Genomic DNA, 55,793 nt, shown 5'->3' with positions numbered 1-55,793 from the left:
TCATTGAGGGGTAGGCGAGCTCCCGAACCACATGACAAGCAGCTGAACGCAAGAGGGCGGCTCAAGAGCCGCCCTCAATATATGAACCGGGCGCCGCGCGCGTGGTGTTGTTATCTCCTCCGCAAGTTTGTTGCGGAAAGCGAGCAATATTGACCAGCGCACAGGGAACTCCAAAAGGTAGGTTGTTTGATCACCGCCCTACGATAGGCATCCATCGGTGACTGAGAGTGTCGCGCTCCCGCCTGGTTCTCAAGGGGAGTATCATGCCGTCTAGTCGATCCAATCCAAGGCTTAGTGCCGCAGACTTCAGAATTCATGGCTGCTCGAGATGCCGCACGCCGATGACGTTGGTCTGCATCGAACCGGACAAGCCCGGTTTTGATGTGCGCACCTTTAAATGCGCAAGGTGCGGACACGACGAAGTCGTCATCGTTGCAATTTAGGCTGGCTTCGTAATCCGCTACTTTGCCTGCCCGAAGAGCGGAGCAAGAACTTCACGCCTGTGCTCTTGCGAAGCCTGACGCCGAAAAGGGGGGCGATTGGCACCGAGGAGATGATCCGCTCATCTCCAGAGGGAAAACCATGGTTGCCGTCATACCGCCGTTGCATAGTCCTTCGGTCCCGCTTGATGTTGATCTGCCAGATCCACACGCTGCGGCAGTCGATGCTCGCAATGAGACGGAGATGCCGCTTCCGTCTGATCCGCGGACGTTTTTTCTCGGTGGCTTGTTCGGATTAGGTGTCCTGGCGGCGCTCTACGTCGCAAGCTCGATCATTCTTCCGGTCATGGTTGCCCTCGTGCTGAATCTCCTGCTTCAACCCGCTGTCCCCCTCTTGGGACGCTTGCATCTGCCGCGGGCTGTGGGAGCGCTCTTCACCGTTCTTCTGGTGATTGGAGCGCTTGTCGGTCTGGTGGCGGCGTTATCGGTGCCGGCCACGACCTGGGCAGAGCGGCTGCCCGAGGGCATTCCCCGCCTGGAGGCACACCTACGGCTTGTCAGCGGGCCGATTCAGGCGTTGCAAAAAGTCATTCAACAGGCCGAGCAGGCTGCAGATGCTCCGCCCGGCAAGGGATCAATTGTTTCGGTTCGCCGCGATCTGGGCATAACAGGCGTCCTTTTCGCCGGCACGCGCTCCGTACTCGATGGCCTGTTTACGACGGTCCTGGTGCTTTATTTTCTTCTAGTCGCGGGCAACATATTCCTCCGGCGGGTCGTTGAAATTCTGCCGACGTTCAGCAACAAGCGACAAGCCGTCGATATCTCTCAGCAGATCCAGGAGGACATATCGGGGTATCTGCTTACAATTACGGCCATGAATGCCGGGGTAGGCGTCACGACGGCGGCAGCGATGTATCTTTGCGGCCTGGGAGATCCGCTGTTGTGGGCTACCACGGCCTTCCTTCTGAACTACATTCCGATTCTGGGGCCGCTTTTCGGCGTCGGCATCTTTGTGCTGGTCGGAATGCTGAGCTTCGAGAGCTTGTGGTGGGCCTTGCTGCCGCCGGTGCTCTACTTTGGCATTCATCTCGTCGAGGGCGAAATCTTGACGCCCCTGCTGCTTGCGCGGCGCTTCACGCTAAACCCGGTGCTGATTATCCTGTCGCTGGTGTTCTGGTTCTGGATGTGGGGCGTGCTGGGTGCGATCTTGGCTGTGCCGATGCTGGCTATTCTGAAGATCGTTTGCGACAGGTTGCGCCCCCTTAAGGCGTTGGGACATTTCCTAGAAGGGGAATAGTGACGTCGGCCGGCATTTCACCTGCCTTTCGGTGTACCGAATCTCGACCTCGAATCCCTGCGGAACGAACGCCGGCGGCGCGACTTGGTGAGGGGCGACCGGATGCATATGCCCCCCAAAGCATCCGATGAAATGACGGCCTCAGCGCGCCCCCACGCCCTGGGGTCGTTTTTTTCCGACCGCCCTACTGATCTCGCTCTCTCAGCAGGGGCTTCTCATGCAAAACCGCGCTCAACAATGAATTGTGGACCTCGATGTGCCCATTATAGCTGATGAAGCCCAGCCTGCGAAACTTGTTCATGAAATAGCTGACGCGGGATCGCGTGGTCCCGATCATCTCAGCCAATGTCTCCTGACTAATGTTCGCGCTGATCGGCTGCGGGCTGCCTTCCTTGCCGAAATTGGCGAGCAGCAACAGCAGTCGAGCAAGCCGCCGCTCGCTCGAATTGAAGAGCTGGTCGATCAAGTCCTCCTCAATCCGACTGTTCCGGGTCAGGAGATACGACATGAAGAGCTGTGAAAATTTCGGCTCGTCACGAATAGCCTTCATCATCGCGTCTTTGCTGATCGACGTGATAACGCAATCTTCCATCGTCGTTGTCGTCGCGATGCGTAACTGATGACCGTTCATGCATCCCTCGCCGAAGAATTGGCCGGGCTCCAGAATTGCGACAACCGCCTCCTTACCCTGCTCGGATACGACCGTTAGCTTGACTTTACCTTTCTGAATGTAAAACACCGAGTCTGCGACATCGCCTTGCTGGAACACATGCCGGTTCTTGGGAAGCTCGAGAATCGTTTTCCCCGCACCCACTTTGGCGAGGAATTTCTTGGGGTCAAAGATGCCCTTGGTTGGCTTTGTCACGGAGCCTCCTTTGCCTCACAACCTGCCCGATCTCGGTTAACTGCCAAGCGCCCTGGCGTTTTTGAACGAGCGGCGAGAGCGTTTTTAGCCAGCTTACCTGCCGATTTTCACCAGTTCTACAAGAAAGCAGACTGTTGAGCGCGTCAGCTCGCTGCCCACCGAGGGCGACACCGCCTGCGCTTCCCCGAGCGCGTCGCGCATCGGCTACGGCTGCGGCTGTTAATCACCGGATTGCGATCGCTACGACGTGGGAATGAGCGCAGTTGACGTGTTCAAAATGCGGATGTCGACGCAGATGATCGGGCGGTGATGAGGCAGTATGCTGGCTCGGTACCCCAGCCCGCTGGTCAATATTGCTCACTCTTGTGCCATCTTATTTGTACGGCCGAGGCTCGTTATTCAAACCGTTGATCCCCATATCTTTCTAAGTCTCACCATCCAGGGTGGGGAGGTGGGCTGAGACTTCGAACAAAAGAGCCCAGCATGCTTAAATCTCAGCAATACCGCGCAGTGGCGGAACAGGGCCGATCGGACGGCGTAGCCCTTGCGGCTGAAGAAGAGCTTGTTCTGCGGTGTCTTGGCGCAGCCATCATCATGCAATGGAACGCTCTACCGACCACGCTGCAACGCGATATCTTCGACACTGCCGGGTCGATTGGCGAGTTGCTGGAGACGGCGGCGCTCCGCGGCCAGATCGCCCGATTTCTTCATAACCACAAGGATGACGCCGGTCACGGCAAATTGCCTCTAACAGAAGACATGCCTAGCGATGCGAGATCGTGCACTTTGGCTCTCTCACGGTGGGACAACGAGGGAGGCGCAGTGCGCGACGGGCTGTCGATCTAACCGGACGCCCATAACAGGAGGTTTCCATGTCACTTACACAGTTTCGGGTCGATGAGGGTCCACATACCATGGACGGGTTGCGGCTCCTTGCTCAGGATGGAAATAAACAGATCGAGGCGTTCATGGGCCGGAAGGTGATGGACGTTTGGGCGGAGTCTGTCGAGCATCATGGAGGACGACAAAGTCTATTTCGCGATCAATACAACGCCCTTGGCAGACTGAATCTTGCCGCACTTCAGCGGATCGTGAGCGCGAAATATCAGCGAGGCCCTGCATTCAACCGCCAGCATCCCTTTGTCGAGGTTCTATTCTCTGACATTACGGAAAGCGGCGAGGCTTTAGATCTAAGTCAACTCGTTCGGGAGGTGTTGCCGCCAGCGTTTCATAGACTGGCCTGAGACCTGGACCACGAGAAATCTCGCGACTGGAGTCATGTGCGCTCAGTATCACAATCGTAGTAGAATGACCCGCGCTTGGCGATAAGCAGAGCTGCGAAACCACAGCTCGGTCGTGGCGGCAAGATCCTGGAGGATCCAATACGGTTTCGACGCGCAGTACATTCAACAACAATTCGGAGAACAAGATCGATATCGACCGGACAAAAGTGCCCAATGTGATCCGGAATGCCTGCTCGGTGGCAGCTCTCTTGATCAGCAGGATGGCCATCGTCGCCGAGCCGAAGCTTCGGCCGCCGGCGGACACATGGCGCCCGAGAATGCGGATGGCGACGCCCGGCCTTTTGCTTCTTTGATATAGTTCGTTGCCCGTAGGCCTCTACCATCTTCACGAAAGAGCTGGTCCGTCATTCTCTGGGACCAGCGAGGACCAACCGCTGGCGAGTCCAGCTCAACCTGATTCGCGCTTGGCTCAATGCGCAAGAGCGACTCGGCCTGTTTAGAAGTTGGAGGAGCGAGCGTCGACCGATATGGGTAAGTTCTGCAAAGCGTAGAAAAGGAAGATTGCCGTTAAATTCTCTCTCTCGCGCGTCGTCGCCTCCTGCGCCTGCCCCGATAGGCGATCCTTCTGTGGGCCTCGTTGGTGCTCTCTCGCAAAGCGATCAAAGTGAGCAGCTGTGTATTGAGATCCTTTGAAATGGAGCGGAGGTAAAAAAGCTTATCGTCGAGTGACTGCATTGATCTGCCAACCCCCATTTTGGCGAAATATGACCTGAAACTCTGACAGCCGCTGGTCAATATTGACCACCCCCGGATCAATGGTTAGCCGCTCTGATCGAGGGAAGGTCAATTGGTTTCATCTTCCGCAACGAGGTGACCCAAGGGGGAGTTATTCATCAGGTGCAAAATCGGCGTAGTGCTTTGGCATGCTCGAGCGGATTGCTTGTCCTAGCGCTACCCCAAAACGGCGACTCATCGAAGTCATCGCTTCCATCAAATGGCAAGTCAGTGCCGCCGGTGAGCCCCCGGGGGAGGAGGGGCACGTCCTGAGTCTTTCGAATATTGCCCAAGTTAGGACGAGCAATATTCTCAAGCGGCTGGAACGATTGATCTTGGGAGTTCTTGGTCCTCAGCAATCGGAGATTTATCTCCGAGAGCCAAGCCCACTGACCGGTCGACATTTTGCCCCAATGCCCGGCGGAAGGCTTAGCGGCCTCAGATGCCCCCGCACTGAGGCCGTTGCCTTTGGTCGAGGTGAAGGTGTTCGGCGCCGCTGGGAGGCACTTGGGAATTACTCCCAGTTGCGGATCAGTCCCGGCGAAGGGCTCGCCGCCGGAAGCAAAAACGCCGCCCGCTTGAAATGAAGCGCAGACGGCGGTCGATCAGCCCCGGGAGGGTGAGAGTAAAATCCCGATACCAGTTGGTCTCTACGGAGCGGACGTAGGTTCAGCCTGTTGGAGATGAAGTCCTAAAGCGGCGCCAATAGTCCCGGCGAGGTCAACCACTTGTTGACCTCTCCGGCAACATCGATCTGCCGGGCTTTTCGCAAAAGCTCCGAGCGGCGGATACCAGCGGGCATCCCTTTGGCCTGCTGGCGAAGGTTGAGCGCTTCTTGCGTCAGGCGATATTCGAACGTCGATGATGGTTCTGGGATCGTCGAGCCAAGATTTTCATGTTCCGCTGCGGGGTAAGCGGGAGCGCAACTCGCGTTCACGCCACCGATAGCATTAGCTACTTCTGCGGAGCAGTTTCTTCTTGCTCTCCCGGAACCATTGTTTCGCGATTCTATTGGCTCACTGACACAAACTTCTTTTGGGAGATACTTCATGAGAATTCTCACAGTTTTAGCAGCCGCAGCCAGTACGCTTATCGTGACCGCGGCATCGGCAGCCCCGCTTTCCCTCAGCACATCGCCCACGCCGGAGAGCAGCCTTCAAAAGATTCGCATGGTCTGCAATGAAGACGGACGGTGCTGGCGCGAACGTAGCGAAAGGCGCGTCATCATCCGCGAAGGGCGCGATGCGTACGGATATGCACCACGTGAGCGCTACATCGAGCGACGTGGCTATGAAGACCGCGGCGGCGTTGGCTTCCGCGCTCCCGGCGTGAGCGTCGGGATCGGCACCTACTGAGAGACGAAGCAAGCCGATGCAAGAGGTCGCGGTGCAATCCGCGGCCTTTTTGTTGGATTCTCAGGCGATCGGCAAGCCAAACGGCGCCGGCCCAGCTGGGAAGCTAAGGTATCGGACCCTTTCGACAGAGCTCGCTCAGGGCTTGAACAAAAGCCAGATCACGCGACCACGGCGATCGAGCCGAGTGGCACGTCCAGCGTGTAGACTAATCCGCCCCGTTCATATGCGAGGCTCACCTGCCCGGTCAGTTGCTGGCCCAGAGACCCCATCATCCGGGTGCCGAAACTCCGGCGTGTGGGCGGCTCGACGGGGGGACCGCCCCTTTCAGTCCAGACTAGGCGAAGCCTCTGCTTCAACTCATCGATCGCCCACGAAATCTCGACGCGGCCCGTCGGGACGGACAGGGCGCCGAACTTGGTGGTGTTGGTGCACAGTTCGTTCAACGTCATCGCAAGCGCAATGACGGCGACCGACGTAATCCTGATATCCGGTCCATTGAAGTGGAAGCGTCTGTCGCCCTGACTGTCGTAGGGCTCCGTTGCGCTGCTCAGCGTGTGGGTCAGGCTCGCATCGGCCCAACTCACCTGCATCAGCAGATCATGGGCTCGCCCCAATGCGAGCAGCCTGCCCTCCATGGCCTTCTGTCCATGCTCGATACTCGGCGCTCCGCGGAAGCTCTGGGACGCGATTGCACTCACCATGGCAAGCGTATTCTTGACGCGATGATGAAGCTCACCGAGGATCAGCTTCTGCAATTTGTCGGCGGCACTTCGCTGCTCGGCATCGATGCCGGCCTGAATGATCAAAGCTTGCGCGTCGATCTTGGCCTGTTCGAGCAGCAAGCGAAGGCTGTCGTTCTCGGCGGACAGGGAAGCCTCCTGCTCCGACCGGGAGGGGGAGGCGCGCGCGGCGTCAAACGCGCCACCGAGCGTCCAGTCGCCTGCCGTCGGAACGATCTGCAAAGCACCTGCGCCCACCATCGCCTTAAGCTCGGTGATCATTTGCTCGACACCGAGCGGTTTACCGAAAAATCTGCTGTTCGCCGGCCGTTCCGCCTCGGACGGCTTTACCTGGCCGGACACCAGAATGATCTTGATCGAGGGCCAGCGCTCGTGCACCGCATGGGCGAGCTTGAGGCCATCGATAGTTCCCGGCATTTGAATATCGGTCAGCAGCAGCGAGATGTCCGATCGGGACTCCAGAACCGAGATTGCCTCGTCGGCATTAATCGCCTCGATGGGACAGAACCCGGCATCCTCCACGATGTCGACCGCACGCATCCGCAGGATCATCTCGTCCTCCACGATGAGAACTTTCGGCACCTGGATTGGCTCTATTGACATGGTGATCTCGCTCTCTCTCGGCGGGCCGAGGGAGTCTCGGCACCCGCGAATGCTCGTAAACCGATTGCCCTGGACCGACGCCGCGCCCATTGCTGCGCCTTTCGAGGGAAGAAGGCCAGCCAATTCGCCGCGTCCGCGGTGTCTCGTCTCGGCGTGACGGTCTGATGCTGCCAGGCTGGTTTGGACGGGAAGAACTGGGGGGCTGATCCCTGAGGCTAGCTGATTGAACGAGGACCGAACTATCGCCGGGCAGTCACGAGACGAGCTTCCTGGATCTTCGTTCCAGAGCCAGCGTGTCGCAAACAGGACGTGGGAAAGTCCGGCCAGACCTGTGCCGAGCAATCTAGGAAAGCGGCTCGGATTTTGAGCCGGTCGCCTTTGGCCAGCGCCACGAGCTCATCCGCCTGCACTTTTGGAGCAAAGGTCGGCAAAGCGATCACCGCCGCTCCGAGGAGCATGAAGATCGCGAGGGATGACAGAGATCTCACCATTTTGTTCTGCTGACTTTCGGTCTTCGATCCCGCCACGTTCGAGGATCCGCCAGGGCAACAACCATAACGAGATATCGTTCCTCCTGTTCAACTCGGCTGTTTGGCCTGGTTCGTTCCTATGCCTGGTGCGGCACTGTTGCAATCGAGCGGAGCGCCGCGCGCCGGCACAATAGATTTGAACCATTGGCCCTGCCAATCGTCTTCCTCCCTGGAGGAAAGCAAATGATGGAAGACCAACTCGCCCGCCAAGAGCAGGTTGCTTTTCGTTTAGAACAATCCAAGCGCCTGCTGCGTGGAGCGAAAGATCCCACGACCGCGCAGCGCATTGGCAAGCTGATCGGCGACCTGGAGCGAGAGCAAACGGAAGAAAACGAAAAGTAAGCCGCCGCTGGCGCGAACGCGCCCCCGATCGCGCTTGCGCTTCTTATGAGCCTCGCAACCGCATCGAGTGCGACGGTCTATGATGAAGACCGTCGCACTCGAGCAGCGTGGCTCGTGCGCTCAATACGGGGTGTAGTATTGGCGGCGATAGGGATACGGGCCGCCGTAGTAGCCTGGCGCGTAGTAGCTCTGCGGATAGCCCGGCCCGTAATAGCCGCCACCGTAGGCTCCATAGGCGGCGGCTCCAGCCGCAGCACCAAGGATGCCAAGACCAATCGCGGCCCCCGGAGCGCGGTAGTAGCGGCCACGATAGTGGCGTCGGTAGTAGACCTCGGTCACTCCGGATGAAGAAGCCGCTTGTGTCAGAAGAGTCGTACTCGCCGAGATCGGGGCTGCCGCCGAAGGGAGCACCGAGCCAAGCATCGCCGCACCGAAGAGCGCGACGGCGACCGTGCCTTTTATTGTCTGGTGGTTCATAGTCGTATCCTCTCGAATTGGAGTACGCCGCTCCTTGATGCGGTTCAGCGCGGCAAGAGAACGCCTCTTTTCGGCTGAGGCTCTCTCGCCTCCTCCTCCGCCAGCAACTTCAAGAGCACTTCCCGCTCCGCTTCACTGTGCGGCTATGCAAGATGTTCCTTGGATAGGATGAGGTCCTGCAGGTGAATGTACTTCTCCATGGCTGACCTCGCTGATTGGATCGAAAGACGACGTTCTTGCGCGGGACGCACGTTCGAGCCATCCGCGCAACGCCTCGAGAATGTCGGGCATGATGCTCCTTCTAAGATCAGACGGGAGCAACACGCTCCCACTCACCGATGGATGCCGAGAATGGACCGGTGATGAAGGATATCGTGCCGCAGTGCAGCTCGAGCTGATGGTCAAATTTGCTCGTTCACGACAATTTAATGGGCGAGATTTTGCCATCCTGAAGCTCCATTGCGTCGCACTAGGATGTGACGAGAACTTGTACGGACATCCCGGCGAAGGCACCGGTGCTGCCGACGAAACTGCCGGACACCGGGATCGTCTGCCGGATGTCGCGCGCGACCGCGACCGGGATCAGATTGAAGCCCCCGAGGCTGCGATTGGTCGGGTCGAAAGTGATCCAGCCGGCTCCCGGTACGAAGACCTCCGCCCACGCATGGGTTGATCCCGCGCAGGTCGATCCGACGCTGCCTTGTTCCGGATTGTAAAGGTAGCCGGAGACGATCCTGGCTCCGAAGCCGAGCATGCGTGCTGCTTCGGCGAACAGCACCGCGAAGTCCCGGCATGACCCCCAGCCGCGATCTAGTGTTTCCAGTGGCGTTTGGGTCCCCTCATCCTCACGGCTCTGGTACCGAGCGGCTTCAGAAACACCGACGCTCAGGTCCTTTAGCAGCGACAGCGTATCAGTCCGACTTCCTCGAACGAACCTTTGTGCCCAATTTCTCAGGAGTCCTGCCGCATCCGAGAACTGGGGGGAGGCCAGGGCGCCGAGATCGATCCAATCGTCGTCAGAATAGCGGAATGGGTAAGACATGGCCGAAACAGCGATATCGAATACCGGCCATGCAACCGCGTCGAGCTGGAGCTCCGCGACGCCGACGATCACCAGGTTCGAGGCCGCCATCTGAAACGTGGCCGTCGCGATCGTATTGCCGAACACATCGTGCGCCCAGGTCAGGTCCGCGTCCGGCGTCACCTTGATGTTGCTCGAAATCAAACGAAGCTCGCGGCTTTCGCGCGGACGAAGCATCAAGCGATGCGGCAACAGGCGCACATGTTCGTTGAATCGATAGGTCGTCGTGTGAAGAACCTTCAGCGTCGTCAACGAATGCTCCCATCGCTGCAGCCTCCGGCCAGGCCCCTTATCCGGTGGTCCCCTTCGGGAAGTGTGGCCGAGTTGACGAGGCTATGCAAATGTCGCTCCAGATGACCGAAGCCTGAGGCGAGGCCGGATCCGGCGGTCGTTCTTCCTTACGATGAAGCCTGTTATGAGCTGGCTTGATCGATGCGTAGATGGAGTCCCGTGATGCTCCAGTTCACATCACTCTTGGGACATAAGCCGTCTCCGACGACTGCCGGACGCCTTCACCAATTCTCTGAAACGACGTGCCGTTGAGCTGGGGCGGACGCCAGCACTGCGAAGATCGGCCAAGTGCCTCATGGGCACGCCACATTTGTCGCAGGGCCGCGACGGTATCTCCGATCGCTCCAACAGGAGAGTGGGCGGCATCTCCGTCACTTCTCAATGCCTGAGATTCCGTTGATCCGGCCTAGCCAGATGACTGACCGGATTGGGTCTTCCAGAGCACCAGCTTGGTCGATTTCCAACTTTGGACCTTCAGAGGAAGGGAACTCAAAGCCCTCCAAAAAAAGTCGTCGCGAACAAGTCCTTGGCTATTGGGGATGGTTGGGAAGCGACTCGTTGAGAGTGGGGAGATCTGGGATATCCTCAACAATGGACTGACCAGGGTTCCGCCGCTGTACCGTTATGCTCATTCGCCAAGAAGTCCGAAGCCAAATCTGAAATGGTGGAGAATCCTCCAAGGTGGCCGTGTCATGCATGCCGCAGTCGGTGCTCCGCACAGATCGCCCGTTGTCAGTGCCGGAACCCAGGGGGCGCCGGCGTATACGTCGTTGGGCCAGTCATTCGGCTTCGTATGCTCGGCTTCTTATTCGGCTAGAAGATCTCGATGCGGGTCACCTTCGCTGATGGCGATGAGCTTCTTGTAGCGCCGGGTATTTTCGTGATTGACATAATCATTCATTGCGCCCTCCCAACGGACTTAGCAGCGTGGTGCGAGATTCACTATTGGCCGCCTCTTGCGCAGGAAACGCAAAGCCTCATTGTAGGATATGAGAACAGCGATGTAGGCGTCGCCATTCAGATTCGACGAGATGCCTTAAGCGAAGGATAGGATGAGATGATCGCAGGTTCGGTTGGCGTGGGGAAAGGCGGTAGCCCTCCACTGACTCGAACCCGCGACGTCTTGCTCAGCCGCCGGCACGCTCTTTTGCGGTTGGATGTTTCGCTACAAGCTATGATCTGCAGTGATCGGATTTTGACTTGGTTGGAAAAATTCCCTTGTGAAACCAATGGTAGCAGCGTGTCTCTTAATCAGCTGCTCGATCAGCACGCAAAGTCCTATCACGCGTTGGTCCGCACGACTTCCGGAGCAGATCACCGGATGAGAATGGCTGAGACCTTACAAACTGTCTTGCTCGAAAAACGATAGCGCTTCAGCGAGACGACCCAGGATGCCCTCGCACGTATCGATACTGACGGTGTCCGCTTTCACGCGAGCAGCATGTGGTTGGCTAAGCTCCGAGAGGCGCTTCCTTATTTGGAAATGCCTGCCAAGCAATTGATATTCCTAGAGGCGAATTGGCTCGATTTTTCCAAATGCACCTTGAAATCACTGAATAATCAAGCTGATTTTGATTCCGCCATTCGGAGGTTCGATCCCTCCCGCCCCAGCCAGATCTCCCGCCCCGCCTGAAATCACCCACGAAACCGGCCTGGCTGGGGAGCTGCTGCGCAGCTCTGCGCTGCACAGGGTGTTTCTCGGCAAAGATTCCGCCGACCGGGCCTTCCCCATGCGAACCATGACCCGCCGCGACAAAAGATGGGGACGTTGAGGGGCGAACGGTCTACGACGGTGAGGTCATCTCATGAACGCGACCTAAAAACGAGAACAACGTCATGCCGCACTTGGTGATCGAATATTCGGAAGGGGCGCTCGCTCGCGACGACGTAACAGGCTTGATGGAAGCGCTCTTTGAAGCCGCTTGGCGAACGGGCATCATGAAGGCGGAGGACGTCAAGGTGCGGGCGTGCGTCTACAACGATTTCCTGGTTGCCGGGAAGCGTGACAGCTTCGTGCATCTATCTGTCTATTTGCTCGAAGGTCGATCGCCCGACCAGAAGGTCGAGCTGAGTACGAGCCTTCGACGGACGATGACAGAGCGATGCCCGGATGTGGTCAGCATAAGCGTGGATGTCCGTGACATGGACCCGGTCGCCTACAAGAAACGGCTAAAATGACGGGTGCTCGCCAAAAGGCGGCAGCTTCTCAGACGAGCAGGGGCTGCGCGGCGAGGGACATCTCCTTGAGGAGAGGCAGGAAGCGATCGATCATCTCACCGGTCGTGATGCGATCGACATGAGCGCCGATATTTGCGGCCGCGATGACGGCGCCATCGTAGCGGCGAATTGGCACCGATATCGACCGAAAGCCCTCTTCGGCTTCCTGATCGACAAGGCTATACCCTTTGGTGCGGTCCGCAATGATCGTCGCAATCACTGCCGATTTGTCGACCAGCGTCGACTGGGTTTGAGCCGCCAGCTTCATGCCGTCGACCGTTCTTGTCAGCTCGTCGTTTGCCAATCTGCCAAGCAGAACGCGTCCCACCGACGTGCAGAAAGCCGGCAGCCGATATCCTATGTCCAGTCCGGTCGAAAATACCCGCGCCGGACTCGAGCGGGCGATGAAAACGACCTCTTCGCCATCCAGGATCGCAAGGGAGCAGACCTCCTTGGCCTTGCCGGCGACCTCGTCCATCAGCGGCTGCATCACGGTGCTGATTTGGTTCGACGTCAAATAGGCCGAAGCCAAAAGCAGCACTCTGGGCGTTAGCGAAAACAACCGCTCGTTGCCCGCGACGAATCCGGATTTTACGAGGGTCATCAGAATCCGGCGCACCGTCGCCCGCGGAAGATTCGCGCTCTTGGAGAGGTCGCTGAGGGTCATTGGACGACGATCGATACCGAACGACTGTATCACGCGAAGACCCCGATCCAGGGTCTCGATGAACTCGCTGCCCTCCCGCGCCTTTTCCTCTTCTTCCGTACGCTTCAGCCTCGGCATTCTCTTGGGCGGTCCCTCTCAGTGGCCTCTCGAAAGCGAGAACCATCACAAATCCGCGGACTAGGCGCCAGCCTTGTCTCCGGCTGTCACCAGGGATTTGAGGTCAAAGGAAGGTCTGCGGCTTGCTCCGGTGCAGGGGAGATCGACACCAGCCCGCAAACGCGTATCGAGAAGGAAGTCCTTGGATAGCGGCGGCCTCTGATAGGGCAGCCACTCTTCGTCGCACACGATGGTGATGGGCTGAGAATAGCCGGCGTCACGAGCCGTGAGAGCGGCTTGAACCCCGGCATATGATGCGCCGATGATGACCAGTCCCGTCATGATTGCCTCGCCGGCACATGGACCACCAGCTCGTCGAGAGGGGCGGGCACCTTCAGCTGGCAACTCAGCCGACTGTTCGGCTTTCGCTCCCGAGACGGCGGACAGCAACTCGAGCTCTTCTTCGCTCGGCTGAGGGACAGAGCTTGCTTGTTCTTCATCGACGTAGACGTGACAGGTCGCGCAATCGAGGCAGCCGCCGCATTCGCCGCCGATGCCGTGAATACCGTTGCGGACGGCCGCGAGCATCACGCTCACGTCGCGTCCGACCTCGATGGATTTCCGCTGCCGTCCTGCTGGACAAATCTCACTCGCGGCATCCGACCTCCGTGCCGTTTGTTCGATCTAAGAACATAAGTTCGATAGACGGTTACATCAATTCTGGCGGCCCCTCAATCCCAGCTTGTTTGCCGCCGCTGCGGTTCCATTAGGCAGATCCTGCGGAAACATTTTGCTTGCTTGCGCCTCACACCGGAGTCATTCTGAAGAACATCGAACGATTGTTCGTCTACCGAACTTGCGGGGAGGACGCAATGAAGCTGACGACAGCGATCGTGGGAGTGGTGCTGACATCAAGCGCGGCGTTTGCCCAGCAGGAGGCCAATGCTCCCTCGCTTGCCTTGATCAACGGCAAGATTCTCACCATGGACGGTCAGTCAAAGGTTGCGGAAGCGCTTGCCGTTCGCGACGGACGAATCTTGGCCGTAGGAGACGCGGCGACGATCAAGGCGTTGGCCGGAAATCGCACCCGCACGATCGACTTGCAGGGCAAGACCGTCGTTCCCGGGCTGATCGACACGCACGCGCATTTCAAGGCTGCCGGTCTGTCCGACTACGTCGTCAACATGAGCGGCGCCAAGACTGTTGCGGATGCCCTCGCAAGCATCAAGCAGTTCGTGGCGAAGAAAAAGCCCGGCGAGTGGATCATCGGAAGCGCCTGGCATCCCCCGTCACAGCTCGCGGAAAAGCGTTACCTGACACGCCAGGAAATCGACGGCGTCGCGCCGAACAATCCGGTCTATCTCCGGACCGTTGGCCACTTCTCGATGGCCAATTCGATGGCGCTCGAGAAGGCCGGCGTAACCAAGGCCACGCCAAACCCAAGCGGCGGATCGTTTGAGCGCGACAGTGCCGGTGACCTGACCGGCGTTCTGGTCGAGACGGCGATCGATAAGGTCGAAAAGATCGTTCCGGAGTGGACGGCGGACGACGAGTTCCGCCAATTCAAGCTCGCGGAAGGTGTGCTGAACTCGTTCGGGATCACCAGCGCCGTAGAAGGGGCCACCTCGCCCAGGGACATCGCGGCCCTGCAGCGCGTGGCGCAGGCCGGTGAAGCAACCCTACGGGTCGGTCTCATGTGGCGCCCGGAACCCCCCGCCGAGAACGCGGCCTGGGAGGCCATCATGCGAGGCAACGGCGCCTCCTCGGGCTTTGGCGATGACTGGCTGAAGTTCGCCGGAATCAAGATCCTTTACGATGGCGGCATGACGCTCAAGACGGCGCTCATGCGCGAGGCCTATCCAGACTCGCATGATGGCTACCACGGCATTGCCCAGCAATCGCCGCAACGCCTCAAGGAGCTGGTGTCCATTTGCAATCGCCACAATTGGCGCGTGGGTGTCCATGCCGTCGGCGACAAGGGCATCGACCAAGTCCTTGATGCATTCGAGGCGGCCGACAAGGAGAAATCGATCAAGGATCGGCGTTTCGTCCTGATCCATGGAAGCTTGATAGTGCCCGAGCAAATGGAGCGCGCAAAGCGCCTCGGTGTCAGAGTCGACTTCCAGAACGTGTTCATGTGGGACAAGGCGGCCACCGTCGAGCGCTTCCTGGGTGCGGCGGTCGCCAATCGGGCCGTGCCCACGAAAACTCTCATCGAGAAGGTGGGGCTGAACAGCCTCGGCGCAGGCACCGACTTCCCGGTGAACACGATCAATCCCTTCATCAACATCTACGTCATGGTAACCCGCAAGGATCTCGCCGGACGCGTTTATGGAGCGAACGAAGCCGTCAGCCGCGAGCAGGCGCTGCGCCTCTACACCAGCGCGGCATCGCACTATATGTTCGAAGAGAACGAGAAGGGGACGATCGAGGCCGGAAAACTCGCGGACCTGACCGTGTTGTCGGCAGACCTCATGACGGTCCCCGAGGAGCAGATCAAAGACATCAAAGCCGACCTGACGATCGTCGGCGGCAAGATCGTGTTTCAGCGTTAGTCTGCGTCCGATAGCATGAGGACGCATCTCGAAGCCGAGAGAGGAGATCCAAGTCATGATGAGCCAAGAGCAGAACGACCTCATTACCCGCGTCGGACCGAAGGCGCCTGCGGGAAAGCTGATGCGGATGTATTGGCAGCCTGCTGCGCTCGTCGACGAACTCGCGGAGGGGCGCCCCATCAAGGCCGTCAAGCTTCTCGGCGAGAACTTCGTTCTGTTCAAGGACGAAACGGGGCGCTATGGCCTGCTCGATCGCGACTGCCCGCATCGGGGCGCCGACCTTGCCTTCGGCCGGCTCGAGAACGGTGGCCTGCGCTGCGCCTTCCACGGGTGGCTGTTCGACGCCACGGGACAGTGTCTCGAGACGCCCGCCGAGCCTGCAAACTCCTCGCTCTGCAAAAACATCAAGCAGCGGTCCTACCCCGTCGTGGAGAAGGGTGGAATCCTGTGGGCGTATTTGGGTGAAGGCGAGCCGCCCGCGTTTCCGGAGATCGACTGCTTCGCGGCGCCGGACGAATACACCTTCGCCTTCAAGGGCCTGATCGAATGCAATTGGCTGCAGGCCCTGGAAGTCGGCATTGACCCGGCCCACGCATCGTTCCTTCACCGGTTCTTCGAGGATGAGGATACATCGGCGGCCTATGGCAAGCAGTTTCGCGGTGCGTCGGCCGACTCGGAAATGCCCATGACGAAGGTCCTGCGCGAGTACGACCGGCCGATCATCAACGTCGAGCACACCGAATACGGCCTGCGGCTCATCGCCTTGCGAGAAATCGACGAGCAGCGCACCCACGTTCGCGTCACCAACCAGCTATTCCCGCATGCGTTCGTCATTCCGATGAGCACGGAGATGACGATTACCCAGTGGCATGTGCCCGTCGACGACGTGAATTGCTATTGGTATGCGATTTTCACCAGCTACGCCGCGCCCGTCGACAAGGCAAAAATGCGCGCGCAGCGCCTCGAGCTTTACGAGTTGCCGGAATACCGCTCGCGGAAGAACAAGTCGAACGACTACGGCTTCGACCCGCACGAGCAGGCGACCGAGACTTACACCGGCATGGGCGCGGACATCAACGTCCACGATCAGTGGGCCGTCGAGTCGATGGGCGCTATTCAGGACCGGACGCGTGAACATCTCGGCCAATCCGACAAGGCGATCATTCAGTACCGCCGGCTGCTTCGCCAGGAGATCGAGAAGGTGGCTTCCGGGGGCAAGCCGCTGTTGTTCCTCGACGCTGCCAGCGCGCGCAGCATCCAGGGGCCAGCCACAATGGATGGCATCGGTCCGACGAAGGGCTGGGAAACCTACTGGATGGAAGTGGACGTCAAGCGTCGTCGGGGCGCTCCCTGGGCCGCGCCGGTGCCCGCCGAGCTCGCCAAGAAGGTGCCTCACCTGACCGCCGCCGAATAAGCCAGGCCGCCCAGCTCAGCAAAGGAGATGTCGTTGAGTTTCGTCGAAAAGCACGGTCTCTGGTCGGCCGAACAGAAGGAGGCTGCCATCCGCATGCGGCGGATGGCGGAGGAGCAGGAGTTGCATACGATCCGGCTCTCCTTTCCGGACCAGCACGGCATCTTGCGCGGCAAGGCGCTGGTCGCTTCCGAGGCGCTCTCGTCGATCGAGAGCGGCTGCTCGATAACGACGACATTGCTCGCGAAAGATACCTCTCACCGCACGGTGTTTCCCGTATTCACCGCCGGCGGCGGGTTCGGGATGCACGAGATGCAGGGGGGAGGCGACATCTTGATGGTCGCTGATCCCACCACCTTCAAGGTTCTCCCCTGGGCATCAAAAACCGGGTGGGTGCTTTGCGACCTCTACTTCTCCGATGGACGACCCGTGCCCTTCGCCTCCAGGGGCCTGTACCAATCCGTGCTGGGGCAGCTCAAAGACCGGGGCTATGATTTCAAAGCGGGCCTCGAGGTCGAATGCCACATCTTCAGAGTCGAGAATCCCCGCCTGGCGCCTTGGGACGCCGGCAGTCCCGGCCAACCGGGCGAGCCTCCGGAGGTCAGCCTGCTTTCGCAGGGCTATCAGTACCTGACGGAGCAACGTTACGACCAGATGGAGCCTGCGCTCGAGCTGATCAGGCAAAACATCGTGGCGCTGGGCTTGCCGCTTCGGTCGATCGAGTTGGAATACGGGCCGAGCCAGTGCGAGTTCGTGTTCCAGCCCACCGTCGGCATTGAGCCGGCGGACACCATGGTGCTGTTTCGTACGGCAGTGAAGCAGATCTGCAACCGCCACGGCTATCACGCGACCTTCATGTGCCGGCCGCGGATACCGAACGTGATGTCATCGGGGTGGCACCTTCACCAATCGCTGGTCTCCCGAACAGAGGGCGTCAACGCGTTCATGACGAGCGAACCGGCCGGCCTGTCGAACCTTGGCAAGCACTATATGGCCGGGCTGCTGGAGCATGCCAGGGCATCCGCGGTCTTCTCGACGCCGACGATCAATGGCTACAAGCGCTACCGTTCCTATTCGCTGGCTCCGGATCGGGCGATCTGGGGACGCGACAACAGGGGCGTCATGATCCGCGTGCTAGGCGGTCCCGACGATAAAGCCACCCGGCTCGAAAACAGGATCGGCGAGCCGGCCGCAAACCCCTATCTTTACATGGCGTCGCAGATTCTGGCCGGCCTCAACGGCATTGATCGCCAGCTCGATCCCGGTCCGTCGGCGGACACGCCATACGAGACCAAGGCGAACCTCCTGCCGACCTCCTTGCGCGAGGCGGTGTTCGCGTTGCGCGATGACCCCTTCTTCCGCGAGGCTCTCGGAGAGAAATTCGTCGACTACTACGTTTTCATCAAGAACGCGGAAATCGAGCGCTTCCAATCGACGGTCACCGAGTGGGAGCAGCGAGAATATTTCGAAATGTTTTGAAACGGCATCACCGAAGCGGGAGAAGAGAGATATGAGCTTGAGGTTTGGACTTGTTGGTGCCGTCGCGATTGCCACTGCCTGGATGTCGCCGGCGCAGTGCGACACGATCAAGGTGGGGATCATCGGCACCATGTCCGGTCCGTATGCCTTGTTCGGCCAGAACTTCAAGTACGGCATTGACGCCTGGGTGGCCAAGCATGGATCGAAAGTCGGCGATCATCAGATCGAGTTTGTCTATCGCGACGAAGAATCGCCGAACCCCGCCAAGTCGAAATCATTGGCTCAGGAGTTGATCGTCAAGGAGAAGGTTCAGTACATCGCGGGACTGTACTTCACTCCGGACGCCCTGGCCGTCGCTCCACTTCTCGAGGAAGCGAAGGTGCCGATGATCGTCATGAACGCCGCGACGTCCGCGATCGTCGAGAAGAGCCCCTACATCGTGCGGACGTCCTTTACGATGTGGCAGAATACGGTCCCCGCGGCAAAGATCAGTTCAGCCTTCCAAGCAGTCTTCGGATGATCTTGCGCAGGTTTTCGGCGTACTCATCGACGACCTGACGCCTCTCGGCCGATGGCGGCAGCTGACGGTCGTCGTCCCCGTCCGGCGACGGAGGATCCGTCTTGGATCTCCCGCGCATGATCGAGGCGATCGGCTTTGTCACTTTCACGGGAAGTCTGACCTCTGATGCACGACGCGTGTCGTTCAGGCTAGGTGCCAGTTCCATCTGCCGCCTTCACACACGTTAAGTCACCGGAGCGGGTCGTCTGCATTGGCTTCGGGGCGCGCTAGGGGCACGAGGCGGTCGGATCGCACTTCGGGCAGCGGCCGTCGGCGGCTGCGCCGAGCTGACGGCCGAGCTCGGCCCTGAGAGCCTCCTTGTCCCATTCGGCGCCGTCGCATCTGACGATTCGCTTGGCGCGCTCGAAGGCGTGACTCTCGGCGGCGTCATCGCCGATTCGGACGATCACGTCCCGATGGAACGGGCAGGCCGTCGTCGCGCGGGTCGTCTCCAGGGCATAGCGCACGACCTCGGTGAGATCGTCGGTGTCAATGTCGGCAAGCATGTCCGTTTCTCCTGATCGGCGTCCTCCCTTGTCCAGACCATGCACTGCCTTCGACGAAAACCGGCCTCGGGCTCGATGGGAGCGCCGAGGCCGATTGTTCGCGTGGCTCTTCCATCCAGGGTCTGAACTCGTCCAGCAAACCCGCGCTGCCGATCTTCGTTCCATCGAACTCTTCGGCGGAGCCGCTCTCCGGCCTGCTCCATGTTCGCGGTCTTCTGCACTCTCCGTGAAAGCGGCGCCGGGAAGGTCTCGAAATCCAAACGTCGCTCGCTCCGGCAAAGGGGACCTCGAAAAAGCGTTCCCGATGCCGACACAAGACTATCGTCGGCGTCGCAAACATGACTTGATCCAGCTCAAAGGAGGCGGCGGTATTCGACCGAACGCTTCTCGATCGGCAACCCGTTACAAGCGCTGCGCGATGTCTTCACCGCTGCCCACGTCAATCCGTTCAGGACATCTGCGTAAGTATCGGCCCGCAATTTCCAGGTCGCCGCGCCGGGCCCATATCTACAGCATGGAGCGCAACGTCATCTTCAAATGCCCCCGCACGGGCATGAACGTGCAGCACTGGATTCCCGGCACAGCCTCCGACGCCGCGGACACGCACGTCCCGGTCCGGTGTCCCGCTTGCGCCTCGCTGCACTTCGTGGGTGTCGCCAGCGGCAAGACCTTGAGCGAGGGCATCGGTCGGCCTCGCGCGATCACCGCACCAGCCGGTCTCGGCGACCGGCTCGATCCATAGCGTCCTTGACCCCGTGAGCTCCGCCGGGCCGCGTCCGGATCGGATCTTCCAACTGGATCCTCAAGGCATCTCAGACCCAGCCGCCATCGACGATATAGTGCTGGGCGGTGCAGGCGGAGGCCTCGTCGGAGGCGAGGAAGACTGTGAACTTTGCAACCTCGTCCGGCATGAGCCGACGCTTCAGGCATTGCCGCTGCTGCAGCTCGATCTCGCCGGCCGGCGTCATCCATTTCTCGAGCTGCCGCTCGGTCATGATCCAGCCTGGCGCGATCGCATTGACGCGGATGTTGTAGGGGCCGTAATCGCGCGCCAGCGAGCGCGTCAACCCGATCACGCCCGACTTGCTGGCGGTGTAGGCGGCCATGCCGCCTTGTCCTGCGATCCACGATACCGAGCCGAAATTGACGATGGCGCCGGCATTGGCCGCCTTCATGTCCGGCAACACGGCCTGCGATGCGAAGAACTGGTGCTTCAGGTTCACCGCGATGCGGTCGTCCCAATAGTCCGGCGTCATCTCCTCGGTGTTGTGCCGCTCGTCATGCGCGGCGTTGTTGATCAGGATGTTGATTGGGCCATGAGCCTTGCGTGCCTCGGCGACGCCGGCACGCAGCGCGGGTATGTCGGTGAGATCGACGTGCTGAAAATGCGCAGCCAGTCCCTGCTCGGACAGCTCGCGCGCCAGGCGCTGTCCCTCGTCGATCTTGATGTCGAAGAACACGACCTTGGATTTCTGCTCCGCAAAGCGCCGCACGATCGCAGCGCCGATTCCGGCTGCGCCGCCGGTGACGAGCACGACCTTGCCGGCGAGGTCGGAATAGATCGCAGCCATGGGCACCTCGTTTGTTGCGGCCGGCGCGGCAGGCCGCGTCGACTCTTTCGCAAACCATAGCCATTCCATTGGTGAGGTGCATAGATCAGAAATTGTGTTGCGCACCTCAAAAATTGAGGGCAGGATTGCGTCAAAGAATAAAAGACGGTCGGGAGGATGTGATGAGATTGCTCGGGAAACTGGGACTCGCCGCTGCCGCATGCCTGCTTTGGGCCAGTTCCGCGTCAGCCGACACCACGGTCAAATGGCTGCACATCGAGGTCAACCCGGCCCAGGTGAAGATCTGGGAGGAGGTCGCACGCAGCTATGAGGCGTCGCACCCCGGTGTGAAGGTCGAGATGCAGTTCCTCGAGAACGAGGCCTACAAGGCCAAGCTGCCGACCATCCTGCAATCCAAGGACCGGCCGCACATCATCTATAGCTGGGCCGGCGGGGTCCTGAAGACCCAGATCGAGGCCGGCGTGCTGCAAGACATCACCGATTCCGTGAAGAGCGGCGGCTACAGCGACACGATCGCGCCGGCAGCGCTCGCGGCTTTCACCAGCAACGGCAAGGTCTATGGCCTGCCGACCGCGCTCTCGCAGGTCGGCTTCCTCTACAACAAGGATTTGATGGCCAAGGGGAATGTCGACGCGACCAAGATCAAGACATGGGACGATCTGCTCGGCGCAGTGAAAGCGCTGAGGGCCGCGGGCGTGACGCCGATCGTGGTTGGCGGTGCCGACAAATGGCCGCTGCATTTTTACTGGACGCATCTCGCAGTGCGCATCGGCGGCAAGCCGGCCTTCGATGCCGCACTGAAGGGTGAGAATGGCGGGTTTGCCGGCGAGACCTTTCAGAAATCCGGCGAGTTGTTCAAGCAGCTCGTCGATCTCCAGCCCTTCCAGAACGGCTTCCTCGGGTTCAAGAATCCGCAGGCCGTCGGCTATTTCGGCGACGGCAAGGCTGCGATGATCCTGGCCATCTCGTCCTTCTATCACACCCAGCGCGCGCTTGCCGCCGACAAGGTCGGTCTCAGCGACGACAAGCTTGGCTGGTTCGATTTTCCGGTCGTACCCGGCGGTAAGGGCGAGCCGTCAGACACGCTCGGCGGCATCACCGGCTGGTTGATCACCAAGGGGGCGCCCAAGGAAGCTACCGACTTCCTCAAGTTCTTCATCTCCAAGGACGTGCAGGCGCGGCTTGCAGCCGGCAACTTCATCGTTCCCGTCGTCAAGGGCGGCGAGGCCGGTCTCAACAGCGCCTTCATGAAGCAGATCGCGGCCAATCTGGCGAAGTCCAACTATCACCAGAACTTCTATGACCAGAGCCTCGGCCCGTCGGTCGGTCGCGTCGTCAACGACGTCACCGCGGAGATCGCCGGCGGCAGCATGAGCCCGCAGAACGCTGCGAAAGCCATCGAAGCGGCGTACAAGCAAGGTAACTGACGGTGGCGCGACGGATCGCGATCACCTCGCCGATCGGCGTTGCCGGTGAGGCGGCCCCCCAAGTCGGGATTCGTGGCGCGGTTCGTGGCCCTGGCTGGGATGGACGCTTCACCGTCCTGATCCTGTTCCTGCCGCCCGCGCTGCTGCTGTTCACGCTGTTCGTGGTGCTGCCGATCGGCGAGGCCGCCTGGTACTCGGGCTTCAACTGGAACGGTTTCGGCAGGCCGACGAACTGGATCGGCTTCGACAATTACCGCTTCGTGCTGGAGACGCGGGCCTTCTGGCTCGCGCTGCGCAACAACGGGCTGATCATCGCCGTTTCGCTCGCCATCCAGCTGCCGCTTGCGCTGACGCTCGCCCTCATGCTGGCCGAACGCTTTCGCGGCGCCGTGGCGCTGCGCATGCTGTTCTTCATGCCCTATATCCTCGCCGAGATTGCGACTGGCCTGATCTTCAGCTTCGTCTATGACGGCGACTACGGCCTCGTCGCTTCGATCTGGCGCACCTTCGGCGCCGAGCCTCCGCATTTGCTGGCCTCGACCGACACGGCGATGCTGGCGGTGCTGATCGTGGTGGTCTGGAAATATTTCGGCTTCCACATGATGCTGTTCATCGCCGCGCTCCAAAGCCTCGACAAGAACCTGGTCGAGGCCGCCCGCATCGACGGCGCGACGCGGACGCAGACGCTGCGCCACGTCGTGATCCCCTTGCTCTATCCGACGATCCGCCTGTCGGTGTTCTTCGCCATCATCGGATCCCTGCAGCTGTTCGATCTCGTCATGCCGCTGACGCGCGGCGGACCGGCCGATTCCTCGAATACGTTGGTGAGCTTTCTCTACAACAACGGCATCTCGCGCATGCGGGTCGGCTATGGCAGCGCCATCGGCGTCATCCTGTTCGCGATCTGCGTGACCTTTGCCTTCACCTACAAGCGATGGTTCATGCGCGATGAATAGTGCCGGGGCCAGGAACGCGTTCGATCCCGCAGCGCTGTTCAAGGCGCTGTTCCTCGGCCTGGTCGCGATCTTCGTCCTGGTGCCGCTGCTCGCGACCCTGCTCGGTGGCTTCAAGTCGCTCGGGGAGCTCCGTGTCAATCCGTTCGGCCTGCCCGCACAATGGGAGTGGCAGAACTACGCCGACATCCTGTTCTCGGCGCGCTACTGGCAGCTGCTGCGCAACTCGCTTGTTATCTCGACGCTGGCGGTGACGCTGACCCTGATCACGGCTTCGATGGCCGCGTTCACCTTCGCCCATGTCAGGTTCTTCGGCTCATCGATGCTGCTCAGCTATCTAACGCTGGGCCTGCTGTTTCCCGCCGCGACCGCCGTGCTGCCTCTGTTCATCAAGGTACGCGATCTCGGCCTGCTCGATACCTATTTCGGCGTCGCGCTGCCGCAGGTGGCGTTCAGCCTCGCCATGAGCGTGCTGCTGCTACGTCGCTTCTTCAAGGACATTCCATACGAGCTGCTCGAGGCCGCGCTGGTCGACGGCTGCAGCTACATCAAGTTCTTCCGCTATGTGACGTTGCCCTTGTCGCGTCCGATCCTGGCGACCGTCGGCACCATCACCTTCGTCAACAGCTGGAACGCCTACCTGCTGCCGCTGGTGATGCTGAACACCGATGCGCTGTATCCCTGGCCGCTCGGCATCATGGTCTACCAGGGCGAATACTCGTCCGAATGGCACCTGATCCTGGCCTTCATCACACTCACCATCCTGCCCACGATCATTCTGTTCCTGCTGGCCCAGAAGCACATCGTGGCCGGCCTCACCGCAGGCGCGGTCAAGGGATGAGCCGTATCCTGAGGAGATAAACATGAGAAAAGTCGGCATCGGAATCATCGGCTGCGGGGTGATCAGCACCGCCTATCTCAAGGCGGCCCAGCGCTTTCCGGTCATGGAGGTCAGGGCGCTCGCCGACATGCGCAGCGAGATTGCGGAGCGCCAGGGCGCGGCCTTCGGTTTGCCGGGAATGCGGGTCGACCAATTGTTGAAGCGTGACGATGTCGAAATCGTCGTCAATCTCACGGTGCCGCTCGCCCACACCGATGTCAGCCTGGCGGTACTGAACGCCGGCAAGCACGTTCACTCGGAGAAGCCGCTCGGCATCAATGTCGCTGAGGCGCGCAAGGTCATGGAGCTCGCCGCGCAGAAGAACCTGCGCGTCGGCTGCGCGCCCGACACGTTCCTTGGCGGCGGCCATCAGACCGCGCGCAAGCTGATCGACGACGGCGCGATCGGCACGCCCGTCGCGGGCAGCGCCTTCTTCGGCTGCCCCGGTCACGAGCGCTGGCATCCGGCGCCCGGCTTCTACTATCTGCGCGGCGGCGGGCCGATGCTCGACATGGGGCCGTATTACATCACCGATCTCGTGCAATTGCTCGGTCCGGTCGCCAGCGTGATGGGCTCGACCGCGCGCCCCAAAACCGAGCGCCTCGTCACCAGCCAGCCGATGAACGGCGCGCTGATTCCGGTCGAGGTCCCGACCCATGTCGCGGGGACGCTGGAGTTCGAGAGCGGCGCGGTCGTGTCGATCACGATGAGCTTCGACGTGCCGAAACATCGGCATGCGCCGATCGAGATCTACGGCGACAAGGGCAGCATGCTGGTGCCTGACCCAAATCGCTTCGGCGGCGAGGTGCAGGTGGCCACGACCGGCGGCGAATGGGAAGCGATGCCGCTGACGCACGGTCACGTCGAGGGCGAGTTCCGCTCGATCGGCGTCGCCGACATGGCTGGCGCGATCCTGAACGACCGGCCGCATCGCGCCAGCGGCGCGCTCGCCCTCCACGTGCTGGAGGTGATGGAGGCGTTCCAGACCTCCGCCGACGAGGGCCGCCGCGTCAGGATCGAGAGCCGCGTCGAGCGGCCGGCTATGCTGCCGGCGGGACGCGAAACCGGACAGATCGATTGAGGGAATGACCATGCGCAAGGCAATGATTGTATGGGGTGGCTGGCCGGGACACGATCCCGATCTCTGCGCGTCGATGATCCGTGGCTGGCTGAAGGCGGAAGGCTTCGAGGTGCGGATCGAAACCACGACGGCAGCCTTTGCCGATCCCGCGATCCACGATCTGTCGCTGATCATACCAATCTACACGATGTCCAAGATCGAGAAGGCGGAAGCGCTCAACCTCTGCGATGCGGTGCGCAGCGGCGTCGGGCTTGCCGGCCATCATGGCGGCATGTGCGATGCTTTCCGCGAATCGGTCGATTACCAATTCCTGTGCGGCGGGCAGTGGGTCGCCCATCCCGGCAACATCATCGACTACAAGGTCGACTTGACGAAGCCGGACGATCCGATCATGACGGGTCTGAAGAGCTTCGAGCATCGGTCCGAGCAATATTACATGCATGTCGATCCCGCCATCGAGGTCCTGGCAACGACGACCTTCACCGGGGAGCACGCGCCCTGGATCGACGGCGTGGTGATGCCCGTGGTGTGGAAGAAGCGCTATGGCGCGGGGAGGGTGTTCTATTCCTCGCTGGGCCACCGCGCCTACGAGCTCGACGTGCCGGAGATCCGGACGCTGATGACCCGCGGCATGCTGTGGGCCGCGCGCGAATGACTGAAGGCGCGACCCAGCCGGTGCTTCGGGCCACGCTCGAGGACGTCGCGCGCGCGGCGGGCGTTTCGCTCGCCACCGTCGATCGCGTCGTCAACCGGCGCGAGGGTGTCCGCGCCAAGACCGTCGCGCGCGTCGAGGCCGCCGTGGCAAAGCTCGGCTATCGCGCCGATCTTGCCGCGGCGCGGCTCGCCCGCGGGCAGACCTTCCGCTTCGCCTTCGTGCTGCCGATCGGCAGCAACAGCTTCATGACCAATCTCAGCGAGCAGGTCGCGCGCACCGCGGACTGGCTCGCCGGCCATCGGGGCTTCATCGACATCCACCATGTCGACGTGTTCGACCCCGATGTCCTTGCCGGTGCGCTGGAGAACCTCTCGTCGGCCTATCAGGGCGTCGCCGTCATCGCGCTCGATCATCCCCGGGTTCGCGCCGCGATCGACGAGCTCGTCGCGCGCGGGGTTGCGGTGGTCACCCTGGTATCGGATGCGCCGAGCTCGTCCCGGGTGCATTATGTCGGGATCGACAATCCGGCCGCGGGCCGCACCGCCGCCACGCTGATGGGGCGCTTCCTCGCCGGGCGCGAGGGCACCGTCGCCGTGATTGCGGGATCGTTGTCGCTGCGCGACCACACCGAACGGCAGTTCGGCTTCCACCAGATCCTGTCGAGCGAGTATGCGAACCTGTCTGCACTGCCCGTCATCGAGGGGCGCGACGACAGCGACCGCACGCGGGACCTTACGGCCGCGCTGCTCGCGCGCCACGCCGACCTCCGCGGCATCTATTGCTGCGGCGCCGGAAACCGCGGCATCGCCGATGCGCTCGAGGCCTCGGGCCGCGCGCGCGAGGTGGTCTGGATCACCCATGAGCTGACCGAGCACACCAGACGGTTCCTGGTGCGCGGCACGCTCGATGCCGTCATCAACCAGGATGCCGGCCATGAGGCGCGGTCTGCGGCGCGAGTCCTGCTCGCGCATTGTTCGGGCGAGCCGATCAGCCCCGACCAGGAGCGCATCCGCATCGACATCTTTTTGCGGGACAATCTGCCGTAGAATTATCCCTCGTACTGATCCGGCCCCATCGCCCACGACGACTCGTCGTGGCCGAAGGCATAATTGCGGTTGTTGAGCGCCGGATTGCGGTTGACCATCGGCCGCATGAACATCGGATGGGTCGCCGAGCGCACCTCGTGCTCGACCGTGAACAGCTTCTTGCCGCTGTCGAGATCGACGATGTCGCAGAACCGGTACTGGTATTGATTGTCCTCGCGCGAGATCAGCTTGCGCGCAAGCAGCTTGCGGTAGGGGCCAGAGAAGTCCGTGATGTACATCTGCACGTGGTGGCCGTCATAATCGGCTTGCGGCCGGTCGGTCTCGCGAAACAACAGATGCTGGTTGCGGCCCGTTTTCACGGCGGCCACAGTGCCATCGCCGTTCCGCAAGCTCGCGGGCATGCCCATGACTTCAGGGTAGAAGGCGCAGATGCCGGCCGCCGTTCCCATCGGCACCTCGAACTCGACATAGGGAATGCCGAGCGCGATCCGGCCGAACCGCGCGGCGTCGGGCTCAAAGCAGCGCACGCGGTTACCCCAGGGGCAAACCGCCTCGACATGGTCGTTGTGCTCGGTGAATGCGAACGCCGTGCCCTCGAGTTTCTTCGCGACCGATGCAAGTCGCGCCAGCAGCGCCTCGCGGCCTTCGATGACGAGGCCGATGTGTCCGCGCAGCACCTGCGGCCGGCCGCTCGGCAGATGAAACTGGCTCCGCCCGGCGTTGATCCACATGTTGGTGTCGGAGACCATCAGGTAGGGATCGCGGGTGAGCCCGAGCCCGGCGACGTAGAACAGCGTGGCGAGGCGCTGGTCCGGGACCTGGATATTGACGTGCTCGAAATGGATGGCGTTGCCGAGATCTTCTGCGGACCGGTCGAATTGCTGCGGCATGGGTGTGCACTTCTCGCTGGGGACGAACCGGTGCATCTTAAAGCATAGTTTCCGGCCGTCGAATTTTTCCGCCGGGCACGTCCTGCCGGCGCGGACGACATGCCGATTGCCGTCTCGCCAGCCGCCGCTGCTTCCGCGGAGGCGCCCTGCGACAATTTTTGCTCTGCTGTGACCCTTGAACGGAATTCGACCCGTTCCTAGGTCGTTTGCCGCCCGGGGGCCGGTTCCGGACCCGGATTTTGGACATCGCTGAACCTACCCAAGGAGGATGTGCATGCATTTCCGCCCGTTGCACGACCGTGTGCTCGTGCGCCGCATCGATGCCGAGGAGAAGACCGCCGGCGGCATCATCATTCCCGACACCGCCAAGGAGAAGCCGCAGCAGGGCGAGGTCATCGCCGTGGGACCGGGCGGGCGAAACGAGCAGGGCCAGCTCGTGCCGCTCGACGTCAAGGTCGGCGACCGGGTGCTGTTCGGCAAGTGGTCGGGCACCGAGGTCAAGATCGACGGCGAGGAGCTGTTGATCATGAAGGAAAGCGATCTTCTCGGCGTGGCCGAGCAGGCCGGCACGCTGAAGAAGGCGGCGTAACGCTGACAGTCATCGAACGGAAAGGAGTTTAGCAACATGGCTGCCAAGGACGTGAAGTTCGCGACCGAGGCCCGCGAGCGCATGCTGCGGGGTGTCGACACACTGGCGAATGCGGTGAAGGTCACGCTCGGTCCGAAGGGACGCAACGTCGTCATCGAGAAATCGTTCGGCGCTCCCCGCATCACCAAGGACGGCGTCACCGTCGCCAAGGAGATCGAGCTGGAGGACAAGTTCGAGAACATGGGCGCCCAGATGGTGCGCGAGGTCGCCTCGAAGACCAATGATCTCGCCGGCGACGGCACCACCACGGCGACGGTGCTGGCGCAGGCCATCGTCAAGGAAGGCGCCAAGTCGGTCGCTGCCGGCATGAATCCGATGGACCTCAAACGCGGCATCGACCTTGCCGTGGACGCGATCGTCGCCGACCTCAAGTCGCACGCCAAGAAGATCACCTCCAACGACGAGATCGCCCAGGTCGGCACCATCTCGGCCAACGGCGACACCGAGATCGGCCGTTTCCTTGCGGATGCGATGCAGAAGGTCGGCAACGAGGGCGTGATCACTGTCGAGGAAGCGAAGAGCCTGCACACCGAGCTCGAAGTGGTCGAGGGCATGCAGTTCGACCGCGGCTACATCTCGCCCTATTTCGTCACCAACGCCGAGAAGATGAAGGCCGAGCTCGAAGATCCCTATGTGCTGATCCACGAGAAGAAGCTGTCGGGCCTGCAGACCGTGCTGCCGCTGCTGGAGCAGGTCGTGCAATCCGGCAAGCCGCTCCTGATCATCGCGGAGGAGGTCGAGGGTGAGGCGCTGGCGACGCTGGTCGTCAACCGCCTGCGCGGCGGCCTGAAGGTGGCAGCCGTCAAGGCGCCGGGCTTCGGCGACCGCCGCAAGGCGATGCTGGAGGATATCGCGATCCTCACCGGCGGCACCGTGATCTCCGAAGATCTCGGCATCAAGCTCGAGAACGTCACCGTGAAGATGCTGGGCCGTGCCAAGAAAGTGGTGATCGAGAAGGAGAACACGACGATCGTCGACGGCGCCGGCGCCAAGAAGGACATCGAGGCGCGCAGCCAGCAGATCAGGGCGCAGATCGAGGAAACCACCTCGGACTACGACCGCGAGAAACTGCAGGAGCGCCTCGCCAAGCTCGCCGGCGGCGTCGCGGTGATCCGGGTTGGCGGCGCGACCGAGGTCGAGGTCAAGGAGCGCAAGGATCGCGTCGACGACGCTCTGCATGCGACCCGGGCCGCGGTCGAGGAAGGCATCCTGCCGGGCGGCGGCGTGGCACTGCTGCGCGCGCTCAAGGCGCTCGACGGCGTCAAGACCGCCAATGCCGACCAGAAGGCGGGCGTGGACATCGTGCGCCGCGCCATCCAGGTCCCGGCGCGGCAGATCGTGCAGAATGCGGGTGAGGACGGCTCCGTCGTGGTCGGCAAGCTGCTCGAGAACCAGACCTACACCTGGGGCTTCAATGCCGCGACTGGCGAGTACCAGGATCTGGTGCAGGCCGGCGTGATCGATCCTGCCAAGGTCGTCCGCACCGCCTTGCAGGATGCGGCCTCGGTGGCCTCGCTGCTCATCACGACCGAAGCGCTGGTGGCCGAGAAGCCGAAGAAGACGGAAGCGCCGAGCGCTCCCGCGATGGACTTCTAAGGACGGGCGAGCCCTGCCGAACGGCCGGGCTCGTTTGCCATGGATCTGTGACTGTGTTCTCGAACGAAAGGAGGATGAAATGATCAAGGATCGTGCTTTCTCCGCTCGCGGGGAAACCACTCGGAAAACGTTGCGGCGGCTCGCCGCCTTGGCCGTTGGGGCTGGCCTCTCGCTGGTGCCCTTTGCGGTCTTTGGCGCCGAAAGCGCTGGCCCTGCCGCCAAGACAGCGGACAGTTTCGAGCGGCTCGCCTTGCCGCCGATCCCGTACCTGGACACGATGCCGTGGTCGAGCTGGGACCGGGGCAGCCCGACCATGAAGGTGGACACATTGCTGCCGGTCCTCGGGCCATCCGGGATCCGGCTCGACCTCACGCCGCCTGATCGGGACAGGCCGGAGCCTGCCACCAGCTGATACGGGGGAGCGGCCGGCGAGGCCGCTCCTCATCGTTGCAGCCACTCATCGCTCACGCGAAAGGAGGATCATCAGATGAGAGGCATTGTCCTCGCCGTCGCTTTGTTGGGCATGGCCAATGGGCTCCAGGCCAAGGAGGCCGACACGCCTCGCGCCGAGATGCGGAGCTCGGCCGAGCCCGCCCGGCAGCTTGCGACCAGTTCCGTCGGAGCGTCTCGGAGCGATCCTGAGAAGTCCAGCCAGACCGAGCGCAGGAGCCGGGAGTTTTCGCCCGAACGTCTCGTCCCCGATATCTGCAGAGGATGCTGATCGGCCTTGGCCGATCAGCATTCTTCTTCGCTCGCCTAACGCGACGTCGCAAGGCGCGCCTCATCGAGACGCGCGGACATCTTCGCCTTGATCCGCTGCAACGCGCGCTGCTCGATCTGCCGGACGCGCTCGCGCGAGATGGCGAACTTGCCGGCGAGCGCATCCAGCGTCTGCTGCGGCTCGCCGAGATATCGCGCCTCGACGATGCTGCGCTCCCGCGGTGTCAGCGCAGCGAGTGCATCGGCGAGGGCAGCCTTGGTGCGCTCACGGTCGGCCGCGTCCAGCAGCAGGCTCTCCGGATCGGGAGAGGGATCCACCAGCCGGTCCTGCCATTGGTCGCCTTCCGCCTCGACGCTGATCGGCGCGTTGAGTGAGATGTCGCCGCGCAGCCGGCCGTTCATCTCGGCGACGTCGGCTTCCCTCACGTCGAGATGTTTGGCGATAGATGTCAGCTGATCCGTCCGGAGATCGCCATCCTCCGCGACGCCAAGTCTGCTCTTCAGCTTGCGCAGGTTGAAGAACAGCTTCTTCTGCGCAGCAGTGGTGCCCAGCTTGACGAGCGACCATGATCGTAGGATGTATTCCTGAACCGAGGCCTTGATCCACCAGGAGGCATAGGTCGCAAGCCGGAAGCCTTTCTCGGGATCGAACCGCTTGACGGCCAGCATCAGCCCGACATTGGCCTCCGAGATGAGGTCGGCGATGGCGAGGCCATAGCGGCGATATTGCAGCGCGATCCTGGCTGCGAGCCGCAAATGGCTCGTCACCAGCCGATAGGCGGCGTCACGATCGCCGCAATCGCGCAATCGCCGCGCATAGTCGGCTTCCTCCGATGCCTCGAGCAGCGGAAAACGATGGATCTCCTTGAGATAGCGGGATAGCCCGCTTTCCCCGTGAAGGGCAGGAAGTGAGGCAACCAACATCGCGCCCTCCCTCACGAGCACCGTTCGCCCCGATCAGGGGCGCCTTGCCGACCCATCCGACAATCCAGGTGAAGCGCCGAGAGCGGCGCGGTCCAAGCGCAGTCAGGTTTCATGGCCAAATCCTCGATAGAGCAAGATGGTTGGACCACCGCGAACCTGATCCGCTGAGCCCGATCATGGCACCCAGACGCCTCAGGCCGGTGGGCGCCACTAGAATTTGGAAATGGCCGGAATGTTCCAGCGTGAACGGTCGTGACGGAAATTGCGATTGCCGTATGCCTTTGCCGCTGCAGACAGGCTCTTGAAACGCGGAGCCTTCATTCCAATCTGGTCCACGCAGGCGCCGATGAGGCTGCACGCATGCTTGGTTCGTGGGATGGATGACTATCGTGATCTCGTGAGCGCAGCTCTTGCGCTGTTCTGCGCCGGCTTGATGTTGGTGGCCGGCCATCTCCTGATCGAATGGCACGCCAGAAGCACCGATCCCGGCATCGGGATCGAGGCGCCGAAGCGCGAGGGCGCGCCCGCGCCGCTCATCTCGAACGGTTCGCCGCCGGACAGGCGGATGATCGAGCTTCCCGCCGAGATCAGGCGCAAGCGCGCCGCGTGAGTGGCCCTAGATCGCCCGCAGCCCTTCCTTTGGCATCTCCCGGATCAGCACATCGATGTCGCTCTGCTCCAGCGTTTCCTTCTCGAGCAGCTTTTTTGCGGCGCGGTCCAGGATCGGCCGCCGCGTGGTCAGGATGCCCTGGGTGCGCTGGAACACCTGGTCGACGATGGTTTTCACCTCGTGGTCGACCGCGGCGGCGGTCTCCTCGGCATAGTCGCGTTCGCGCGTCGGATAGGGGCGGTCAGGGCCGGCCAGGAAGTTGCCGGGATCACGCTCATAGGCGACGCTGCCCAGACGCTCCGACATGCCGTAACGCGTCACCATGCTGCGGGCGATATCGGTGACGCGGCGCAGATCGTCCGCCGCACCGGTCGACAAGTGCCCGAACACGATCAGCTCCGCGGCGCGGCCGCCGAGCAGCACCGCCATCTTGTTCTCCAGCTCCTCCTTGGTCATCAGGAAGCGGTCCTCGATCGGCCGCTGGATGGTGTAGCCGAGCGCGCCGACGCCGCGCGGGATGATCGAGACCTTGTGCACGGGATCGGTCCCCGGCAGTGAGAGCGCGACGAGGGCGTGCCCCATCTCGTGATAGGCGACGATCTCGCGTTCCCTGGGGTTGAGCAGGCGGTTGCGCTTTTCCAGCCCGGCGACCATGCGCTCGACCGCATTGTTGAAATCGCTCATGGTCACCGCTTCGGCGGCGCGGCGCGTCGCCAGCAGCGCGGCTTCGTTGACGAGATTGGCGAGGTCGGCCCCGGTGAAACCAGGGGTCAGCGCGGCAACGGCGTCTGCGTCGACATTGTCGGCGAGGCGCACCTTCTTCATGTGCACCTTGAGGATCTCGATGCGGCCCTTCTTGTCGGGGCGGTCGACCAGCACCTGGCGGTCAAAGCGGCCGGCGCGGAGCAGGGCGGGATCGAGGATTTCGGGCCGGTTGGTGGCGGCGAGGATGACGAGCCCGGAGCGCGAATCGAAGCCGTCGAGCTCGACCAGCAGCTGGTTGAGCGTCTGCTCCTTCTCGTCATGGCCGCCGGCGAACGGGCCGATGCCGCGGGCGCGGCCCAGTGCATCAAGCTCGTCGATGAAGATGATCGCCGGCGCCTTTTCGTGCGCCTGCTGGAACAGGTCCCGCACGCGCGCGGCGCCGACACCGACGAACATCTCGACGAACTCCGAGCCGGAGATCGAGAAGAACGGCACTCTCGCCTCGCCGGCCACGGCCTTGGCGAGCAAGGTCTTGCCCGTGCCTGGCGGGCCCACCAGCAGCACGCCTTTCGGCATGCGGCCGCCGAGGCGACCATAGTCGGTCGGGTTCTTCAGGAAATCGACAACCTCGCGCAGCTCGTCCTTGGCCTCGTCCACGCCGGCGACGTCGGCAAACGTGACGCCGGTGTTGGATTCAACGTAGACCTTGGCCTTGCTCTTGCCGATCGCCATCAGCCCGCCGCCGATCCCGCCGCCCTCGGCCATGCGGCGGCCGATGTACCACCAGACGCCGAAGAACAGCAGAACCGGCATGACCCAGGACAACAGGTCGCGCAGAAACGTGCTCTCGATCTGCCCGGTGAAACGAACGTTGTGCTTCTCGAGCTCCTGGGCGACGTCCTGGTCGACGCGCGTGGTGACGAATTGCTTCTGGCCGCCGGACAGCGGCTCCTTCAGCGTGCCCTGCAAGGTGCGGTCGGAGATGCCGACCGTCTCGACTTTCCCCTGGCGCAGCAATTGCTGATATTCGCTGTAGGGGATCACCGCGATCTGGTTCGCCGCCGAGATCAGATACTGAATCAGGAAGACCGCGAAAATTGCGGCGATGGCGTATCCGATATTGAAACGGGCATTCTTGTTCATGGGGAGGCCAGATCCGATCGTGTTACGCGGGCCGGGCTAACGTCGAGGCGCATTTTGGCGCGCTCGCTCGGGCCCGGTGCGCCTCCGGACCTGCATCTTAGCGACAGAACTTCTCCTGCTGCCATCGGTTCCAGTCATCCCAAACGCGGGCTCGGCAGCGCCGTACGCAGGCGATCGAGATGCCGGGCAGCGATAAGGCCCGGTTGCAGGCCGGGCCTTTGCATCAGCTCACCAGGGATACCAGTAAGGATATGCCGCCGGATAATACCGGACGGTCCGGTAATAGCGGGGGCCATAATAGTATCGCGGCGGACCATAGACCGGCGCATAATAGACCGGAGGTGCGGCCGCGGCGGCCAGCGCTCCGGTGAACAGGCCGAGCGCGATGGCCGGACCGATGCCTGGACCGCCCCAATGATGATGATGGCCCCGCCAATGGGCCGAGGCCGGCGCAACGGTTCCGATGAGGAGCGTTGCTGCCGCGGCGATTGCAAGAGCAAGCTTTCTCATGTGACTTCCCTCGACTTATGCCCGCGCAAGCGGGCTTCTCAATCCTTTGCATGAGTTTCGTCTCGCCGAACACGGGGCCCGGCTGCATTCGAACTTAGGATCGGCCGTGACGACTTCAAGTCTCGTGCTGCGGCTCCGACGTTTGGTCGCGGCGCGCAGGGGCGTCACTCGCGGAGGAGAGAGGCGTTGGCCGCCATCGTCACTGCCGGGTGTGCCGTCCAATTCCGCCGGTCGAAATGTCCGCGGCTCATTCCTGGGCCAGCATGGATGTCGTGCCTTGCGGTGACAGCCGGCCGCTGTAATTTGAGCAAAACATCAAAGGAAGGAATCCATGGGAGGAGTCTTGGAGGGCGTGCGCGTGCTCGATTTCGGGCGCTATATCGCCGGGCCCTATTGCGCCACCTTGCTGGCCGAGTTCGGGGCCGAGGTCATCCGCGTCGAGAAGCGCGACGGCAGCGAGGACCGGTTCGTCGCGCCGGTGGGTGAAGGCGGCGAGGGCGCGCTGTTCCTCCAGATCAATCGCAACAAGAAGGGCATCACGCTCGATCCCATGAAGGGGGAAGGCCAGGAGGTGATGCGCCGCCTGATCGCGTCCGCGGACGTCGTGGTCGCCAATCTGCCGCCGCAGACCCTGCGCGCGATGAAGCTCGATTACGACTCGCTGAAGGCGATCAAGCCGGACATCATCCTGACCACGGCGACCGCGTTCGGCGGGCCGGGCCCGTGGTCCGACCGCGTCGGCTTCGACGGCGTCGGCCAGGTGATGTCGGGCTCGGTGTACATGACCGGCACGGGGGATCCGCCGTACCGCGCCGCGGTGAACTGGGTCGATTTCGGCACCGCGCTGCACTGCGCGTTCGGCACGCTTGCCGCGCTGATCGAGCGCGGCAAGTCCGGGCGGGGGCAGATCGTCGAGGGCGCGCTGCTCGCAACCGCTCTGTCCTTCACCAATGCCACGCTGATCGAGCAGGCCGTCATCGACGTCAACCGCGTGCCGACCGGCAATCTCGGCCAGACCGCGGCGCCCGCCGACATCTACCGGACCAAAGACGGCTGGGTGCTGTGCCAGGTCACCGGTCATCCGCTGTTCAAGCGCTGGGCGCGGCTGATGGGCGAGGAGGATGTGTGGCTGAATGATCCGCGCTTTGCCGACGACATCAGCCGCGGCAATAACGGCCGCATCATCAGCGAGCGGATGGCGCGCTGGTGTGCCGAGCGCACCACGCAGGAGGCCGTCGATACGCTGGGCCAGGCTATGATTCCGACCGGTCCCGTGCTCTCGCCGCAGCAGGCACTGGATCATCCGCATATCCGCGCCACCGGCTTCATGCAGGACGTCGACTATCCCGGCCTGCCGAAGCCCGCACCGGTGTCACGCGCCGCGGTCCGTCTGTCGGAAACGCCGGGCGAGATCGCGAGCCGCCCGCCGACACTCGGCGAGCACACCGATCGCGTCCTCGCCGATCTCGGCTACGATGCGGACGAGATCGCAGCGTTTCGGCAGAGCGGTGTCATCTAGCGGCATATCATTCGGTTCCGCAGACTGCCGTGCTTCACCTCTCCCCGACGGGGAGAGGTCAGATTGCTAGGACGCGCAATGGCGCGGCGTAGCAATCCGGGTGAGGGGCCCGCGGCATTCAGAGAGACCTTGACCCCTCACCCGGACCGCATCTTCGATGCGCTCCGACCTCTCCCTTCGGGAGAGGTGAACCAAGCCCTGCGCGTCACAGCAATTGCTTCAACGCCTTGGCATCGGCGGGCGCTGCGCTCTTCTGGTCGTTGTCGAAATAGACGTAGACGTCGCAGCCCTGCCGCTTCCACGACTTGATGCGCTTGGCCCATTGCGCCAGCGTGGGTTTGGTATAGTGCCCGTGATAGCGCCCGCTTGGGCCGTGCCCGCGCACATAGACGAAATCCGCCGTGCGCTTCCACGGCGCCGGCGCGTCGTGATGATCGGACAGGCACAGCGAGATGTTCTCCTCAACCAGCATGCGCAGGATGCGCGGCTGATACCAGCTCGGATGGCGGAATTCGAAACTGTAGCGCCGTTTCCGCGACAAGAGCTTGCAGAACGAGGCGAGCCGGTCCGCATTCGCCTCGAATTGCGGCGGCAGCTGGAACAGGATCGGGCCGGCCTTGCCGCCGAGCCTGGAGATGCGATCCTCCAGCAGCTCGAGGCTGTTGACGGAGCGGTCCGACAGGCGCTTCCAGTGCGTGATGAATTTGGAGGCCTTCCAGGCGAACACGAAATCGCGGCCGGTCTGCTCCCGCCATCCCTTCACCGCCTCCGGCGTCGGCGTGCGGTAGAACACCCCGTTCAGCTCCGTGGTGTCGAACTGCCCGGCATAATAGCTGAGCTGCTGCTTCAGCGTCACGCCCTCGGGGAAGAACGGGCCGCGCCAGGAGGCGTAATGCCAGCCCGAAGTTCCGATCAGAACGCGCGCCATGTTTCACGTATCATCCGTTGCCATTTGCCGGAGGGAACGTCCGTACGGCCGATACGTTTCTCGTGAGCATCAACGGTGAGGACCGGAACCGATGTACGCGCTGTTCGAAGGCAACAAGCAGATCGGCAATCCCTTTCCGACCGAGAAGGAAGTGTGGGAAGCCGCCTTGATCGAAGGCCTCGTCACCGACGTCCCCGTTGCCGACGAGGAGGGTGGCCACCTTCTGCCCGCCGGCTATCACGTCGAGCGCGTGGACGAGACATTCGCGCCGCGGCCGGACTGGAAGCTGCCGCGCGAGATAAGTTAATTCGTCGCCAGCGCCGCCTTGGCGACTTCGGCCATCCAGCGTGAGGCCACGGGCAGGATCGCGTCGTTGAAGTCGTAGCGCGGGCCGTGCAGCTCGGCGCCCTCGCGCAACTCGCCATTGCCGATCCAGACGAAGGCGCCGGGCCGCTGCTGCAGATAATGGGCAAAATCCTCGCCGGCCATGCTCGGCGCGAGATCGCGCCGCACCGGCGCCTGCACCTTCTCCGCTGCGATGCGCGCGAGGTCGGCCTCGTCGGGCGTGTTGATCACGACGCCAACCCCCCAGACGATCTCGGGCGTGACCTTGACGCCGAAGCTGGTCGCAATTCCGGCGCAGGTGCGCGTGATGCCGTCGAGGATGACGTCCTTGACCGCCTCGCGGTGGTAGCGCAGCGTGCCGCGGATGGTGACGCGTCCGGCGATCTGGTTCGGCGCGGTGCCGCCTTCGATCGTGCACAGCGACAGCACGGCGGTGTCGAGCGGATCGACGCCGCGCGAGGTGACCGATTGCAGCGCGACGATGAGGTGCCCGGCCGCCACCACGGGATCGCGAGTCAGATGCGGCATGCCGGCGTGCCCGGCGTGGCCCTCGATCGTGATGGTGATGCGCCCGCCGGAGGCCATCACGACGCCGTCGTGTACGGCGATGGTGCCGGCGGCAAGGCCCGGCCAGTTGTGGAAGCCGAATATCCGCTCCATCGGAAAGCGATCGAACAAGCTGGCCGCGACCATCGCGCGCGAGCCGCCAAAACCTTCCTCGGCCGGCTGGAAGATGAAATCGACCGTGCCGCTCCAATCGGTATCAGTGGCGAGGAGTGCTGCGGCGCCCAGCAGCGCGGCGGTGTGGCCGTCATGGCCGCACGCATGCATCACGCCGGACGTCGTCGAAGCGTAGGGCAGGCCGGTGTCCTCGGTGATCGGCAGCGCATCCATGTCGGCGCGCAGGCCGACCCGCCTCTGCGCATGGCCGCGCGTCAAGGTCGCGACGATGCCGTGGCCGCCGATGCCAGCCTCGAAGGGAATGCCGAGCTCGGTGAGCTTCTCCTGCACGAACGCAGAGGTCTCTTTCTCCTGGAGCGACAGCTCCGGGTGGGCGTGGAGGTGCCGGCGCCACGCGGTCAGTTTCTGGTGCAGTTCGGGGGACAAGGCAGGGATCTTTCGCGAGGAGGATCGACTTGAGTCAGCATAGCCGATTATTGGACCGCTGCATCAAGCGCCAGCAAATGGCTCGCGTGCAAAGCACGCCGCTCTTTCCCCGTCATTCCGGGTTCGCGACTTCGTCGCGCCCCGGAATGACGAGCATGGGTGTTATGCCAGCTTCGCCAGCCCCTTCCAATCAAACCCGATCCCGTGCCCGTGCCTGTCCGGCGCCAGCGCCAGCCCGTCCTTCAGCACCAGCGGATGCTCGATATACTTGTCGAGCCCGAATCCGTGCGCCTCCAGATAGGATCGGTTCGGGCAGGCCGCGAGCAGATGCACGGTGATGTCATGCGCGCCATGGCTGGTGACGGGCAGGTTGAACGCTTCCGCCAGCCGCGAGATCTTCATGAACGCACTGACGCCGCCGCAATTGGTGACGTCGGGCTCGGGATAGGACACCGCGCCACTGGCGATGTAGTTCTTGAACTCCCACAGTGAGCGCAGATTCTCGCCCGTCGCGATCGGCACGCCGCCCGCCTGCATGATGCGCACATGGCCCGCGACGTCGTCGGGGATGATCGGCTCCTCGAGCCAGGTGAGGTCGAAAGGAACGAAAGCGCGCGCGGCGCGAATCGCCTCCTCGACCGTCCATTTCATGTTGGCATCCGCCATCAGCGCAAAGCCGTCGCCGAGATGTTGCCGCATCGCGGAGATCCGCGCGACGTCGGACTTGAGGTCGGGCCGTCCGACCTTCATCTTGATGGCGCGAAAGCCCTTGGCGAGATTGCCGTCGGTCTGCCTCAGCAGCGCATCGACGGAGAGATCGAGGTCGATGCCCCCGGCATAGCACGGCACCTGCGCATCGAAGCCGCCGAGCAGGCGGTACAGCGGCAGCTTGGCGCGCCGCGCCTTCAGGTCCCACAGCGCGATGTCGAGCGCCGAGAGCGCCAGCACCGCCGGCCCGCCGCGCCCGCCATAATGCAGCCCCCACCAGACATGATGCCAGATCGCCTCGGTATCCTCGGCCTCGCGCCCTTCGACCAGCGGCGGGATCTCGCGCTTGAGAATGTCGGCCACAGCCCCGCCGTTGCGCCCGACCGTATAGGTGTAGCCGACCCCTTCGGCACCGTCGGCATCGCGGATGCGGCAGGTGATCAGCTCGAACGCCGTCATGTCGCCATGCGTGGAGTCCGACAGCGTGATGGGGAGGGGAATCCGGTAGAGCCCGGTCTCGATGTGTGCGATGCGCGGCATGTGGCCTCCCTGTTTTTTTGTTCTTCGTAGGGTGGGTTAGCTAGCGGCTGCGCGAAGCGCAAACGCTGGCGTAACCCACCTCTTCTGTCACCGCGGATACGAACAGTGGTGGGTTACGCCCCGCGGTTTGCACTACGCGCAATCCGCGGAGCTAACCCACCCTACCATCTACCGCATCGTCGCGAGTTGCACCGCCAGCGCGCAGGCGCGGTCGTATTCGTCGAGATTGATCCATTCGTCGACCGTGTGCGCCTCGTTCTGGCCGGCGCCGAATGTTACGGTCGGAACGCCGTGGCGGACCATCCAGTTGGCGTCCAGGCCGCCATTGGCGGCGCGCACGTTCGCCGTTCCGCCCACGGCAGACACCGCCTCGATCGCGCGTTTGACCACCGGCAGATTCTCCTTCATGCGGAACGGATAATAGTCGGTCTCGGCCTTGAACTTGACCTTGCCGGACTTGCCTTGCGCGTTGGTGACCTTCTTGGCCGCTTTCTCGAACGCGGCCTTGTAGGCCTTGGTGATCTCCTTGAAGAACTTGCCGTCATGGCTGCGGCTCTCGCCGCGCACATGCACGTAGTCGGTGACGACGTTGGTGGCATCGCCCGCGGGGCGGCCTTCGCCACCGGTGACAGGGCCGACATTGCTGGTGCCTTGCCTCTTGCCCTTCACCACCTTGCCGAACCAGCCGCCGGCCTTCACCTCCGCAAGCGCCAGCGCCATGATCATGGTCGAGGAGATGCCGCGCTCCGGTGCGACGCCGGCATGCGAGGCGCGGCCGAAGATCTCGACCGTCCAGCGGTCGGCGCCGACCGCCCCGATCACGACATTGGAGGCCGAGCCGCCGTCATAATTGAACGCCATCACCGGCTTCCCGAGCTCGTCGAGCTTGACGTGCCGCGCGCCATAGAGCCCGCTCTCCTCGCGCACGCAGAACAGAAGCGTGATCGGCGGATGATCGAGCTTCTGCTTTTCGAGCTCGGCGGCCAGCGTCACCAGCACGCCGCAGCCGCAGCGATTGTCGCCGCCGAGCGCGGTCCTGGCGTCGTTGACGATCTTGCGCCCCGTCAACTTTGGCTTGGCACCGGCGCACAGCGGCACGGTGTCCATGTGGGTCATGAACATGATCCGCGGCTGGTTGTGCAGCGCGCCGCGGCCGGGCAGGTCGACGATGAGGTTGCCGGTCTCGGTCGGCACCGGAATCCGCGTATTGGCGTCGTCGAGCCGGATCGCCTCCGCCGGCACACCGCTTTCCTTCAGCGCAGCCGTGAGCTCCCGCCCGATCGCCGCCTCCTGCCCGGTGACGCCCTCCACGGCGAGGAAGCGCATGAGACGATCGGTGGCGGCTTTGGTGTCGACAGGCATGGACTCGAATTCCCTTGATGCGGATGGCGGCGCAGCATCTCCTGCGCTTCCGCATTTCGCAAGGGGCTCAGACGCGCTGCGTGTAGATCAAGAAGATCAGCACGCCGAGCGCCAGCGCCGCCGCCATGAACAGCAGCACTGCCGGCAGCCCCGCGAGCGCGGCCACCGCGCCGGTGACGGATTGCATCAGCGCAGTGCCGAGAAAGAAGGCGAGATTGACGGCCGCAAGCGCCTTGCCGGCGACCTGCGCATCGACCAGTTGCCTGGACATGCCGAACAGCAGCGGCTGCGCCGACGTGCAGAGCCCGATGAGCACGAACAATGCCAGATCGTAGGACGGCGGCATGACGTTCACGCCGAACAGCCATGCAACGGCAAAGTGCGGCGCTCCCAGCGCCATCAGCGCGAGCAGCAGCGCCGCGATCGCATGCGTTCCGGCGACCAGCTCGCGGCGGCGGCCGAGCCTGCGGTCGATCATGCCGACCAGCAGCGGGCCTGCGATCATCGCCAGCGTGAACGCGCCGAGCTGGTTGCCGGCCTCGATCCGCGCCAGTCCCTTGATCTCCATCAGCCAGGGCCCGCCCCACAGGCCGCGCAGCACCAGCGTGCTCGCCAGCGACACCATCGCCAGCGCGATCACGCCGCGCAGCGGCCGCGACAGGCCAAGCCTGACCACATCGATCATCTGCGACAGCGGCGAGGAATCGTCCTTGTGCTCGGCCGGCTGGTGCGGCACCAGCGCGAACACCGCGAGCGCCACCACGACGCCGCCGATCGCGGAGATCCAGAACCCCGCGCGCCAGCCGTAAGTGTCGATCACGAAGGCGAGCGGGCTCGCCGACAGCAGCATGCCGATATTGCCGATCGAGAGGATGGCACCCGACCACAATCCGAACCGCTCCGCCGACAATTGCTTGGCTGCGAGCGTCATCGGGCACATCAGCATGCCCGAAGTCGCGACGCCGAGCAGCAGCTGCCCGACGGCGAAGCTCTCGGGTCCCGTCGCAAACCCCGAGGCCATCGCGCCGAACACGGTTCCCGCCAGCAGGGCGAGCGACACCGGCCGCACGCCGAACCGGTCCATCGCCGCCCCGACCGGGATCTGCGAGGCCGCAAAGGCGAAGTGGTAGACCGACGTGAGGCTCGCCAGCGCCTGCGGCTCGATGTGGAAATCCGCCGCCATCAGGTCGAGGCTGACGGCCGGAATGGTGCGCAGCAAGGTCGACAGCATGTGGCCGCAGGCGAGCGCGATCAGCGCGAAGATCAGCGCGCGGGTGGCGGTGCCCGCGTCGTCGGCGGCGGTGGTCATGAGCGTCCCGTCCCGAGAAGGTTTTGGGGTGGGTTACATGATCGACGGGGTGGGTGCCAATGGCGGCAGCGCGCCCCCCTCATGCCGGAATGTGACCTCGGACTGGTACTCGAGCTATCGAGCAATGCCATTGCCGAGAGCTAGCTGCATTGCAACGCACCACTTTCGAGACGGCGCTCACCCCGGTACGGAGTCATGGCGTTGCGCCCCGGGGATGAAGTGTTGTGGGCGTCTCCGCGGTGCGCGCGACGGTTGCATCATCTTCGCTCTTGGGAGCTTCCGTTGGCGGACGTAGGAACAAAGGAGACATCGTCTCTCTTACCCAGGTTAAGGAGACCTGATCATGCTGTCGTCGAGACCACCACGGCCCATTCGCACGACGCTCGATCTTGCGAACGCTGAGCAGGTCAAGTCGGTACGCAGGCGGCTTCGCATCTCCAATGCCGATCTGGCCAGGATCGTCGACAAGATCGGCAACTCTCTGGCGGCCATCGAGAAGGAAGTGGAGCTCGAAAAACTGGCCGTTCAGCAGGGTAGTGCCAGGGACGCGGCGACGACCCTCGAATGAATCCAACCCATCACGTGGGAAAGGAGAATTGCGATGAACGGTCTGATCTACCTCATAGGGCTAATCGTTGTGATCGCCGTCATTCTTTCGTTCTTCGGCTTGCGATGACCCGCCACGGCCCGGCAGGTGACCGCCGCGCCGGTGGAGTCATTCTTAATGTCGCGTGCAGCAAATGATTGATCCGCACCAGGTCAATACCATCATAGCGACGACGGTTTGCGCGTTCTTCAAGGGCCTTCCGGACGCTGAAATCGGACCTGAAGAAGCCAAGCTGCTGGCCAAGCAGATCACTGAAGCGCTGAACGCTGCCGGACTGCAGATTGTCCCTGTGGAACCGGCGATCACAAGGCCCTAGCTCTATGGTTGCGGCACCGGGCTTTCTGGCTCAAAGGTCCGTCAGGTGGGGGGACGGCGCTAGACCCGTTCGAAAGTATCGACGTTGGTTGTGACGGCGCGCCACCAGTTCGATGGCCTGAGCTTTGCGGGGTCGCCCTCGCTGGCGGCACTCAGCGCCTGGTCGGCAACCACGAACCAAGCGGTCTCCATTTTCCCGTGACGCAACAATCCCGTGTACGAAACGACGCTGTCGCCCGTGGCGGACGAGCCCACGGCGACGAAGCCGATGCAATTGCCCCGATGAAATCCGGTGACCTGCACCGTTTGTCCATAGAAGCCGCTGTCTTCAAGCGCGGTCTCGAACGTGCCTTCGACGCGCTCCTCCGTCTCGCTGATGATGCGCAGGATGGAGCCGAACTGATTTCGCCAACTGCCGACCCATGACATCCCGGTTCTCCCATGGTCATTTGCCCGGTGTGATGTGCAGCCGGTGCAATCGATGCAGCTCCCCGGCGGCGGTCTTCATCAGGCCGCGCGCCGCCTCACGGTCCCGGCCGACGATGAACCCCGATGCAAAAGCCACGGCGCGCCGGTTCGCCGGCGGCGCCGCCAACGCTGTCTCCGTCGCCAGCTCTCGATGCGTCATGAAGTCGTTGAGCGATCCTAGCGCGGATTGGATCTGCTTCAGCTGATCGGAGAGATTTGCGAGCTGTTTCTGGTCGCGATCGCTATACAGGCTCTTGAAGAAGTCGACGGCGTAACGGATCTTCTTGATCTTGATCCGCAGCCTGTGACGCTGCATCGGGTCGAGATCGTCCAGATGCTTGCCCTGCTTGCGCGCCTTCCTGATCCGGCGGTCCAGCACCGCCGCGGCGTAACCGGCAATCGACCGGTCGTCATCGGGGCGGGGCTGTCCGGTTTCGATCCACTCGATCACGTCGATCAGCAGGCGGCGGTAGCGGGGCGATTCGACGGCCTCGCGGGCGCGCGCGAAGGCTGCGCCTCGCTCCGTGGAAAATTTCTCGGCGATCGCGCGTGCGCCGCGATTCGGCACGCCTTGGTCCGCGATCGGCAGAATGCTTTCCGTGAGAAAGACGTCGATCTCGCGCGCCGGCGCCAGCTCGCCCGTGAGCCATTTGAGCTCGGCCTTGATCCGCTCCGTGCTGGCGCGCGGGAGGATGTCGGAGAACAGCGAGATCGCCGCCCGCAGGCGCCGCAGGCCGACGCGCATCTGGTGGACACCTTCCGAATCCATGTCCCGCACGGGATCGGCATTCGCCGTGATCTGGCGAAGCGTCGAATGTGCGATCACGCCGAAGGCATTGCGCGGCGAGAGCTCTCGTTTCAGCTCGACCCGTTCGGCGTATTGCGCGCCTGCGCCGTTTCCCGTCACGAGTTGAAAGCCTCGCTCGGCTTTCGAGCGCAGATCGAGCTCGGCGCCCGTTTTGCGTTCGACATTGCGTGCCAGTCGAAACAGATCGGCGATTTGCCCGGATTTCAATTCCAGCTCGAGCTCGGCGACCAGCCGCGAGCGCCGCCCGGCGCCGATGCGGCCACGGTCGACGGCGAGCTCGATCTGGCTCCGTCGCACCCGCCTTGCTTCCGTCGTGCGATGAACCTCGGTCCGAAACACCGGCCGCAGCTTGCGCGGAAGTTTTTTAGACGCGAGATCCGCAAGAGGCGTGTTCTTGACCTTCGTCAAGTCGGGCCTTGCGCCTGCGACCTCATGCTCCCATTCGCCGCGCGTCGCGGCTCCGGAGCCGTCGGCCTTTACGGTCTGCACATAGCGATCGCCAACCTTGCGGACGCGGAGCGTGAGGCCATGGCGCCTGAGCTTCTGCTTGCTGGTGTCGTAGTAGGTCGACACGAGTGCCTGCTCCGACCGGTCGCTGTGTCGTCCGTTCAAAGCGCCGTCGCGCAAGATGGATGACAGCTTTCGCGGCGCAAGGCGGAATTTGAGTTCCGTTTCGGCATTCATCGGACTGTGCTTCCGTTGCCGATTCAAGTCGGCGCCGGTGCGGGAAGTTCCGTGTGCACGGGGTTTTCGAATCTCCATGCGTCCGTCCGTCATCCGCGTCCGGCCGGACGCCATCACGTCAAGTTCCGTAGCAGCTTCAGCGCATCATCCAGCAAACAATCGATCTGTCTCGTCGCGCCTTATTCGATCACCTCGTCGGCACGGGCGAGCAGCGATGGCGGGATTTGGATGCCTAAGGAGCGCGCGGTTGCTGAGTTGACAACCAAATTGAACTCGGTGGGCTGCTGAATGGGCAAATCTTCCGGCCGAGCACCTTCTAAAATACGTGCGGCGTAAGTGCCGGCTTTCTGAAAAGTGCTGACAAGGCTCGGCCCGTAGCTCATCAGGCCACCGGCCGCCGGAAATTCGCGAAATTCGTAGGACGCCGGAAGCGAATGACGATTGGCCAATGCGACAAGTTGCACACGCAGGTTAAAAAAAATCGCATCGTTGCTGACGAGGACTGCCCCGACTTGAGTATCGACAAGCTGCCTGAAAGCTGGTTCGAGTTCATCCGCGTTGCGCGCCTTAGCGACTTTCAAGGGCCGCCCGGTCGAACGGGCAACCTCGTCAATTTCCTGCAGCAAGTCTTGATTGTCAGGGTTTACCAAAAATCCGACGGTAGCCTTTTGCTGGAGTAGCTCCTGGATCAGTTCGAGACGCTTGAGGACAAGCCTCGCTGTCATCATCGATATGCCCGTAGCGTTGCCTCCGGGACGAGCGAAGCTCTTTGCCAGTCCGAGCTTCACGGGGTCTGACGCGATTATGAATACGATCGGAATGGTTGAAGTTACCCTCCTTGCGGCGAGCGCAACCACATTGCCCCCTCCGATGATCAACGCTGGATTGAAGTGCAAGAGCTCTTGTGCGAGCTCCGGAAGTCTACTGTGGTTTCCTCGTGCCCACCTACGTTCTATCGTGACGTTTCTTCCGACTACGTAACCCCTCTCAGCGAGACCTCTTTCGAACGCCGCGTCATAAGGGCTCGCCACGTCAGGTGAACCCACGGACAGCACACCAATGACAGGTACCGCTGACTGTTGCGCCCTAGCCGTAAGCGGCCACAGAGGTGCCGCACTGACAAGCAGCGTGACCAACTCCCGCCGTCTCATGGGCGCTCCCAAGTTCTTGGGTGACAGCATCGTAGCCGTTCAGTCGGGCTCATTGATAGTAGCTTAAAACCTCCATGAAAGCCGTTGCCGCACCGCACAGTCGATGTCATGGTTGGGTCAAAGGCTGCCGTCGGCACCCAATATGAGCAAGGACAGCTCACCTCTCGGAAGCGGACCTGGCTGCGCACTGGGCAGAGGTCAGCCATGGGCCACAAGCGGAAGTCAACAAGCATTGGCGGCTGCGAGCCCTTCTCTTCGACAGATTGGATTCCGTTCAAGAAGCTGTCCGCAACATTGGCGTCATCGTCGGCGAAGAACCATGTTGTATCTCGCCGATGATCTTGAAGCCGTGGCGTTCATAAAGGGAGATGTTTCGCGGATTCGAACTTTCGAGGTAGGCGGCGATGCCCTCCTCGTCGCATCGTCGAAGAGCGTGCTTCATCAACAATGTGCCGAGACCTTGGCCGATCCAGTTCGGATCGGAGGCAAGGAGAGGCAGATACCAATGGGGCTCGTGTGGATGATGTTCGGCCATTCCCTGGAGCATGTGTCCAATATCATCGGCGATCTCCGGACGTAGGGATTGCGCCATGAGTGCGTCCATGGCCATTTCATCGGGCTCGACGCCGGGCGGCAGCCACAGGGCGGCCGCGCGAGCCCCTTCTGTGATGTAAGCTGTGCCATGCTCGAATGCCCGTCCGCCAAATGCCTTGACGAATTGAGGCATAATCCTGAGATATTCGGATGAATCGGGCCAAACCCAACGCGCCATCGGATCGGCTGCAAAGCCAAGTACAATGGTGCTGATAGTGCTTGCCTGAATGTTGGCGCCCGCAGATCTGATTTCCGAGTCTGCGCTCATGATATCCTCCAAGTCGTAGATGGGGTCGGCCACATTCATTCTAAGTTGGAGCGCTACGGCCGCCTCTCGACGCCGTGGCTCGCGTATAGCGGATGAGTACGCATCAAAGCATATCGGGCCGCTGCTGGACTAGGGCCTAATCCCGAGATGGGGCAGGAGCGCCATTTGCAGTTTATTCGCCGGATGTCTGCTTACGCTCCAATGGCCGCCGAATCGCAGCAGTTTCCCGACACGCGCTTTGGGCCAACAGCGGAAGTCGCGCTAATTTGATCAGCTCGTTGCCGCAGAAGTCCTTGGCTCCGATTTCAGTTCGGCGGCTCGGGCCAATGTGCCAGCCCCCGTTGATGGAAACGCTGTTCGGGGATGAGAAAAAAGGAGCTTCCGATTTCGCGCAGCGGAGTTGATGCTTCACGGGATCACCACGTGTGCCCTGACCTTCCGCCGCCACTGTGGAGCCAAGTCGCTCGGGCGGTGGTCGCATGATGGTCGGCGCACGAGACGGAAAGTTCCACTCCGGCGGCCTGCCCCTTACTGCGCCCTTATAGGCAAATCGCCGAGCGACGCTCCGACGTCGGCTTTCGGGGAGCACAAGTGTCATGGATGAAATCCTGCGTTGGGTGGCGACAGTCGGCACGATCGGCGCCGGGCTGATCCTAGCTGCCCGGGCCCGGCCACTCATTACCGGCTGGGCCTTCGTCGTGCTGAGCGGTGCATCGGTGATCTGGATCGTCGTCGGCTATCTAACAGCGGAATATGCGCTGATGGTGCAAAACGTGGTGGTGACACTTATCAACGTGTTCGGCGTCTACCGATGGCTGATCTGGAAAGGAAATGTATGAAAGCGCTCTGCCTGCGCGCTCTGCCGCGCTCGCGCGCACAGGTCAAGCTTAGCTCGGCGGCCTCTGTCCGGTCTACCTCGCACAGCCGACACGGCGACGGCTCACTCGGTGTTCGGCTCAGGGCCAGAACCGGAAGTCTCATACGTGGCGCAGCCTCGTTTTTCTGGGGAACACATACGATCATTCGGGCATACCCGCCACGCGAAATGCGTGCGCTCTTGAAATGCGTGCGCTCTTGGCGGTCCGAACCCAATCGCATTGACCAAATGCGCGATCGACAGTTGCCGACTGCAGCATCGACGCCGCCCGACCGCAAAAACATCCTGCAGTGCAGCTACGGAACAATACTACATCCGGGAGATTCGCGGAACGAAACGGGTCGTCAGTCTTTCTCTGGCCTGGGAGGTGCACATGACTTCTCAGACCATAGAAGGCGCCTGTGCGTTCGCTTGGCGGAACTACTTGCTGCTTCACAACGGGATCAGCGAGAACGATACTCGACGCTCTGCCCTCTACCGCTACATCGTCAATCTTCGTGATACCGGCGAGATGATTTCGATGTCTTGCAAATTGCGGCGGTCGCTTACTTGAAGAAACTAGACGAATTGCATGACGACCGATCTGCGAGGCTCGCGGTAGATCAAATTTTGGCCGAGCGTTTAGCCTCACGCATTGCACACCCCGTCACTTAGCTTCAGGCAAGTAACGCTAGAAGAAGGAGCGCGCAGCATGGCAGACAAATCCGCTAACTCAGACCGGTTCGCGCGCGAACCACAAAGACGCATCGCCGCAGCGACAACAATCGGCATGAATGCTTTGAACCCAATCATGCGCTTTCAGGTCTCAATGCTGAGGATGTGGGTCGATAGTATTGAGAGGTTCGCAGGCAATTACAAAAAGGGGTTGGAAGAAACCGCGACCGCCGTAGAGGAACAGTCAGACAAGGAACGCGCCGCGTAGATCAACGCGAATGGTCACGTGGAGTCCGGCTCGTTCGGCGTGGGTTGTCGCGGCGCGCTTCCCAGGGTCACAAGCTGGCCTTGCTAGATTGCTTCACCTTGGTCCGTTCATCTCCGGGCAGCAGACATTGCGGCTCTGCGGGCAAAGGTCAGCAACGGGCCAAAACCGAAGTCGGGCATTGGTCCAGCGACAGCCAATTGGCTCCATTAGAGTTCGCCTGCCGCGTGTGGTTCAGAGTTGACGCACAGAAGATCGAGCTCTGATCCGCTAAGAGCGGCTCGAAAGAAGCGGCATTCGTATTCGGCCGGCGTCCTGCTCGCACGCTGAAAGGCCCTCTCAGTCAGGAAAAAGCACTTTCTGCAATTGTCCGCATGGTGATGATCCTGAGGCGCGTTTAGCTGCTCTAAGATATTGCGAAGCAGATTGCGAAAATTGTTTGCGCCAAGTTCAAGTGTGGCAATTGCGCTGACAAGCTCTGCGATGGCTAGCCCACACCAGCATGGACGCCAGTAGACCGACCACGCCCGCGTTGCCGGCAAAAGCGGTGGCGCCGGCGGATATCCAGACGAAGCGAGTCACGGTTCATCCCGTCGGGTATCGAGATCTCCGCCGGAAGCACCGTCGCGCCGCCGAAGTTCTCGACGACGTACGACGCGCTGAACGCGCTGCAGCGCTTGATCGCCGACAGACAATGGAACAACGGCGACATAGCCGTCGGCGCGCGAACAGTCGCTGCGACAATTCCCCATTGGCGCTATTGAGCTGCGCGACTGTGGTGTTGACGCCGCCGATCTCTGATCCAGCGCGAGCTTGGCGCTCTGCTGCGCCGCTTTGGCGGCGTGGACACCGACTCGTACTGGAGCTGGCATCATCCGCTGCCAGCGTCTGGACGTCGGCAAGACGCTTCTTGTTGTAGGCAACCTGCGTGGTGAGCCCACTGACATTCGCCGTTGCCAGTTCGCAATTCGATTTCAGGATCTCGACCGGCTGCTTTGCGCCGGCAAGCGAAGCCTGCAACTGCGTGACCTTGTACTGGGTCGATTTGAAACAGCACGTCGTTGGCCTTTACCGGCACGTTCGGCTTGATCGGGATCGCCACAATTTGTCCTGCACATTCGATAATTAAAAAGAGCGAGAAATGTCGCGAGGATAGGTCCGCCTGTTAACAGCGAGATAGACCCAAACAACCCGCCCCCATCGCACCAGTTTGAATTTCGAGACACAAGCGACAGCGGAACGACCATATAGGCCAGAATAGTGATCATGGCTGGCCCTCACTGTTAGGTTGTGCTATCGTGATGCGGTGGAGGTAGCCGAAGCCGCACGTCGAAGTGCCCTTCAACGACAAGCTTTATCGCCCAGCAATCCTGTTTCGATTATGCAGACGCCATGCGGCGTCGACGTCGCACGTTCATTTGCACGCTCCCTCGCTCACCAGCGATTCAAGTGGCTCCGTCGTTTTCTGTACAAGGAATGATGTATGCGTATCACAGCACTGAATCAGATTTCGGAACGCTCGGCGTGACCGCGACGTTGTGCGGGACCGAAATAGCGCCTGCCCAGCACACGGCAGCCCTGCCATCCATGAAAAACAATCGGCACCGCCCGCGGCACCCGCCGAGCGCGCGACGCCGAATTCCGAACGAACCGACGATGGAGACCGTATTACATCACTGAAGAGGAGGACCCGATATGTTTCGAGGATTTCTGCCCCTGACGTTGTCTCTCTGCCTCGGCGCGGCAGCCGCGCCCGCGGCGCTCGCCCAGGCGGCCATCACCGAACAGGAGGCGCACGCCATCGCGGTTGACGCCTACGTCTACTTCTACCCGCTGCTGTCGATGGACGTATCCCGCAAGCAGTTCACCAACGGCACCACCGATTTCAAGGGCCCGATGAATACGTTCGTCAACGTGGCCGAATACCCGCCGGCGGATTTCAAGGGCGTGGTGCGTTCCAACTTCGACACGCTGTATTCCGTATCGTGGCTGGACATGACCAAGGAGCCTGTCGTCATCTCGGCGCCGGATACCGATGGACGCTATTATCTGCTGCCGATGCTCGACATGTGGACCGATGTTTTTGCGTCGCCAGGCTGGCGCACGACGGGCACCAAGGCCGGGACGTTTCTGGTGACACCCCCAGGCTGGCGGCCGGATCTGCGCGACAAGTTTGCCGAGGAGTTCAAGCTTCCGAAAGACACCCAGCGCATCAACGCGCCGACGCCTTACGTCTGGCTGATCGGCCGGACCAAGACCGACGGCCCGCCGGACTATGACGCGGTTCGCAAAATCCAGGCCGGCTACAAGGTCACGCTTCTTTCCGAATATGGCAAGGCGCCCAGACCGCTTGATTTCAAGCCCGACCCAAGCGTCGATATGAAGACACCGCCAAAAACCCAGGTCGATACCATGTCGGCGGGCGTCTATTTCGCCAACGCCGCCGAGTTGCTCAAGCTGCATCCGCCACATATCACCGACGAGCCGATCCTCGCGCAGATGAAGAAAATCGGCATCGAAGTTGGCAAGAGCTTTGACATCGGCAAGCTCGATCCCACCGTGCAGCGGGCGGTGGAAGCCGCACCGAAGGATGCGCAAAAGCTGATGGCCTGGAAGCTGCCGACGCTGGCGCGGGTTGCCAACGGCTGGTCGATGAATACCGACACCGTGGGCGTTTATGGCAACTATTACCTGAAGCGGGCCATTCTCTCGCAGCAGGGGCTGGGCGCGAACGTGGTCGAGGACGCCATCTATCCGCTCAATCTCGCCGATGAATCCGGCAAGCCGCTCGATGGCGCGAACAAGTACACCATCACCTTCGAGAAGGGCGCCACCCCTCCGGTCAATGCGTTCTGGTCGATCACGCTCTACGATCAGGACGGATTCCAGGTCGGCAACACACTGAACCGCTTCGCGGTGAGTAGCTGGATGCCGTTCAAGTACAATGCGGATGGTTCGCTCGATCTCTATTTCCAGAACGCGAGCCCCGGCAAGGAGCTCGAAGCCAACTGGCTTCCAGCGCCGAAGGCGCCATTCAACCTGACGATGCGCCTGTACGCGCCGAAGTCTGAGGCGCTGACCGGAAAATGGAATCCGCCGCCGGTCGTGAGGTCGCAAACAACGGTGGGGATCTCGGCCCAATGAAAGTTGACGGCACGCCGGCGCTTCGGCGCCGGCGTTTGACCGCGCGAAAACAATCATCCCTGAAGAGGAGCCGGCACCATGTTGACGAAACGCGACCTTCTCCGTTCCGCGGCGCTTGCTGCAATCACTGTCACGACGACCAAGGCTATCCCGGCCAACGCGCAGGCCAAGACGGAATGGCCGGACATCCGCGAGGCCAAGGCCATCGCCGAGGAAGGCTTCATCTACGGGCTCCCGATCGTGATGAACTACGCTGTGATGTACGAGTATTCTGTCGACAAGAATTCGGGACAATACAAGGCGCCGTTCAATCAGATCAAGAATGAGCCACGGGTCTTCACCTACAAGGACACCGCGGTTATCACCCCCAACAGCGACACACCGTATTCGTTTGCCTGGATGGACCTGCGAGCGGAGCCGGTTGTCCTCTCGGTGCCGGCGGTGGATCCCAAGCGCTACTACTCGATCATGCTGTGCGACGGCAACACGTTCAATTATGGATATATCGGTAGCCGCGCGACCGGCAGCGATGCCGGAGACTATATGGTTGCTGGACCAGACTGGCAGGGCGCAACGCCTGCCGGTATCAAGAAGGTGTTCCGGTCCACGACGCAGTTTTCCATCGCTGGCTATCGGACGCAGCTTTTCAATCCGGCGGACATGCCTAATGTCGAGAAGATACAGGCCGGATTTAAGGTGCAGCCGCTCTCAGCCTATTTGAAGCAATCAGTCACAGTCGGTACGGCCGCCGTGGACTTTCCCAAGATCGACAAGGAGTTGGTGAAGAAGAACTTCTTCGAATATCTCGACTTCTCCTTGCAGTTCGCACCTGCGGGGCCGGAGGAAAAGGAAATCCGCGCGAGGCTCGCGCGCATTGGCGTCGGCCCCGGCAAGACCTTCGATTTCAAGGAACTTCCGATTGCTCACAAGCTCGAAATCGGCTTTGGCATGAAGGACGGCGAGGAGAAGGTTGAGAAGTATCTTGCTGGCGGGCAAAAGGAGGTCAATGGATGGAAAATCGGGTCGCTGTTCGGAGACCGGGCATTCTTCAGCGGCGACTGGCTGAAGCGAGCCGCCGCAGCCAAGGGCGGCATCTATGGCAACGATGCGGAAGAGGCAATGTACCCCTTTACCAAAGCTCTCGCCAATGGTGAGGCGCTCGACGGCAGCAAGCACAATTACACGCTGACCTTCCCGGCAGGACAAGCTCCACCCGTAAATGCATTCTGGTCGGTGACGATGTATGATGGCAAGACGCAGTTGCTGATCGAAAATCCGATCAACCGATACCTGATCAACTCGCCGATGCTGCCCGACATGAAGAAGAATGCCGACGGCTCAGTGACGTTGTACATCCAGCACAAATCGCCAGGCGCTGACAAGGAATCCAACTGGCTGCCAGCACCTAACGGGGATATTTACCTCGTCATGCGGCTGTACTGGCCGAAGACCGAGGCCCCGTCGATCCTGCCCCCCGGCAACGGCACCTGGAAGCCGCCGGCGATCGTCGTGGCGAGCTAGCATTCGGGTCGGTCCGCCATCGCCGGAAGGTGATGGCGGCCGCAGCCTGGTTGTCGACGTGTGCCCGATCCGAAGCAGGGACAATGGAAAACAAGAGAGGATCCGAACATGGCTTCGGCCAACGGGTTTCCGTTATGAACCGCCGCGCGGTGCTGTCTGCGTTTGCAGCGTTCACCGCGTTTCCTGTCGTGTCCGCCCTGGCGCAAACGCCCGCGGCCGATCCGCTGCCGTCGTGGAATGATACGGCGACCAAAAATTCTATCGTCACCTTCGTCGAGCGCGTGACGAAGCCAGGCTCGCCCGACCTGGTACCGCCTGCCGAGCGGATTGCCACCTTCGACAATGACGGCACCTTGTGGGCGGAGCAGCCGATCTATTTCCAGGCTGCCTTCGCATTCGACCGCGTGAAGGCGCTCGCCCCGCTGCATCCGGAGTGGAAGGACAAGGAGCCGTTTGCCTCGCTGCTCAAGGGCGACATCAAAGGCGCGCTCGCCGGCGGCGAGGCCGCCATCTTCCAGATCGTGACGGCCACCCATTCCGGCATGACCACGGTGGAATTCGACCAGATCGTGCGCGACTGGATCGCCACAGCCAAACACCCGGTGACCGGGCGCCTCTATACCGAGATGGTCTATCAGCCGATGCTGGAGTTGCTCGCCTATCTGCGCGGCAACGGCTTCAAGACGTTCATCGTCTCCGGCGGCGGCATCGACTTCATGCGCGTCTTTGCCGAGCGGGTCTATGGCGTCCCGCCCGAGCAGGTGGTGGGCAGCAGCGGCAAGCTGAACTTCGAGCTGCGCGACGGCAAACCCGTTCTCATGAAACTGCCCGAACTCGATTTCATTGACGACAAGGCCGGCAAGCCCGTCGGCATCCAGATGCACATCGGCCGCCATCCGATCGCGGCTTTCGGCAACTCCGACGGTGACCTGCAAATGCTCGAATGGGCCAAGGGGGGCGGCGGTGTCCGCTTCGCCCTTATCGTGCACCATACCGACGCCGAACGGGAATGGGCCTACGATCGCCATTCCTCCATTGGCAGCCTCGACAAAGCGCTCGACGCGGCCCAGGCGATGGGCTGGACCGTTGTCGACATGAAGAACGACTGGAGGAAGATATTTCCATTTGGAAGCAAATGAACATCAAGTGGACGGGGCCGTTTTCGCAATGCCCGATGGAGGAATAGCAGGCGATGTTCTCGCGACTTTAGCGCAACAGTTGCGAAGGATTTTTGATCTGGACCGTTTTCAGAGCGATAGCCTACGACGAGCTATTATATCTATGGCAATCTCGGGTAGAGCACTGTGGTCTCCAGCCATTGGGAGCAGGTATATGGCGCACCACCTTCCCAAGCGAAGTTCCAACCGTCAGCGCACGTGCCGCGGCCTCGGCGCGGCTCTGCTAATGTTGGGATCGATGTCCGGGGCGGCCTACGCCGACGAAAGCGGCGTTTCCTACTGGCTTCCCGGACGCTTCGGCAGCCTTGCAGCGACACCTCAGGTGCCGGGCTGGTCCATGGCCGCGGTGTACTATCACACCTCGGTCGAAGCATCGGGCGCCGTCGCCGCGGCAAGGCAGATCCAGATCGGCAGATTCCCGGCAACGGTGAACGTCAATCTTAATGCCAGTCTGAACGCGCAGGCCGATCTGATTCTTTTGAATCCCACTTACACTTTCGGCACACCGGTGCTTGGCGGACAACTGGCCATCGGCATCACTGGCCTGTTCGG

At 61.9% G+C, this 55,793-nt stretch carries 53 protein-coding genes and 3 pseudogenes (1 of these 56 running past the window's edge); 32 read left to right on the top strand and 24 right to left on the bottom strand.

Features of this window, described 5'->3' with window-relative positions; genetic code table 11:
* On the top strand, positions 1 to 14 hold the final stretch of the coding sequence (locus tag ACM43_RS20435) for a DUF1236 domain-containing protein (protein WP_271542388.1). The gene continues 430 nt to the left of window position 1, outside the view; the window shows 14 of its 444 coding nt (coding positions 431-444); the start codon falls outside the window, past its left edge; its stop codon occupies positions 12 to 14.
* A 568-nt stretch (positions 15 to 582) separates the two neighbouring features.
* Positions 583 to 1,737 carry an AI-2E family transporter gene (locus tag ACM43_RS20430; protein ID WP_271542386.1) on the top strand — a complete coding sequence of 385 codons (1,155 nt, stop codon included), beginning with the start codon at positions 583 to 585 and terminating at the stop codon, positions 1,735 to 1,737.
* A gap of 184 nt (positions 1,738 to 1,921) precedes the next feature.
* On the opposite strand, the gene ACM43_RS20425 is transcribed toward ACM43_RS20430, so the two are convergent.
* Entirely contained in the window at positions 1,922 to 2,602 is a 681-nt protein-coding gene (locus ACM43_RS20425) for a Crp/Fnr family transcriptional regulator (protein ID WP_271542385.1), read from the bottom strand.
* A gap of 483 nt (positions 2,603 to 3,085) precedes the next feature.
* Between ACM43_RS20425 and ACM43_RS20420 the strand changes: the two genes are divergently transcribed.
* Positions 3,086 to 3,448 carry a hypothetical protein gene (locus ACM43_RS20420; RefSeq protein ID WP_271542383.1) on the top strand — a complete coding sequence of 121 codons (363 nt, stop codon included), beginning with the start codon at positions 3,086 to 3,088 and terminating at the stop codon, positions 3,446 to 3,448.
* Between the two features lie 26 nt (positions 3,449 to 3,474).
* Entirely contained in the window at positions 3,475 to 3,846 is a 372-nt protein-coding gene (locus ACM43_RS20415; protein WP_271542381.1) for a signal transduction histidine kinase, read from the top strand.
* A 1,465-nt stretch (positions 3,847 to 5,311) separates the two neighbouring features.
* Here the strand turns inward: ACM43_RS20415 and ACM43_RS20410 are convergent.
* Positions 5,312 to 5,671: a hypothetical protein gene (locus tag ACM43_RS20410; protein ID WP_271542379.1), complete on the bottom strand. Its 360-nt coding sequence runs from the start codon at positions 5,669 to 5,671 to the stop codon at positions 5,312 to 5,314.
* Between ACM43_RS20410 and ACM43_RS20405 the strand changes: the two genes are divergently transcribed.
* Entirely contained in the window at positions 5,670 to 5,975 is a 306-nt protein-coding gene (locus tag ACM43_RS20405; RefSeq protein ID WP_247421723.1) for a hypothetical protein, read from the top strand. The two genes, ACM43_RS20410 and ACM43_RS20405, sit on opposite strands and share 2 nt — an antisense overlap.
* Positions 5,976 to 6,133: 158 nt before the next feature.
* Here the strand turns inward: ACM43_RS20405 and ACM43_RS20400 are convergent, their stop codons facing one another.
* Both ACM43_RS20400 and ACM43_RS20395 read right to left on the bottom strand, forming a co-directional pair.
* Positions 6,134 to 7,318 (bottom strand): HWE histidine kinase domain-containing protein, encoded by a 1,185-nt coding sequence (locus ACM43_RS20400; protein WP_271542374.1) that lies wholly within the window; start codon positions 7,316 to 7,318, stop codon positions 6,134 to 6,136.
* A gap of 239 nt (positions 7,319 to 7,557) precedes the next feature.
* Complete coding sequence (locus ACM43_RS20395) at positions 7,558 to 7,845, bottom strand: hypothetical protein (protein WP_442869328.1); 288 nt, start codon at positions 7,843 to 7,845, stop codon at positions 7,558 to 7,560.
* A gap of 186 nt (positions 7,846 to 8,031) precedes the next feature.
* On the opposite strand from ACM43_RS20395, the gene ACM43_RS20390 reads away from it, so the two are divergent.
* A complete protein-coding gene (locus ACM43_RS20390; RefSeq protein WP_271542372.1) occupies positions 8,032 to 8,190 on the top strand; it encodes a hypothetical protein in 159 nt (52 codons plus the stop codon).
* 120 nt (positions 8,191 to 8,310) lie between these two features.
* Here ACM43_RS20390 and ACM43_RS20385 read toward each other — a convergent pair whose 3' ends face one another.
* Together ACM43_RS20385 and ACM43_RS20380 are read right to left on the bottom strand one after the other, a co-directional pair.
* Entirely contained in the window at positions 8,311 to 8,667 is a 357-nt protein-coding gene (locus ACM43_RS20385; protein WP_271542371.1) for a hypothetical protein, read from the bottom strand.
* A gap of 469 nt (positions 8,668 to 9,136) precedes the next feature.
* Complete coding sequence (locus ACM43_RS20380; protein ID WP_271542369.1) at positions 9,137 to 10,000, bottom strand: transglutaminase family protein; 864 nt, start codon at positions 9,998 to 10,000, stop codon at positions 9,137 to 9,139.
* A gap of 1,875 nt (positions 10,001 to 11,875) precedes the next feature.
* Here ACM43_RS20380 and ACM43_RS20375 point away from each other — a divergent pair.
* On the top strand, positions 11,876 to 12,217 hold the full coding sequence (locus ACM43_RS20375) for a 5-carboxymethyl-2-hydroxymuconate Delta-isomerase (protein ID WP_028182201.1): 342 nt from the start codon (positions 11,876 to 11,878) through the stop codon (positions 12,215 to 12,217).
* 28 nt (positions 12,218 to 12,245) lie between these two features.
* On the opposite strand, the gene ACM43_RS20370 is transcribed toward ACM43_RS20375, so the two are convergent.
* The 3 genes and pseudogenes from ACM43_RS20370 to ACM43_RS38975 all read right to left on the bottom strand — a co-directional run.
* Positions 12,246 to 13,040 (bottom strand): IclR family transcriptional regulator domain-containing protein, encoded by a 795-nt coding sequence (locus ACM43_RS20370; RefSeq protein ID WP_036037999.1) that lies wholly within the window; start codon positions 13,038 to 13,040, stop codon positions 12,246 to 12,248.
* A gap of 60 nt (positions 13,041 to 13,100) precedes the next feature.
* Entirely contained in the window at positions 13,101 to 13,469 is a 369-nt protein-coding gene (locus ACM43_RS20365; protein ID WP_442869333.1) for an FAD-dependent oxidoreductase, read from the bottom strand.
* A gap of 41 nt (positions 13,470 to 13,510) precedes the next feature.
* Positions 13,511 to 13,616 (bottom strand): annotated as a pseudogene (locus ACM43_RS38975) (2Fe-2S iron-sulfur cluster-binding protein); the annotation flags it as partial.
* A 275-nt stretch (positions 13,617 to 13,891) separates the two neighbouring features.
* Here ACM43_RS38975 and ACM43_RS20360 point away from each other — a divergent pair.
* The 4 genes and pseudogenes from ACM43_RS20360 to ACM43_RS20345 all read left to right on the top strand — a co-directional run.
* Positions 13,892 to 15,574 (top strand): amidohydrolase, encoded by a 1,683-nt coding sequence (locus tag ACM43_RS20360; RefSeq protein WP_442869327.1) that lies wholly within the window; start codon positions 13,892 to 13,894, stop codon positions 15,572 to 15,574.
* 55 nt (positions 15,575 to 15,629) lie between these two features.
* Positions 15,630 to 16,988 (top strand): aromatic ring-hydroxylating dioxygenase subunit alpha, encoded by a 1,359-nt coding sequence (locus tag ACM43_RS20355; protein WP_157287082.1) that lies wholly within the window; start codon positions 15,630 to 15,632, stop codon positions 16,986 to 16,988.
* Positions 16,989 to 17,021: 33 nt separating this feature from the next.
* On the top strand, positions 17,022 to 18,464 hold the full coding sequence (locus ACM43_RS20350) for a glutamine synthetase family protein (RefSeq protein WP_271542363.1): 1,443 nt from the start codon (positions 17,022 to 17,024) through the stop codon (positions 18,462 to 18,464).
* 82 nt (positions 18,465 to 18,546) lie between these two features.
* Positions 18,547 to 18,957, top strand: a pseudogene (locus ACM43_RS20345) (ABC transporter substrate-binding protein); the annotation flags it as partial.
* A 293-nt stretch (positions 18,958 to 19,250) separates the two neighbouring features.
* On the opposite strand, the gene ACM43_RS20340 reads toward ACM43_RS20345, so the two are convergent.
* Positions 19,251 to 19,529: a hypothetical protein gene (locus ACM43_RS20340; RefSeq protein ID WP_271542360.1), complete on the bottom strand. Its 279-nt coding sequence runs from the start codon at positions 19,527 to 19,529 to the stop codon at positions 19,251 to 19,253.
* 343 nt (positions 19,530 to 19,872) lie between these two features.
* Here ACM43_RS20340 and ACM43_RS20335 point away from each other — a divergent pair, with 343 nt between their 5' ends.
* Complete coding sequence (locus tag ACM43_RS20335) at positions 19,873 to 20,271, top strand: hypothetical protein (RefSeq protein WP_271542358.1); 399 nt, start codon at positions 19,873 to 19,875, stop codon at positions 20,269 to 20,271.
* Between the two features lie 70 nt (positions 20,272 to 20,341).
* On the opposite strand, the gene ACM43_RS20330 is transcribed toward ACM43_RS20335, so the two are convergent.
* Positions 20,342 to 21,100 carry an SDR family NAD(P)-dependent oxidoreductase gene (locus ACM43_RS20330; RefSeq protein WP_157287074.1) on the bottom strand — a complete coding sequence of 253 codons (759 nt, stop codon included), beginning with the start codon at positions 21,098 to 21,100 and terminating at the stop codon, positions 20,342 to 20,344.
* Between the two features lie 161 nt (positions 21,101 to 21,261).
* On the opposite strand from ACM43_RS20330, the gene ACM43_RS20325 reads away from it, so the two are divergent.
* From ACM43_RS20325 to ACM43_RS20300, 6 genes are read left to right on the top strand one after another with little or no spacing between them, the layout of a single operon-like run.
* The gene (locus ACM43_RS20325; protein WP_271542356.1) at positions 21,262 to 22,527 is read left to right on the top strand and encodes an extracellular solute-binding protein; all 1,266 of its coding nucleotides are present in this window, start codon (positions 21,262 to 21,264) and stop codon (positions 22,525 to 22,527) included.
* Positions 22,528 to 22,529: 2 nt separating this feature from the next.
* On the top strand, positions 22,530 to 23,483 hold the full coding sequence (locus ACM43_RS20320; protein ID WP_271542354.1) for a carbohydrate ABC transporter permease: 954 nt from the start codon (positions 22,530 to 22,532) through the stop codon (positions 23,481 to 23,483).
* Positions 23,476 to 24,321 (top strand): carbohydrate ABC transporter permease, encoded by an 846-nt coding sequence (locus tag ACM43_RS20315; protein ID WP_271542352.1) that lies wholly within the window; start codon positions 23,476 to 23,478, stop codon positions 24,319 to 24,321. The genes ACM43_RS20320 and ACM43_RS20315 overlap by 8 nt, the downstream gene beginning before the upstream one ends.
* A gap of 22 nt (positions 24,322 to 24,343) precedes the next feature.
* A complete protein-coding gene (locus tag ACM43_RS20310; RefSeq protein ID WP_271542350.1) occupies positions 24,344 to 25,441 on the top strand; it encodes a Gfo/Idh/MocA family protein in 1,098 nt (365 codons plus the stop codon).
* A 10-nt stretch (positions 25,442 to 25,451) separates the two neighbouring features.
* Entirely contained in the window at positions 25,452 to 26,096 is a 645-nt protein-coding gene (locus ACM43_RS20305; protein WP_271542349.1) for a ThuA domain-containing protein, read from the top strand.
* On the top strand, positions 26,093 to 27,142 hold the full coding sequence (locus tag ACM43_RS20300) for a LacI family DNA-binding transcriptional regulator (RefSeq protein ID WP_271542347.1): 1,050 nt from the start codon (positions 26,093 to 26,095) through the stop codon (positions 27,140 to 27,142). The genes ACM43_RS20305 and ACM43_RS20300 overlap by 4 nt, the downstream gene beginning before the upstream one ends.
* A 2-nt stretch (positions 27,143 to 27,144) precedes the next feature.
* On the opposite strand, the gene ACM43_RS20295 is transcribed toward ACM43_RS20300, so the two are convergent.
* Positions 27,145 to 28,032 carry a VOC family protein gene (locus tag ACM43_RS20295; protein ID WP_271542345.1) on the bottom strand — a complete coding sequence of 296 codons (888 nt, stop codon included), beginning with the start codon at positions 28,030 to 28,032 and terminating at the stop codon, positions 27,145 to 27,147.
* A gap of 274 nt (positions 28,033 to 28,306) precedes the next feature.
* Here ACM43_RS20295 and groES point away from each other — a divergent pair, with 274 nt between their 5' ends.
* The 3 genes from groES (at position 28,307) to ACM43_RS20280 (ending at position 30,689) form a co-directional block, all read left to right on the top strand.
* Entirely contained in the window at positions 28,307 to 28,621 is a 315-nt protein-coding gene (groES, locus tag ACM43_RS20290) for a co-chaperone GroES (RefSeq protein ID WP_036020204.1), read from the top strand.
* Positions 28,622 to 28,657: 36 nt separating this feature from the next.
* The gene (gene groL / locus ACM43_RS20285) at positions 28,658 to 30,277 is read left to right on the top strand and encodes a chaperonin GroEL (protein ID WP_271542341.1); all 1,620 of its coding nucleotides are present in this window, start codon (positions 28,658 to 28,660) and stop codon (positions 30,275 to 30,277) included.
* 79 nt (positions 30,278 to 30,356) lie between these two features.
* Positions 30,357 to 30,689: a hypothetical protein gene (locus ACM43_RS20280; protein WP_271542339.1), complete on the top strand. Its 333-nt coding sequence runs from the start codon at positions 30,357 to 30,359 to the stop codon at positions 30,687 to 30,689.
* A 344-nt stretch (positions 30,690 to 31,033) separates the two neighbouring features.
* Here ACM43_RS20280 and rpoH read toward each other — a convergent pair whose 3' ends face one another.
* Positions 31,034 to 31,921 (bottom strand): RNA polymerase sigma factor RpoH, encoded by an 888-nt coding sequence (gene rpoH, locus ACM43_RS20275; RefSeq protein WP_271542337.1) that lies wholly within the window; start codon positions 31,919 to 31,921, stop codon positions 31,034 to 31,036.
* Between the two features lie 376 nt (positions 31,922 to 32,297).
* Between rpoH and ACM43_RS20270 the strand changes: the two genes are divergently transcribed.
* Positions 32,298 to 32,531, top strand: a complete 234-nt coding sequence (locus tag ACM43_RS20270) for a hypothetical protein (protein WP_128262508.1) — start codon at positions 32,298 to 32,300, stop codon at positions 32,529 to 32,531.
* A gap of 6 nt (positions 32,532 to 32,537) precedes the next feature.
* Here ACM43_RS20270 and ftsH read toward each other — a convergent pair whose 3' ends face one another.
* Together ftsH and ACM43_RS20260 are read right to left on the bottom strand one after the other, a co-directional pair.
* Positions 32,538 to 34,379, bottom strand: a complete 1,842-nt coding sequence (ftsH, locus tag ACM43_RS20265; RefSeq protein WP_271542335.1) for an ATP-dependent zinc metalloprotease FtsH — start codon at positions 34,377 to 34,379, stop codon at positions 32,538 to 32,540.
* A gap of 228 nt (positions 34,380 to 34,607) precedes the next feature.
* Positions 34,608 to 34,889: a hypothetical protein gene (locus ACM43_RS20260; RefSeq protein ID WP_036002069.1), complete on the bottom strand. Its 282-nt coding sequence runs from the start codon at positions 34,887 to 34,889 to the stop codon at positions 34,608 to 34,610.
* 331 nt (positions 34,890 to 35,220) lie between these two features.
* Between ACM43_RS20260 and ACM43_RS20255 the strand changes: the two genes are divergently transcribed.
* Positions 35,221 to 36,408 carry a CaiB/BaiF CoA transferase family protein gene (locus ACM43_RS20255; RefSeq protein ID WP_271542332.1) on the top strand — a complete coding sequence of 396 codons (1,188 nt, stop codon included), beginning with the start codon at positions 35,221 to 35,223 and terminating at the stop codon, positions 36,406 to 36,408.
* A 205-nt stretch (positions 36,409 to 36,613) separates the two neighbouring features.
* Here the strand turns inward: ACM43_RS20255 and ACM43_RS20250 are convergent, their stop codons facing one another.
* A complete protein-coding gene (locus tag ACM43_RS20250) occupies positions 36,614 to 37,336 on the bottom strand; it encodes a DUF72 domain-containing protein (protein ID WP_271542330.1) in 723 nt (240 codons plus the stop codon).
* Between the two features lie 91 nt (positions 37,337 to 37,427).
* On the opposite strand from ACM43_RS20250, the gene ACM43_RS20245 reads away from it, so the two are divergent.
* Complete coding sequence (locus ACM43_RS20245) at positions 37,428 to 37,643, top strand: hypothetical protein (RefSeq protein ID WP_271542328.1); 216 nt, start codon at positions 37,428 to 37,430, stop codon at positions 37,641 to 37,643.
* On the opposite strand, the gene ACM43_RS20240 is transcribed toward ACM43_RS20245, so the two are convergent.
* From ACM43_RS20240 to ACM43_RS20225, 4 genes are all read right to left on the bottom strand, one after another.
* A complete protein-coding gene (locus tag ACM43_RS20240) occupies positions 37,640 to 38,788 on the bottom strand; it encodes an amidohydrolase (RefSeq protein WP_271542326.1) in 1,149 nt (382 codons plus the stop codon). The genes ACM43_RS20245 and ACM43_RS20240 overlap by 4 nt on opposite strands.
* Positions 38,789 to 38,950: 162 nt before the next feature.
* A complete protein-coding gene (locus ACM43_RS20235) occupies positions 38,951 to 40,036 on the bottom strand; it encodes a mandelate racemase/muconate lactonizing enzyme family protein (protein ID WP_271542325.1) in 1,086 nt (361 codons plus the stop codon).
* 168 nt (positions 40,037 to 40,204) lie between these two features.
* A complete protein-coding gene (locus tag ACM43_RS20230; protein WP_271542323.1) occupies positions 40,205 to 41,398 on the bottom strand; it encodes a M20/M25/M40 family metallo-hydrolase in 1,194 nt (397 codons plus the stop codon).
* A gap of 67 nt (positions 41,399 to 41,465) precedes the next feature.
* Positions 41,466 to 42,707 carry an MFS transporter gene (locus ACM43_RS20225; protein WP_271542321.1) on the bottom strand — a complete coding sequence of 414 codons (1,242 nt, stop codon included), beginning with the start codon at positions 42,705 to 42,707 and terminating at the stop codon, positions 41,466 to 41,468.
* A gap of 343 nt (positions 42,708 to 43,050) precedes the next feature.
* On the opposite strand from ACM43_RS20225, the gene ACM43_RS20220 reads away from it, so the two are divergent.
* Positions 43,051 to 43,275: a hypothetical protein gene (locus ACM43_RS20220; RefSeq protein WP_271542319.1), complete on the top strand. Its 225-nt coding sequence runs from the start codon at positions 43,051 to 43,053 to the stop codon at positions 43,273 to 43,275.
* Between the two features lie 172 nt (positions 43,276 to 43,447).
* Positions 43,448 to 43,630: a hypothetical protein gene (locus ACM43_RS20215; protein ID WP_271542317.1), complete on the top strand. Its 183-nt coding sequence runs from the start codon at positions 43,448 to 43,450 to the stop codon at positions 43,628 to 43,630.
* Between the two features lie 59 nt (positions 43,631 to 43,689).
* Here the strand turns inward: ACM43_RS20215 and ACM43_RS20210 are convergent, their stop codons facing one another.
* From ACM43_RS20210 to ACM43_RS20195, 4 genes are all read right to left on the bottom strand, one after another.
* On the bottom strand, positions 43,690 to 44,058 hold the full coding sequence (locus ACM43_RS20210) for an avidin/streptavidin family protein (RefSeq protein WP_271542316.1): 369 nt from the start codon (positions 44,056 to 44,058) through the stop codon (positions 43,690 to 43,692).
* 16 nt (positions 44,059 to 44,074) lie between these two features.
* Positions 44,075 to 45,589 carry a CYTH and CHAD domain-containing protein gene (locus tag ACM43_RS20205; protein ID WP_271542314.1) on the bottom strand — a complete coding sequence of 505 codons (1,515 nt, stop codon included), beginning with the start codon at positions 45,587 to 45,589 and terminating at the stop codon, positions 44,075 to 44,077.
* Between the two features lie 179 nt (positions 45,590 to 45,768).
* Positions 45,769 to 46,740 (bottom strand): ABC transporter substrate-binding protein, encoded by a 972-nt coding sequence (locus ACM43_RS20200; RefSeq protein ID WP_157287054.1) that lies wholly within the window; start codon positions 46,738 to 46,740, stop codon positions 45,769 to 45,771.
* Between the two features lie 274 nt (positions 46,741 to 47,014).
* Positions 47,015 to 47,602, bottom strand: coding sequence for a GNAT family N-acetyltransferase (locus ACM43_RS20195; RefSeq protein WP_271542312.1), 588 nt, complete (start codon positions 47,600 to 47,602; stop codon positions 47,015 to 47,017).
* A 596-nt stretch (positions 47,603 to 48,198) separates the two neighbouring features.
* Between ACM43_RS20195 and ACM43_RS20190 the strand changes: the two genes are divergently transcribed.
* From ACM43_RS20190 to ACM43_RS20165, 6 genes and pseudogenes are all read left to right on the top strand, one after another.
* A complete protein-coding gene (locus ACM43_RS20190) occupies positions 48,199 to 48,441 on the top strand; it encodes a hypothetical protein (RefSeq protein WP_051056887.1) in 243 nt (80 codons plus the stop codon).
* A 729-nt stretch (positions 48,442 to 49,170) separates the two neighbouring features.
* Positions 49,171 to 49,401, top strand: a complete 231-nt coding sequence (locus ACM43_RS20185; RefSeq protein WP_271542308.1) for a hypothetical protein — start codon at positions 49,171 to 49,173, stop codon at positions 49,399 to 49,401.
* A gap of 1,692 nt (positions 49,402 to 51,093) precedes the next feature.
* Positions 51,094 to 52,542 (top strand): DUF1254 domain-containing protein, encoded by a 1,449-nt coding sequence (locus ACM43_RS20180; RefSeq protein ID WP_271542306.1) that lies wholly within the window; start codon positions 51,094 to 51,096, stop codon positions 52,540 to 52,542.
* A 78-nt stretch (positions 52,543 to 52,620) separates the two neighbouring features.
* Positions 52,621 to 54,063 carry a DUF1254 domain-containing protein gene (locus tag ACM43_RS20175; protein ID WP_271542304.1) on the top strand — a complete coding sequence of 481 codons (1,443 nt, stop codon included), beginning with the start codon at positions 52,621 to 52,623 and terminating at the stop codon, positions 54,061 to 54,063.
* A 134-nt stretch (positions 54,064 to 54,197) separates the two neighbouring features.
* On the top strand, positions 54,198 to 55,202 hold the full coding sequence (locus ACM43_RS20170; protein WP_271542302.1) for an HAD family hydrolase: 1,005 nt from the start codon (positions 54,198 to 54,200) through the stop codon (positions 55,200 to 55,202).
* A 265-nt stretch (positions 55,203 to 55,467) separates the two neighbouring features.
* Positions 55,468 to 55,793 (top strand): annotated as a pseudogene (locus ACM43_RS20165) (phenol degradation protein meta); the annotation flags it as partial.

This window comes from Bradyrhizobium sp. CCBAU 45321, assembly GCF_028128975.1.
GTDB classification, from domain to species: domain Bacteria; phylum Pseudomonadota; class Alphaproteobacteria; order Rhizobiales; family Xanthobacteraceae; genus Bradyrhizobium; species Bradyrhizobium yuanmingense.
Note: the sequence above shows the minus strand (reverse complement) of the source record. Positions and strands in the feature narration are given on the sequence as shown.

What these genes read in the sequence shown, in the direction of transcription:
- ftsH (WP_271542335.1), bottom strand. Translation starts at nt 34,379, where the DNA reads ATGAACAAGAATGCCCGTTTCAATATCGGATACGCCATCGCCGCAATT.
- ACM43_RS20280 (WP_271542339.1), top strand. Translation starts at nt 30,357, where the DNA reads ATGATCAAGGATCGTGCTTTCTCCGCTCGCGGGGAAACCACTCGGAAA.
- ACM43_RS20230 (WP_271542323.1), bottom strand. Translation starts at nt 41,398, where the DNA reads ATGCCTGTCGACACCAAAGCCGCCACCGATCGTCTCATGCGCTTCCTC.
- ACM43_RS20330 (WP_157287074.1), bottom strand. Translation starts at nt 21,100, where the DNA reads ATGGCTGCGATCTATTCCGACCTCGCCGGCAAGGTCGTGCTCGTCACC.
- ACM43_RS20250 (WP_271542330.1), bottom strand. Translation starts at nt 37,336, where the DNA reads ATGGCGCGCGTTCTGATCGGAACTTCGGGCTGGCATTACGCCTCCTGG.
- ACM43_RS20410 (WP_271542379.1), bottom strand. Translation starts at nt 5,671, where the DNA reads ATGAAGTATCTCCCAAAAGAAGTTTGTGTCAGTGAGCCAATAGAATCG.
- ACM43_RS20220 (WP_271542319.1), top strand. Translation starts at nt 43,051, where the DNA reads ATGCTGTCGTCGAGACCACCACGGCCCATTCGCACGACGCTCGATCTT.
- ACM43_RS20340 (WP_271542360.1), bottom strand. Translation starts at nt 19,529, where the DNA reads ATGCTTGCCGACATTGACACCGACGATCTCACCGAGGTCGTGCGCTAT.
- ACM43_RS20260 (WP_036002069.1), bottom strand. Translation starts at nt 34,889, where the DNA reads ATGAGAAAGCTTGCTCTTGCAATCGCCGCGGCAGCAACGCTCCTCATC.
- rpoH (WP_271542337.1), bottom strand. Translation starts at nt 31,921, where the DNA reads ATGTTGGTTGCCTCACTTCCTGCCCTTCACGGGGAAAGCGGGCTATCC.
- ACM43_RS20255 (WP_271542332.1), top strand. Translation starts at nt 35,221, where the DNA reads ATGGGAGGAGTCTTGGAGGGCGTGCGCGTGCTCGATTTCGGGCGCTAT.
- ACM43_RS20210 (WP_271542316.1), bottom strand. Translation starts at nt 44,058, where the DNA reads ATGTCATGGGTCGGCAGTTGGCGAAATCAGTTCGGCTCCATCCTGCGC.
- ACM43_RS20355 (WP_157287082.1), top strand. Translation starts at nt 15,630, where the DNA reads ATGATGAGCCAAGAGCAGAACGACCTCATTACCCGCGTCGGACCGAAG.
- ACM43_RS20400 (WP_271542374.1), bottom strand. Translation starts at nt 7,318, where the DNA reads ATGTCAATAGAGCCAATCCAGGTGCCGAAAGTTCTCATCGTGGAGGAC.
- ACM43_RS20245 (WP_271542328.1), top strand. Translation starts at nt 37,428, where the DNA reads ATGTACGCGCTGTTCGAAGGCAACAAGCAGATCGGCAATCCCTTTCCG.
- ACM43_RS20420 (WP_271542383.1), top strand. Translation starts at nt 3,086, where the DNA reads ATGCTTAAATCTCAGCAATACCGCGCAGTGGCGGAACAGGGCCGATCG.
- ACM43_RS20390 (WP_271542372.1), top strand. Translation starts at nt 8,032, where the DNA reads ATGATGGAAGACCAACTCGCCCGCCAAGAGCAGGTTGCTTTTCGTTTA.
- ACM43_RS20175 (WP_271542304.1), top strand. Translation starts at nt 52,621, where the DNA reads ATGTTGACGAAACGCGACCTTCTCCGTTCCGCGGCGCTTGCTGCAATC.
- ACM43_RS20185 (WP_271542308.1), top strand. Translation starts at nt 49,171, where the DNA reads ATGGCAGACAAATCCGCTAACTCAGACCGGTTCGCGCGCGAACCACAA.
- ACM43_RS20200 (WP_157287054.1), bottom strand. Translation starts at nt 46,740, where the DNA reads ATGAGACGGCGGGAGTTGGTCACGCTGCTTGTCAGTGCGGCACCTCTG.
- ACM43_RS20370 (WP_036037999.1), bottom strand. Translation starts at nt 13,040, where the DNA reads ATGCCGAGGCTGAAGCGTACGGAAGAAGAGGAAAAGGCGCGGGAGGGC.
- ACM43_RS20180 (WP_271542306.1), top strand. Translation starts at nt 51,094, where the DNA reads ATGTTTCGAGGATTTCTGCCCCTGACGTTGTCTCTCTGCCTCGGCGCG.
- ACM43_RS20430 (WP_271542386.1), top strand. Translation starts at nt 583, where the DNA reads ATGGTTGCCGTCATACCGCCGTTGCATAGTCCTTCGGTCCCGCTTGAT.
- ACM43_RS20195 (WP_271542312.1), bottom strand. Translation starts at nt 47,602, where the DNA reads ATGAGCGCAGACTCGGAAATCAGATCTGCGGGCGCCAACATTCAGGCA.
- groES (WP_036020204.1), top strand. Translation starts at nt 28,307, where the DNA reads ATGCATTTCCGCCCGTTGCACGACCGTGTGCTCGTGCGCCGCATCGAT.
- ACM43_RS20315 (WP_271542352.1), top strand. Translation starts at nt 23,476, where the DNA reads ATGAATAGTGCCGGGGCCAGGAACGCGTTCGATCCCGCAGCGCTGTTC.
- ACM43_RS20215 (WP_271542317.1), top strand. Translation starts at nt 43,448, where the DNA reads ATGATTGATCCGCACCAGGTCAATACCATCATAGCGACGACGGTTTGC.
- ACM43_RS20225 (WP_271542321.1), bottom strand. Translation starts at nt 42,707, where the DNA reads ATGACCACCGCCGCCGACGACGCGGGCACCGCCACCCGCGCGCTGATC.
- groL (WP_271542341.1), top strand. Translation starts at nt 28,658, where the DNA reads ATGGCTGCCAAGGACGTGAAGTTCGCGACCGAGGCCCGCGAGCGCATG.
- ACM43_RS20360 (WP_442869327.1), top strand. Translation starts at nt 13,892, where the DNA reads ATGAAGCTGACGACAGCGATCGTGGGAGTGGTGCTGACATCAAGCGCG.
- ACM43_RS20325 (WP_271542356.1), top strand. Translation starts at nt 21,262, where the DNA reads ATGAGATTGCTCGGGAAACTGGGACTCGCCGCTGCCGCATGCCTGCTT.
- ACM43_RS20415 (WP_271542381.1), top strand. Translation starts at nt 3,475, where the DNA reads ATGTCACTTACACAGTTTCGGGTCGATGAGGGTCCACATACCATGGAC.
- ACM43_RS20170 (WP_271542302.1), top strand. Translation starts at nt 54,198, where the DNA reads ATGAACCGCCGCGCGGTGCTGTCTGCGTTTGCAGCGTTCACCGCGTTT.
- ACM43_RS20310 (WP_271542350.1), top strand. Translation starts at nt 24,344, where the DNA reads ATGAGAAAAGTCGGCATCGGAATCATCGGCTGCGGGGTGATCAGCACC.
- ACM43_RS20305 (WP_271542349.1), top strand. Translation starts at nt 25,452, where the DNA reads ATGCGCAAGGCAATGATTGTATGGGGTGGCTGGCCGGGACACGATCCC.
- ACM43_RS20205 (WP_271542314.1), bottom strand. Translation starts at nt 45,589, where the DNA reads ATGAATGCCGAAACGGAACTCAAATTCCGCCTTGCGCCGCGAAAGCTG.
- ACM43_RS20405 (WP_247421723.1), top strand. Translation starts at nt 5,670, where the DNA reads ATGAGAATTCTCACAGTTTTAGCAGCCGCAGCCAGTACGCTTATCGTG.
- ACM43_RS20385 (WP_271542371.1), bottom strand. Translation starts at nt 8,667, where the DNA reads ATGAACCACCAGACAATAAAAGGCACGGTCGCCGTCGCGCTCTTCGGT.
- ACM43_RS20235 (WP_271542325.1), bottom strand. Translation starts at nt 40,036, where the DNA reads ATGCCGCGCATCGCACACATCGAGACCGGGCTCTACCGGATTCCCCTC.
- ACM43_RS20375 (WP_028182201.1), top strand. Translation starts at nt 11,876, where the DNA reads ATGCCGCACTTGGTGATCGAATATTCGGAAGGGGCGCTCGCTCGCGAC.
- ACM43_RS20190 (WP_051056887.1), top strand. Translation starts at nt 48,199, where the DNA reads ATGGATGAAATCCTGCGTTGGGTGGCGACAGTCGGCACGATCGGCGCC.
- ACM43_RS20300 (WP_271542347.1), top strand. Translation starts at nt 26,093, where the DNA reads ATGACTGAAGGCGCGACCCAGCCGGTGCTTCGGGCCACGCTCGAGGAC.
- ACM43_RS20270 (WP_128262508.1), top strand. Translation starts at nt 32,298, where the DNA reads ATGGATGACTATCGTGATCTCGTGAGCGCAGCTCTTGCGCTGTTCTGC.
- ACM43_RS20295 (WP_271542345.1), bottom strand. Translation starts at nt 28,032, where the DNA reads ATGCCGCAGCAATTCGACCGGTCCGCAGAAGATCTCGGCAACGCCATC.